The following is a 45,475-nucleotide window of genomic DNA, read 5'->3' on the forward strand; positions in this document are numbered from 1 at the left end:
TTTGAGGTAATCAATGAGGCTTTTTTCCATATATTTTCATATACTGGCATATTGGCCAATTTACATCAATAAATCTGCTCTTTACTCTATAATTCTACACGCTTAGTGAGAATGAAACAGCCCTGCCCTCCTGGGAGGGGGAGGGGCGAGGGGTGGGTCTCCTGCTCAACAAAATGTAGAAAAGTTTTTGAGAAATGGTATAATTCATCTCTATCAGCAAAATTATTCTCATCCACCTACAGTTATTCAAGAGCAAATAGAAGCTATATAACTTGATTTTTTGATTGAAGATTTACCAAAAATTTTAATTCTATGGAAGTAGGAACTGACCGTATTTATGCCAAGATAAAATCTTGGCGAAATTTCTCCCCCTTAGATGAATCTGAAGTAAAAATTGTAGATATTCACGAAGGAATTGAAAGCACTCTCCTCATTTTACAAAATAAACTGAGAGAAAAACCAGAGGAAAAAACTATTCAAATCATTAAAAATTATGATTCATTACCGAAAGTAGAATTTTATGTTAGTCAGATAAATCAAGTATTTATGAACATTATTTCTAATGCTGTTGATGCTTTAGCAGAAAAGCGAAATAAAAGAAGTAAAAAATCAAACCCTAATTTAAAAATTCAGGAAAATTTACCGAAAAATTGTGGGTATGCGCCTCCCCTTTTAAGGGGATAATAAGCGGTCGTTTGCGCAGCATGACCTAGGATGGGATGGCGAGGTCTCGGAGCCATATCCAATCGACTCCTGTGAAAAAAAATTTTCATGAATTTGTCAATCCTCTCCTTGAAAAGAAGAGGTAATTATTCATTATTCATTTTCATTATTAATTGTTGAACGTAAGTATTCAGCTATTAGCAGTTATACCAATTTGAAAAAAGAATGCTACAAAAAGGTAGACCTTGCTCGAATATTCTTAAAAATAGCTAGTCCAGTTCATTTTAGATAGTTATTTATATTGTTTTTCCCTTTTTTAAAATATTTATCCTTTCTTCCTTCTTTCCTCTTCCTTCTTTCGTACGGAGGTTGCATGCAACGTCCCTACCATTTGTAACAAACATTTATCAAATAGGTATTAGCTCTCAGCAATAAGACACTCCTTTTCAGGACAGAGTTTAAATGAATATAGACTTTAAGGTCTTTTGTAGTAAGATTTAATTTTGACTCAATTAATACAGCTTTGAATGCGTACTAAAAGCAATAGCTGAAGTCCGTAGTTCCTCCGCAGGAGGCTAGCTGAAGTCCGCAGTTCCCACCATAGGAGGTTAGCTGACGGCTGAATGCTTACAATTTACCAGCTATTAAAATTAGTGCAAAAGCTATATCTTCTCAACAAGTAGCAATTATAATTTCGGATAATGGTATAGGTATGACAGAAATAGTTTTTCAGAAAATATTTGACCCAATTTTTAATTGAAATTCCTATCCACTAGAAAACAAAACAAACAACAGAGCTATAATTAGACTTAAGTCAATTTAATAACCACTAAATTACTGGCCTCTGCCTATTATTTTTTGGTTTGAAAAAACAAATATAGGAATATACAGGTAGGTTAGGACATAGATTGATAATGTTCCTAATAAGGGGAAATATTTTTCCCATTGTTCCCTGTTCTCTATTCCCTGCTATATCTAATTTGAATCAGGAGAAATATTTAATGGATGCTGACAAAAGAAAAATTCTATCAGCTTTATCTCATGGAGCAATTTTCTTGAGTACAACTATTGTATCTGTAGGAATACCAATAGCTATTTTACTCTTAACTAATGATTCGGTTGTAAAAAGTAATGCCAAAGAATCTTTAAATTTTCATATTAACATTTATATTTACGCTATTATATTCGGTATATTGATCTGGTTGCTTATTGGTATTCCTTTATTAGTTTTGTTAGCAATTATTAGTTTTGTCATGCCAATTATTGCCATTCTCAATGTGATAAATAATCCTAATAAACCTTATTGTTATCCATTTATTTTTCGTCTATTCTAGTCATAATTTTCGACATTCCCAGCCTAGTGCAGGATGGCAGAAATAAGTGACCAGTAGGAGCAATGCCCTCTTCCTGAGATAGAATACTCATATAGAATCCGTGTAATTAGTTATCGTATTACTGAGGAGTAAGGAGTAAGGAGTAAGGAGTAACGAGTAACGAGTAACGAGTAACGAGTAACGAGTAACGAGTAATATCAAATCCAGTTGAATACTTAATTGTATTGTTGGGGGAGATGGGGAGATGGGGAGATTGAATAATGAACATATACTATATAACCGGATTCTATATCAGAGGTGCGTATGCATCTCCGAGGCCAGCCCCAAAAAGTGACCACTAAAAAAAAGTGATTTATGAAGTAAACTAGAATTTGTGGAAGCCCAATCAATCAGCCCAGTCAACCCCATGAATGAATGCCTATCCCCAAAGCTCAATCCATAATCCTGTCGCCAAGACAGAAAAGCCTACTGCAAGTTCTAGCCAGTCAGACCACCAATTCCTATCGCCTGGTCAGAAGGGTAAAACTCATCCCAGCTGCGGCCTGTGGAACCAACAATACAGCGATCACTGAACAACTACAACTACATCGAAGGCAAGTGAGGCAGTGGCGAAAAAGGTGGTTGGAGGCTTCTGAACAACTTGCAATTGCTGAAACTCAACAGGTGAGCGACAAGAAGTTAAGGAAACTGATAGAAGAGATTCTCAGTGATGCTCCCCGACCAGGAACAACCAAATTTTTCGACCTGGAACAAGTAGTCCAAATCGTAGCAATGGCCTGTGAAGACCCAAAACAATCTCAAAGACCAGTGAGTCATTGGACTCCAAGGGAGCTAGCAGAAGAAGCCATAGATAGAAGGATTGTGGAGAAGATTTCACCCCGCAGTGTGGGGCGTTTTTTAAAAGGAAGCGACTCTACAACCTCATCGTCATCGTTACTGGTTAAACTCTAATCCCTCTGAACCAGTAGCTTTTCGCGACCAGGTTAAATCTATCTGTCAGTTATATCTGTGGGCCCAAGAATTACTCGAAAAAGGAATTCATCTGATTAGTACCGATGAAATGACGAGTATCCAAGCTAATGAGAGAATTTGCCCCACTCAACCAATAGAGCCAGGACGAGTCGAACGCAATGAGTTTGAGTACATTCGCCATGGCACTCAATGTCTACTGGCCAACTGGCATATTGCCAAAGGACAAATCATTACCCCTTCAATTAAGGCCACCCGCACAGAAGTTGATTTTCTGCAACACATTGAACAGACTTATCGATACTAATTCTGATGGAGGATGGATTTTTCTTGTAGATCAACTCAATACTCATAAATCTGAATCATTAGTCCGTCTTGTGGCTCAACGTTGTGGTATTCAGACTGATTTGGGGGTGAAACAGAAATCAGGTATTCTCCAGTCTATGGTAACTCGTGCTGCTTTTTTGTCTGATATAGAATCCGGTTATATAGTATATGTTCATTATTCAATCTCCCCATCTCCCCATTTCCCCATCTCCCCCAACAATACAATTAAGTATTCAACTGGATTTGATATTACTCGTTATATAGAATCCGGTTATATAGTATATGTTCATTATTCAATCTCCCCATCTCCCCATCTCCCCCAACAATACAATTACAGCAGTTTTCTAGTTTATGAGGTACAAAGTTTTATTGCTCTAGGGAACAGGGAACAGGGAACAGGGAACAGGGAATATGAGAATAGCTCTACAAGTGTACCTCACTATCCTCAAAAGTGCTGTAAGTATTTAACCGGATTTGATATTACTCATTACTCATTACTCATTACTCATTACTCATTACTCATTAATCCTCAGTAATACGATAACTAATTACCCGGATTCTATATGACGAGTCTCACCGGATTCGCTTTGTTTATATCCCTAAACATACTTCTTGGCGCTTATCAAATTGAGTGTTGCTTCTCTATTTTGGCCAGGCGTTTACTCCGGCGTAGCAGTTTCTCTTCCACCTCAGACCTCAAGCAGAAGATACTGAATTTTATTGACTATTTCAACTGTACTCTAGCCAGACCTTTGATCTGGAAATTTCAGGGGTTTTCAGAGGATGATTAACCAGATTCAGATTCATGGTCATACTGACTCAAGCATCCAACTCAATGCTCATCATTTTTAGCTTGGCTATTGACAATTTATTTTACGATCGCGTACGCACTTCTGAGTATTCTATCTCAGGAAGAAGGCATTGCTCCTACTGGTCATTTATTTCTGCCATCCTGCACTAGCATCACTGTTAGAGACTTTCTGTTTCTTAGCACCCGCATAAACGAGACTCCCGTCCCAGAAGGTCTAAAGGCGCGCTCCACAGACAAGCCAGCGCCGCCAAAGGGGGTCTCCCCCATGAGCGACTGGCGCTGACACTGCTCCTCCCGCAGCCAAAATATTTACCGAAGCGTTTATGTCCCGGTCATGGTGAGCTGCACAGTCTGGGCAATCCCACTCTCTAATATTTCAAGGTAATTTTTCTACTATATGCCCACAATTAGAGCAACCCGCGCGAACTGGGAAAATATCTATCAATCTTGATTAATTCCCGGCCGTACCATTGGGCCTTATAATCTAATTGCCTGACTAATTCTCCCCAATTGGCATCTGATATTGCTTTAGCTAATTTGTGCTCTCTGGGTGCGCGTTCCGCAAGGGAGCTGGCGTCGTCGCGGGGTCGCACCGCTTTTTGACCATATTCTTTAGTGCTAAATCTTCAACTACAACAGTTTGATTTTCTCTAATTAATTGAGTAGGGGCGCTGATGAGTATAGTCAAGCCTTGAATCCTTAATTTTTGCCTGTATCCTAGCTACTTTCAGCCTAGCCTTTTGATAGTTGTTAGACCCCTTAGTTTTTCTTGTCAGAGACTTCCGCGCTAACCTTAGTTTTTTGTGCAACTTATTTAGAGTTTTAGGGTTAGCTATTTTTTTTCCATCACTGGTACTGGTAGTAACTAAACTGGTAATTGCGCGGGTCAATACCAATTTGTTTCTTTCCTGGCTTAAGCAAAAAATTCCTGGTATCATTGACTCTTAAAGAAACAGACCATCTACCAGAGGGGTCTAGCTTCACTGTAATTGTGCTAGGGACACAATCTTGTGGCAGTTGCCTACTCCATCTAATAGGTAATGGTGATCAACATTTAGCGATCTCAGACTTGACCATCTTTCCACTTAAATGCAGAGTTTACAAACTCTGGACTACCACCATTGCGCTTTTTCTTGAAGTTAGGATATTTGGCACGCCCACTAAAAAAGTTAGTAAAAGCAGCCTGTAGATGTCTTAAACCTTGTTGTCATGGGACACTGCTTACTTGAGTAAGAAAATCTAAATGTTTCTGTTTCTTCCAAGAAGTAAGCACAGCTGAGGTTTGAGCATATCCTACTCGTTCAGTATTCTCATACCAGGCAGTAGTTCTTAGTGCTAAAGCTTTGTTGTAGATGAGGCGTAGACAACCCAAAGTTCTCCTCAACAGATTTTCCTGCGACTGAGTAGGGTAAAACCTAAATTTGTATGCTTTCTCAACCATCTACTGTTTGCTTTTCTACTCTTACAGAGTAACAGATTATTTGTGAAATCGCAACATTGATTGGCATTCATCCCGGCGTTTTCCCGTAGGGGAGAACGCCGGGATGAATGCCAAAATTTAGATAAATTAAGTTTCGCAAAATTTGTAATTAATTTTGCGTACTTTTTACCCTAAATCTCTGTTCCCAGCTCCGATGTTTACTAAAGCATAATCTTTGTATACTTTGAAATAAAGTGCCGAATCTTGGTTTCTAATTGATATCCTACTTTTAAGTATAAGGGATGTTAGTTTTGTCTAAGTAAAACCAATTTACTGAATATTTTGGTGAACTAACGAAACTCGGCTACTTTAGTAGTAGCTATACTATTTTCTCTGGCATTAATTTTTTGATTGAGTTCACGAATACGACGAGACAACAGACGAATAATATTAATAGCAATATCTGGTGTTTCATCAATTGCATCATAAAGTTGCATTTGAGTTAACATCAAACATTCACAAATTTCTAAAGTAGTTACAGAAGCAGAACGAGGTTCAGCATCAAACAAAGACATTTCACCAAAACAAGCTCCTTGTTCTAACCTTGCTAACTCCCGGTCTGCCAAATGAACTCTAACTTTACCAGATACCACAATATAAAGAGACCTTCCCTCTTGCCCTTCAGTAAAAATGCTATGACTACTAGGGAAAGATAGCTCATCCATAACAGAAGCTAAACGTACTAAGAAATCATCTCTTAATTCTCTAAAAATTGGCACAGCTCTAATAAATAAAAGACGCTCTACACTTGTCAGCATAATATTTACACCCTTCCCTTTGATGAATAAACAAATTTAATAATCACGTTTTATTGAGCAAATTTTAATGGTTAATAATGTTCAGATAACATTTGATAGATGACCTTGCATTTCTTTAGTTTACACTATTCCATAATTAAAATTAATCATATCAATAGACTTTTTGTACAAGTAACCTAAAAGGTAAACAGAAGTATTTGAAAAAAAGGGAAAAGAGATTTAATTTTTATACTTGCTGCGACTTATCAGAAGTATCTAGTATATATACAAAATTAATTTACAGCACTTTTCATTTAAGTAGACTACAAAATTATTTTTGCTTAGGGGATAGAGAAAAGGGAATAGCGGTGCGACCCCGCGTCGGCGACAGACGCAAGCAGTTGGAACCCGGCGAAGTCTCCTCGCCATGAGAATCTCGACCAAGAGAGGGAATGCGCACCAACAGAGGCAGTAGAAAAATGCTTTGGCCACTGTAGTCTATCTATGTGAAAACCGCTATAATACCAAATTGATCAATGTTTGCTACAAATAGGACGTTGCATAAGGGCGTCCCTACGAAATAAGCAAGAAGCAAGAAGCAAGAAGCAAGAAGGGATAAATTTTGAAAAAAAAGGGAAAAAGATAGAGATAACCATCTAAAATGAACTAGAGAAACTATTTTTAGGCATATCCGATAGAGATGCACTTTTTATAGCATTCTTTTTTCAAACTGGTATAATACCAAATTGATAAATATTTACTACAAATAAATAGGTTATTTCTTAGGAGTCAACCCACCCCTAACCCCTCCCAGGAAGGCAGGGCTGTTTCATTCTCAAAAAAGGTGTAGAATTATAGAGTAAGGAGCAAATTTAGTTGGTAAAATTGGCCAATATATAGAAATATATGTATGGAAAAAAGCCTCATTGATTACCTGAAAAGTTGTACCTGATTTTCGTGACCCGAAAGGCTGTCGTCACCCATTATGGCTGCTACTGCTGATTATAATTATGGGAATCATAAGTGGTTATTGGGGTTATAGACAGCCCGTGCAGATTTACTGAACGCCATCGTTTGAGTTTGATCAAACTACTAAATATTCCTCAAGCTCGTGTTCCCTCTTATTCAACTATGAGACGGGTAATGGTACACACCGATTACCAAAAATTACAAACTGCTTTTAATGCTAGGGAGTCAACAATACAGAAAATGTATCTCTAGTTATTAGTAGATTATAGGCTAATTACCGAATAATTAATAATTAAATACAGGACTTACCGAAAAATTGTGGTTTAAAGCCTCCCCTTTTAAGGGGATAATAAAGAAAAATTTTCATCTCTTTGTCAATCCTCTTCTTTCAAGGAGAGGTAATTATTCATTATTCATTATTCATTGTTGAAGCAATACCGCTATATATAGCGTATAAATTCGTCATTATTCTAGAGACAATCACTATAATTAGTGCTGTTGCGTAAGTCCTGTAAATAATTAAATAATTAAACAATTCGGCTAATTCCGCCTCCCCTTGAAAGGGGAAAAAAATAAATTTTTTCCTTATTTGTCAATCCTCTCCCTAAAAGGGAGAGGTAATTATCAATTATCCATTAATGAACTCAATACCCAAATCTACTTTAGGGAGAGATTTTGATTTTTTTGAAAATTCTTTTAGTCAAGTAGATTGAGTATTCTTATAGTAGATATACAAACAAATTTGCCTATCTACTTATCCAAATTACGATAACTACCCTGCTATTGTTAACCAATACCAAATTCAACAATCATTTGTTCTACTTGAGCAGCTACCAGAGGATCTGGGTCACTTCTCAAATTAGGTAATAATTCAACCAAAGCGCGTTGAGATGCCATCCGTAAATAAGCTAAAGCCGCCTCCCGCACAAAACCTGTAGGATGACGCAAACAAACTAAAGTTTGCTCTGCAGTTAGACCCCAACGAGCTGCACGAGCCATCTGCAAACAACAAGCCAAAGCCCAATCAGAAAGAAAATGACGTAAATCTAAAAGATGCCGTAAACGTTCGCTAGGAGCCATTAGTTTATAAACCACCATTTCAGACAAACTACTTAACTTTTCCTCATAACTGTTTTGATCCAAAATATCAATCAGCGATCGCTTACAGGAAATATCTACAGTATTATCTAAAATCTCCAAACCACGGGCTATATTTGAACGTGAGTCAGACTTAATATTAAAAGCTGCTGCCTGAATAGCTCCCAATGGATAGAGAAACTTCATTAATAAGAAACACCGTTCTATAGCATCTAACTCCAGGAATTTTAATGCCCGCAGTAACATTTGCGTATAATCAGTAGTCAGTTTTCCATTAACTTGCTCTAGGATAGGAGATAGAGTAGTATTAGAAGTCATATCCACTCCAGACAAATCTACTATACCTGCATAAACCTGCCCCAGAAACATCAACTCTTGCTCAATTAAAATTTCTACTCCGCTACGACCTACCCGTTCAAGTACCCCCTCAATTCCAACTTCCCCTGGCATTGTCAACAATCTTCGCAGAATATTACGGCGTGTCAGACCCCAGTTAGTCATCATTCTGTTTACCAAAGCATCCAGCGCTTCGATTGTACCAATTTCACCAATAGCATTCCAGGCCTGTAATTTTACCAAATCTGACTTATGAGAATCATCTGCCAACTTTACCAACATCGGAATCCCATCATTACCTAACCTCACCAATGCTTGTAATGCAGCTTCCCGAGTTGATTTGTAAGACAAACCTCGCAATAGAGAAGGGTAGTAGCTTTCCAAATGAGTAGCAGCGATCACATCCATGCAATACTTTCGTACTCGTAACGATTCATCCTGTAATAAACTAGGGACATACAATCTTAGTCCTTGCAAATAATCTGCTTCGCCCAAGGCACGAATTCCCATCACTCTTTCTTTTTCTAGTTTGGAAGTAATCATCCTGCGTAAAACATTAGTAGCTTCAGCTTTTTGTCCTCGGTCGCCTCGACGCATAATTAAAGCTGCTGCAGTACCTCTTACCACTGGATCTACTGAAGGTTGTAAATAAGGTCGTATTTGATTAATCTCTGGCTCTGATTCTGTAAGCCAAATATAGCGTAAAGCCAAAGCCAATACTTCTGCTGGTACTGATGTCTGAGCTAGGGAACGTACTTGTTCGAGATAAGTTGGGTTAGGATGATTTAACATTACTTCGAGACTTTGACGTTGTAATTCAGATGACATCATCGGCAAAAGTGGAGCCAGTATTTCTCCTACATTTTTTTTATCTATTTGACTGAGTAGCTCAATGCAGGAACGTTTATCTTCTTCTGCTGTACCTTTTTCCAAAGTTTCTACTACCGAGCGCTTCAATGCCCGCATATCTACATCCAAAACACCAAGTCTTCCTTTACCAGCACTTCTTACTAGCAAGCCTATATATTGGCTTCTAATTAACCATATTACTCCCAACCATACGAAACCAGATATCAGAATTGCTATTACAAATATCAGACCCTGCTGGTCTTGAAACCCACTTTGACTAGGATTTAATGTTAATCTGCATAACCAGAGAATTGCTAGTATGATTAATCCACTCAAGCCTGTAGAAAATGGTTCTGCCACCCCATTTACCATTGTTTGAACATCACTGCGAATATTTTCAGGCAGAGGTTGGAATAAAACAGGTCCAGTAGTTTCAATTAATGTATAGTGTAGTAACTCATCTAAAAATCTCAAAATTACTAATCCGATAAATACTGAAAATAATCCTGTTATTGCACCTGTAAAAGAAAATAAGCCTAAAGCTATTGCCCCTAGTGGTAGTATCATCGCTGTACCAAAAACTCCAATTCTTTCTACTAAACGACTAGAGGCAAACCATTGAGTTGCTACTTGGCAGGTACTCAAAACTCCCTCAAACAAGCCTAAGAAAGTTGCTATTTGACTTGCTCCATCAGTAGCTTGGTTTTGTAGTTCTAGTTGATAAAAGAATTGAAAGTCTATTAATACATAGAGAACTTCTGCGATGACGAAGAATATGATTAATGGCAGTATATAACCTTGTAGAGGTCCTTTTATTTTTCGAGTAGAAAATTCTTGTTCGTCTTCTTCTGGTATCCAACGGCTAGAGTCAGGAAAAGATTGTTGATATTTTTCTGACAAAAATAACAGTATTCCTGAGCCACATACTATCATTAATCCAGATATTATTGTAACATTACTCAGTCCAACAAAGTATAGTATTAAAGGTAGAGAAAATCCACTAATTACTCCTGCTACTAAAAAACCACTACTAATTATTGGATATGTTCGCTTAATTTCTCTGATGTTAAATAACTGATTAGCTGTGATTGAGGTATTCAGATCGTTGAGCAAATAACAAGCTTCTACCCACAACCACATCATAAAGGTAGTAAGAAAAGCTAAACTCAGACCAGCTATCTGTACATTTTCGATACCAATACCAAACCGAAATAAAAACAAAGGTGCTGCCATTAGTAATAGAATAACTACTATTACTCGACGCAGAGCCATGATTTTTTGTAGCCAAGAATAGACAAAACCCAGACCTGAACCTATAACAGCACTGGCAATATATATCCATGGTAGTTTGTCAGCACCATACTGGTCTAAAAATAAACTAACTGTACTTAGTTCTAACCAAATTAATCCGACAGAAGTAAGAGTATATACCGCAAACATTAGTAAGGTTCGCTCTACTTCCTCAGAACGGAGATTGAGGGATATTAGTAGTTTATCTCCTAATCCTGTGTAATTTTTCAAACTTCTCTGTTCCATGAATTTGCTGAATTTGAACTTAAATGTATACTTAACAAAGTATACTTCTTGCCCAACTGATTAACGTCTTATGCCTCCACAAGCAGGCAAGATGATACCCACCTCGTTTAATGCTTTATTTAATATCAGGACTTACGCAAATTGACTGTTAAACCACTATATGTAGGGGTAAATGGTATTCGCTATCGCTATATGTAGAGTCTCTGCGTAAGTCCTGTAATATGTTAATTGCTGCATTCTCATCTCTATCTAAAACTGTTTTATACCAAATTCAAAAAAGGTCGCTACAGTATTAATCTCAAAACTCCTACCAACAGAATAAAGCACTGTAACAGTATTTTTTGAAAATGGTATTACATTTAGGACAACAGTGAGTTCTAACTGATAAAGTTTTAGGTACTTTCTGACCACAATTACTACAATTTTGAGAGGTATGATTGGGGTTGACTTTAATTACATGAACACTGCGTTTTACCAGCACTGCATTCAATTTTTCAATAAAAGCACCCCAAGCTACATCATAAATTGATTTTCAGAGTTTCGTGTTTCTAGCTAAACCTTTAATCTTTAAGTTTGCCTTCGGCAGGCCACTCCGCGTCTACAACGGCAATTAAGTCATTTTCTTTAACTAATTTATGAGCAGTTTTTCATAGAAATCTTCTCTTTGTCTGGCAATATGTTGATCTAATCTAGCTATTCTATTCTGTGCCTTTTTCCAGTTATTTGACCCAATTTCTTTTCTAGATACAATTCTATGCTTTCTTGCTAAATTAGATTGAGATTTTCTATAAAAATTCGGCACATAGACAGTCTCACCAGTATTAGTAGTAAAAAATTCGGCGTTGGTGAATCAAGCTATGAAAGCTAAATTTATAAAGTATAAAATGCTTTTTAATTAGTAGAGTTGTTGGGAAATAAAAATTCAAAAGCCTCAAAAGCTTACTATATAAGATTTTCAGGATTGGAGGGTAAAAAAACACTATAAACGTTGACTAATAAGGGTTTTAGCCATTTTTTTAGCTTAATTCCCAACAACTCTAGTATTTAGGCGATCGCCATTTAAAAAAATCATAGCCACGCATCACCAACGCAAAAAATTCTTTTAAGCCTAAATCAATACCTAAAGCAGTCTTAATATTATTAAAATCATTGGGTCGCGCAACCCCGCCTTTTAAGGCGATCGGGTTTTTGGAGGTTTGCTCAAATCCCCTACTTCCCCTCCTGGGAGGGGTTAGGGGTGGGTTAACTTCTAACTTCTAACTTCTGACTTCTGACTTCTGACGCGCGTTAACTGTAGGAATTAAACCCACCCCTTCAGTTCCCCTCCCTGGAGGGGTTAGGGGAGGGTTATCTTCCAAGCTAAAACTCACATAATAACCATCAGCTTCTTGAGTGCGTCTTACATTCTGGGGAAACCCCAGAATTACGCACTCGCTTTTTTAGTTATAGTTGCAGTTTTAATTGTAAATCCTTCTGGTATTGGTCTATGAACTATTACAGGAATAGTACCAAACCTCGTAGTAATTATTTGTTTTCCATCAAATTTAATTACTGATGAGCGGATGATTAACTCTACTAAAACACAATGGCCTTAAAGACCCTGATTTTTTAAATCTTGGTCTCCTCCACATTTACTAGTTTGATCGGGTATTAGCCAAGGTTTCCAAGCTCGATCTAGTCTTTGTAAGTTAATTTGTTGAACTTCTTATGGAGATTTCTTCGTAGTCGGGAAATAAGTTTTTTGTTTGTTTAAGTGCTGATTGCTGAAAATAATAATCTGGTCTACTAGGAATCTCACCCATAGGTCATGGCACTATCGAACAACGGTTATTTGACACCTGGTTTGGTTAAACCACTCCAAGGGTTGACCAAGAGCATAATTCCAATGCCTTTGTCATAGTTATAGCCAATAATCAATTTTGACTGACTGTTCACAAGTGGGCTTAATTTTGTAGCAATAAGTCATGATCATAATTTTCCTACTACTCTTTAGTGCTATATTTGAACAGCAATTTACACCTTTGACATCTCCAGGGGTTGAAACACCCTGGATTCTGTGGTTAGTCCACCACAAATAGGACGGGGCGAATAAATGTGCGGAAGTAAATTCCGCACGCAGCCCCTCATAAATCCACATTTGCTTAAAGCCTGAAGGGCAGACTCCTAAACCCCTCGGCATAGACTATACTCTAGCTGTGAGCTTACTTTTTTTTTGTAGCTTTCACGAGTGGTTTTACTCGCACTGGTTGGACCAATCTTCTCGCTGCTCTAGCTGCCTACTTGCTTTTCCTGGGTCATGCTGCGCAAACAGCCGTCGTAGGAAGCATCTTCCCCGTCTCCTGTCCGCCGGAATTTCACCGCAAAGCGCGGTCATGTCATGGCGACAAACCTTATTCTTACTCACTATTTCTAGTGTAGCAGAATTTTTCTCCGGGTTAAAACCCGCGTGTCGTTATTCATCCAGCCGTTAAAACAGGCGCTGCATACTTCCTCCCGTCATTTTTTATGTTTAATTTACCAGAGGCTATTCACCTCCCGTTATAATCTGCGATTTAACGGGAGACCCCTTGGCAAATAAAGTTGGAGTTATCAATGTCATAACTATCCCACTTTACTTTTTAGGAGATAACAACATCATCATACTGCGTCCCTCTCTCTTGGGAGCTTGTTGAACCTCTGCTAAATCTTTTAGATCTTCTTTCATCCGCATCAATAATGCTTCTGCAAGATTACTGTGCTGTATTTCCCGGCCTCGGAACATAATAGTGGCCTTAACCTTATCACCTGATTCGAGAAAACGCTTTGCATGAGATAAGCGAACATTATAGTCATGCTCCTCAATTTTATAGCGCATCTTTACTTCCTTAACTTCTGCGTTATGTTGCTTCTTTTTGGCCTCTTGTGCTTTCTTTTTCTGCTCAAACACATACTTCCCATGATCCATTATTCTACAAACCGGTGGGTCAGCTTTATCACTGACCATAACCAGGTCTAGTTCTTTTTCTCTGGCCATTTGCAACGCTTCTTCTGTATCCATGATTCCCAACTGAGAGCCATCTGCATCAATGGCTCTGATTTTAGGAACTCGAATATTATTGTTAACTTGAGGGAGATTACGATTATTTCTTTTTTCGATTGGCATTAATTGGTATATTTAAAACGATTGTTTAGAGGGACATTTATAGTAAATCAGGCTAAACTTTTTAGATTAATAGATCTTTTTTTTGATGCTCTCCCTAGTTGAAGCGCCGGAGATTTTTATTTTAAAGGGTTTTTACACTTCCCAACTATTTTCGGTAAAGCATCAAGACTTAGTATTTTACATTTTGCCTGTTTCTAACCTCATATCATATAGATTTGAGAATTTAATGTTACATATTAGTTTATAGAGAGAGTTAAACAGAATGTTTGCTAATTTAGCAATATCTATTGAAATTGAATTTTAATTTGGTAATTTTGTTTTTAACATAAATAGTCTAGCTTATAGACAATAATGATATCACGAATGAAGGCTTTTATGCAAGTTTATTAGTTTGACATAGATAGATAATTAATCATGCTGGCACTAAAGTAATGTGTCTGGCACTTTGCAAATCTTAATATTTGGGAATTATTTAAGTATATGGTGGGCAATACTACTAGCAACTGGCAAAAAAAAATAGGTAGTCAAAGAGACTGGGTATGGCGAGGATGGCAAATTCGTTATACTTATGTTCGATGCCAAAATAACCACGAAACTTTAGAAGGCCATAACTTAGAAAACCCACCTATTTTACTGCTACATGGTTTTGGAGCATCAATAGGCCATTGGCAACATAATATAAATGCACTCAGCCAAAAACATACAGTTTATGCACTAGATTTAGTAGGTTTTGGTGCTTCTGAAAAAGCGATCGCCAACTACGACGTTAGTTTTTGGGTAGAGCAGGTGTATGAATTTTGGCAGACTTTCATTCAAGTACCAGTAATATTAGTTGGTAATTCTATTGGTTCATTAGTTTCTCTAGTAGCGACTGCAACCTATCCAGATATAGTTGCATTGCTGATTATGATTAGTTTACCCGATCCGGCAGCTCAGGCCGAAGTAATGCCCGCTTGGTTATTACCCACTGTTGAGTTTATTCAAAATATTGTTGCGTCTCCGGTGTTATTGAGAGCTGTGTTTTCTGTGGTTCGTAGACCTTCAGTTATTCGTCGTTGGGTCAAAATTGCCTATAGTAATCCCGACCGGATTACAGAAGAACTTGTAGATATATTAGCAGAACCGCCAAACGATCGCGGTGCCACCCGTGCTTTTTGTATTTTATTTAAGATTATGGGTAGTACAAAGTTAGGTCCTAGTGTGAAAGCTTTACTTCCTACTCTGGAAACTCCCATATTATTGATTTGGGGTAAGCAAGATTTATTAGTTCCTGCTAAATTTGCTAATCCCAGCCAGTTTGTTCAGCTTAACCCCCGTTTAAAATTAGAAGAAATTGATAATGCTGGCCATTGTCCCCATGATGAATGTCCCGAAATAGTTAATGATTTAATTCTTAATTGGATTGCTCAACAAAAGCAGCAATATACATAAGCTGGAAAATAATAATACAAATTTATTTTGCAATTATAGTGATCGCCGAATGAGCGATCGGAAGTTTAAGAAAATTACAGCACTTTTGAGGAAGTGTGAGGTACAGTTATAAGACTATTCATTCCTATATTCCGAACAATATTTCATACCATTATTTATGAATAATACTCCTACTGAAATGATGAGCGAACTTTGATGTTATACTATTGCGAATATCAAAATAGTTAAAAAACCATGTTTGTTGGTACTACTGAAGCAGCTTCTCTATTAAGTATTTCTGCTCAAAGAGTCCGAGTTTTGCTCCAAGAAGGTCGAATTCAAGGAGCTAGAAAGATTAATGGTCGCATTTGGGTGATTCCTTTATATAAGGGAATTCCTAGAATTTCAGGTAGAAGTCGTGGTCCAAAACCTCGTTGGCGTTCCTGTAAACACTGTGGCAAGAATACAATTCATTTCAATCGCCCCAATATAGGCATCAATAAAAATAATAAGAATACCGAACTTCATGTAGTTTCTGCCAAACGAGGTTCTGAAAATTTAGCAAAAGGTCACGAAATAGATATTCACGGTCCTTGTCGGATTGTTTATCGACCAGAAAAACCTCATTCTTGTGGAGCATTGACTTAATCAAAGAATAACGATATAATACGTTAAGAAACATACTTTTATACACACTGCACTCACTTATAAATGAAATCCATTAGAACAAAGCTGAAACTTAATAATAAACAGAAAACTCTGATGGCTCAACACGCAGGCTATTCGCGCTGGTGTTACAACTGGGGTTTAAGTCTGTGGAATGCTGCATATATTGATGGTTATAAGCCAAACGCCCGTAAGCTTAGAGAGGTTTTTACCAATCACACAAAACCACTTTATCCTTGGATGAAAAACTTGTCATCTAAAGTTTATCAATATGCTTTTATTAACTTGGGTGAAGCATTTAAAAGGTTTTTTCAAGGATTGGGTAAACGCCCACGGTTTAAGAAGAAAGGTAAGTCTGATTCATTCACAATTGATAATTGTGGCAAACCCATAGAATTAAATGGGTGGAATCACAAGTTACCTTTTATTGGCATAGTCAATACTTATGAACCAATTGAGGCAACAACTAAAAAAATAACTATTAGTAGACAAGCTGGCGATTGGTATTTAAGTTGCAGCTATGAATTTACTCCGACTTCAACTCCAAAAACTACTGAAGTTGTAGGTGTAGATTTAGGCATTAAGACATTAGCAACTTTAAGTGATGGAAAAGTCTTTGAAAGTGTAAAGTCATACCGTAAGTTGGAAGCAAAGCTTTCGAGACTACAATACCTTAACCGCAATAAAAATATTGGTTCAGCTAACAGTCGGGCAGCACAACTGAAGATAGCTAGGCTCCATAGGCGAGTAGCAAACATCCGTAAAGACGCACTTCATAAACTGACAACATACTTAGCCAAGAACCACGGCAGTGTTGTCATAGAAGATTTGAACGTCAGCGGTATGTTAGCCAATCATAAATTGGCGAAATCAATAGCCGACCAAGGATTTTATGAATTTAGGCGGCAGCTTAAATATAAATGCCAATGGTACGGCTGTGATTTAGTAGTAGTAGATAGATTTTTTCCATCGTCAAAGACTTGCTCAGACTGCGGTCACGTTCAAGATATGCCATTAAGTCTGAGAACTTATGATTGCCCAGATTGTGGGTTGTCAATAGATAGAGATTTAAACGCCAGTATAAATTTAAGAAATGCGGTCGGCTTGACCGTCAATGCCTGTGGATGAGTAACCGCCGACGGCCTCAGTAGAAGCAGGAAATAAACATTAAAATGTCACTAATTATGACGTTTTATATCGGTTTTATGAAGCAGCTACTGTCTGGATTGAGACTTTGGCAACGGCGACAGTTTATAATTTTGACGGGAAGGTGAAACTGGTGGATAGCAGATGGATTTGGGAATGGGAAGAAGAAGAAATCTGGGAAATTAATAAGACAAATATTGATGAGTTGATAAAAGCATTCTAGTAAAAAAGTTAGTTTGAATCAGAGCTATCAGGCTCCTCACTTTTTCTTTCTTTGGCAAAGTCGGCAGTGCCAGCAAATTTGCTTTGCTTCTTAGGAAATCCCAATATAAGGGGTAAACCGACGACTAAATTCATAACGTAAACACATTTCTAATTCAATGATGTAAAAAAGAATGTAGAGACGTTCCATGAAACCTCCCTACAAATTGATTGGTTCTAAATTGATCTATTAAGAATTCTAGAATTTATAGGAATTAAAAACTTGAGTCTGACCGTCTTTTTGGAAGGCAAAAACATTAAAAGATTCTTTACGATCGCCCATTTCCATACCAGGGGTGCCAATAGGCATTCCGGGAACGCTAATTCCGGCAATATTTGGTTTCTTTGCTATTAAATTTTTTACGTCTGCTACTGGGGTATGACCTTCTACAAGATAACCAGCAATTTCGCTTGTATGACAAGAAGCCAAATTTGAGGGTAGATTATATTTTTGCCGAATAGTTTGAATTTCTGACTCTGGTTTAACAATATCAGTGACTTGAAAACCGTTTTGCTTGATATGTTCCACCCACCCCTTACAGCATCCACAAGTGGGAGTGCGGTAGACAGTAATATTAAGTGCTTGTGATGCTACGTCTGTTGTGGATAAATCAGAGTTATCAACAGTCTGAGCTGTTTTATTCAGGGTGGAATTCTCGGGTAAACCAATAAAAGTAAAATATGCAGTACCCAAAACTCCGGCAACTGCCACACCAGCAACTAAAGACTGTATCCAATTAGAGAAAAATTTTTTCATTACTATTGCCTCAAATAATCTATAAGTGCTTTTTTTGATTATATAGCAGAAGAAAGAAGGAAGAAGGAAGAAGGAAGAAGGAAAAGTATTACGTTGTCTGAGTTTTAGAGCTTCTCTATCTGTCCGCACCCTTTGCTTCAACTGCTATAAACCTTACTACTTAGGGCTTGCTGATTAAATCTTAAAGCAATGATCAATAAAGGTTTTAGCCTTTTTAGAATCGAAAAAAGTGCGCCTATTTTAATCCTAATATCATGTCCGCTGGTATCGTTTGTGTAAAACTAAGGGTGAATATCTACAGGAAATTTAGGTTTTTTCAAGCTTTTAAGCCTTCTTCCCTCTTCCCTCTTCCTTCTTCCTTCTTCCTTACTTCACTATACAATACCGATGCTACCGGACATGATATAAACCCTCAAAAAGTGAGAATGCGTGGGGTCAGGGGGGCAGAAAAATCTCCTGAACAATTATTCCTCCTACTTTCTGTGTTTTTCCACCCTCCCCACACTCCCCACACTTCCCACACTCCCCACCCTTTGCTTTTTTCAGCAAACCCTACTTAAGCCTGAATTTCTAGATTACCCATCATTCCCAAATCTTCATGGTCAAGAATATGACAATGATAAACAGTCTTTCCAGGAAAATCTCGGAAAGGCATTCTAATCAGGACTTTCTCTCCCGGTTTCACCAATACTACATCCTTCCACGCGAGATAGGGTTCTGGTTTCCCATTCCGACTCACAACTTGAAAAGCATTGCCATGGACATGAAAGGGATGATCCATGATACCTGTGTTAATTAATTCCCAGTCTTCAACTGTATTAAGCTGAACTTGAGTATCAATTCTGTCTAGCTGATATGGCTGACCATTAAATAGAAATGCCATTCCTTGACCGGGTATCATGCCATGGTTCATCTGAAAACGACGTATCTTTTGAGCTTCTGGCAATGCTTCTACTGGTATGAGTTTTTTTGGTAATGGCACAGCAGCAACCTTGCTATCATAACTCACGGTTGCTAAGACTTGTGGTTGATTTTCAGGGGCATTTATCCCCATCATGCCTCTTCCCATCATACCCATACCTACTCGTTGATAGGGTAAATTCAACAAGCGATATTTTCCGGGTTCTCGGTTGGCTTGGATTAAGATATCTGCTCTTTCTCCAGGAGTTAATAACAGTTCTGAGATTTCTATGGGTTCAGTTAATGCTCCTCCATCAGTGGCAATTAAATAAAATGGGTGTTCTTCTAGAGACAACCGATAAAACCGGGAAGTGGAAGCATTGAGAATTCGTAACCGTAATAAACCTTGAGGTGGAATTGTCAAGTTAGGATTAGACTGACCGTTGACGGTAATTAAATCTCCCTCTCTTCCGGTCATAATTGAAAGTTCCTGGGATGGCAGTAAATTTCCTTGTCGGTCTAGAGCAAAGTCTTGCAATACTAAAAATTTTTCCTCAGCCGCCTTAACTTCTGGAATTTCATCCAACTCTCCCCGAACAATAAATAATCCTGCCAAACCACCAAAAAGTTGTTCTGCTGTCAGACCATGGAAATGAGGATGATACCAGAACAGACCAGCAGGGTGATTTTGAGGAATTTGGAATTGATATGTCAGGCGATCACCTGGTGCTATTTTCAGAAATACGTTATCGGCGTTTCCGGTGATGGGAATATGTAGTCCGTGATAATGGATGTTTGTAGGTTGGGGTAATTTGTTGGTAAAATTAATCCTAATTGTATCTCCTGGTTTTGCTTCTAATCTCGGTCCGGGAATTTTTCCGTTATAGTTTAATACATAAGCTTGTTTATTTCCTAGATTTATTTGATTAATACTGGTTATTAAATTTACTTCTAAAATTCCATCTTGGCTTTGGTTAATTTTATGTTGGGATGAAAATGTTTGGAACTTTTCTTGAGTATTACCGTTGCTACATTGAGCGATTAAAACAGCAATAGCACTACTAGAACTTAAGCTTAAAAATCTTCGACGATTAATTTGTTTCATAAATGTCCTAACCAATTTTTGTAGTGCTATAAATATTAGTATAGCTTTTATCTAAAATTAAAAGCCAATTAAAAGCAATTGCTGACGGCTGATTGCTTACAACAAATCAGATAAATTACCGAATAATTAAGGTTTAATATCATGTTCGGATAATCAGTTATAAAAAATATTATGCCTTCTAACCTTGTTCTTTCCCTTCTGCCTTCGGTCCGCATATATTATACCAATTCCCAAAAATAATGCTATATTTTTCATGGAACTTCAGTTATTAATTAATAATAATGGTTGAATCATGTTTGTAATGATTATCGGCATTAAAACAAGATATATTATCTCTTTTATTCCTACTCCCTACTCCCTACTCCCTACTCCCTACTTTCAAGGAGATGTAGCAAGACTTTTAAGATTTTGTATTATTAAGTATTCAACCGAATATGATATAAAGCCTCTCTTTTAAAGGAAAAAAAAATCCCTTTGAGTCAATCCTCTTATTTTCAAGGATCGGTAATTATTAATTATTAATTGTTGAACTAAGCTTTATATGCAAATAAAGATACTATGGGCATACAATCAAATTGATAACCTACAAATCCAATAAAGCTTATTTGATTAATACTTAGACTAACAGGACATTCAACCTCATAAAAAGTAGGAGCTAAAAATTCAAACATATCAGTTGATAGTAAATCCGAGTTAGTAGAAGATTGAAGAACATTTTCAGCTAACCAAGTATGCAAACATTCGCCAGTAGAAATATCCCAGAGTTTAATAGTTTCATCTTCACTTCTACTAGCAATAGTTTGATTATTCTGACTCCAAACTAAGGAATCAATTCCAGCTTTATGCCCCTCAAAAATATGAAGACATTTACCTGTACTAATATCCCATAATCTTACTGTTCGATCGCCACCACCAGTTGCGAGAAGATTTCCATCTGGACTCCAAACAAGAGAATGTATTTCTTGAGTATGACCCTCAAAAACTAAATATGGCTGATGATTCACCATTGGCAACAAGCGAATCTCTCCCAATTTATCTGCGATCGCTAAAAAATCTTTATTTGGACTAGAAGCGATGACAGAAATATTACCCAATGTCGGTATTTGCATTTTTTCCAACAACATTGGGCAGTCTAAAAGATTTTCATCTTCTTGTTTTGGTGCTTCTAAGCAAGTTTGGTCAGACACATCTACAGAATTAGTCGGACAAATACAAGAACTATGATCGAGCAACTGTGAGTCATTACTTTCATGGCATTTTTGTCTATCTGCTTGACTAATAGCAGGACAAATTTTCCCAGGAACTATTGTACAATAGTTAGAAGATTTCGAGTTAACTGTAGCTGATACTTCAATAGCTTTTTGGGAGCAGGTATTAGCAGATTTATGAGATTCTATTTGACAGGAAGAAATATCACCTACCATTAAGTCAACCTGTAGTTTCATGCACAGGTTAATCAGATTTTCAATGCCATAACCACATAAAGAAGTTTCACTTGCTTGTAGTTTGTTTAAAATTAATAACAATTGTTGTTCTAGCGCTCGAGTAGAACTAAATATTGTGCTGAGTTGTCTGGCAATAGGTTCTATAATTAGCTTATTTTGTTGTTCTTTAATATAGCGTTTGCCAGTGGTGATGATTAAAGAATGATTGAGAAATAAGTCTAAATTTGCAGTGTTTAACTCAGCAACAACCTGTTCAATTAAGTAGTGAAGAATATACTCCATTACTACAGGTTCGACTGTATACATACTTGATTTTTTCTTGACTAGAGAGCGCCAGATGAGAGCTTCTAAACTTTCTAAGAGATTTGCTTTGGAAATTGCTGGTACAATATCGGTTTGCAATTTTTTTACATTAGTCCAGTCTTGGTTAATTGCCAACCAAACTATGATTTTTTTTTCTAGCTCTGAGAGACGCTGAAAGTGTTGGTCGAGGAGGCGACGAATACCATTGAAGGTGGTTGTGCCATGTTGCAGAAATTCTGACAGGTCTCCATCAAATAAGTCTGTGATGGAACTGGTGACAATTTTTAAGGCTAGGGGGCTATAACTATAATATTCACTGAGCTGTTGTTTTTGTGTTTCTGAGCCTAATATTTTGTTGGTTTTTAGTAAGGCATGAGCTACTTCTTTAGACCCCAATAGTTGTAGGGAGCGTACTGCTGCATCTATACTTTCAAAGGCTGCTACTTCTGGAGGTTTTTCTCGACTGGTGAGGATGAGACTACTAGAGTGGGATGTTTCTCCGATTAAATGAAAGAGTTGACTGTAGTTTTCGTAGCCAGGGCGATAGTGACCTGTACATCCAGTCTGTAAAATGCTTTCGACACTATCTAAAATTATTAGGCAACGTGAGTTACGCAAGTATTCAATTAGTTTGTTTAGTTCTCCTTGGCTACATTCTTGCTGGGATAAAAATGATACGAGTTGAGTGAGAATTGTTTCTAGGGAGGGAGCATGACGGAGCGATCGCCAAATTATATAGTCAAATTCATTCTGTAGTTGTTCGGCGACTTTTGCTGCTACTGCTGTTTTACCAATGCCTCCCATACCTAGTAATGCTACTAAACGACAGCCATCTCCGATAATATACTGTTGTAGTCGATCTAGTTCTTGAGAGCGTCCGTAAAAAACAGAAACATCTATGGCTTCTCCCCAATCAATTTTTGGTTTAGACAGTGTTTTTTTTGTTTCTATAGAAGATTGGAATATATGTTGTTGAATGTTTAGTTCTGTTTTGGCAAGACATGATTTCTGAGTACCAAATTTTTGTCTCAGCAGAGCGCGAAAGTTTTTCTTGGTTACTTTTTCGCCTAAGACACCAGAAAGATTTTGCCATAAGTTTGCAGCTACTCCTTTTATGTAGTCTGGGTCATAACCTGCTTGCTCGGCAATTTCAGAATATGCTTTACCTTCCCATGCTTGAGAAAATACTTTTCTTTTTACAGCGTTTAAAGAGCCTGGAGGTAGAACTGTCTCCAGAACTTCCAATGCTTCTTCGACTTTCATTTTTACTTAATATTTTGATATATTTTGAATTCTATATAATTTGATGTGATTTTACTGTTACTTCGGCGACACCTTAAAACCTAATCTAAAATATATTTATATTTTTAGTTGAATAAAAAGTCATGCATAGGTGCGAAGAAACTAATATATGTAAATATTACCATAATTTTTTTATGGATGCAAGGGGAAATTCTTTTCGTCGTCGCACACAAGGATTTGGCCATGGATAGATGTAGTAGACTGTTTCATCTTTCAACCTGCTATTTTAAAAAAACTAAATCAAATAATTACTTTCAGGTATCCCCCCCAACCCTCCTTTGTAAGCTTTTTTTTATAAACATCTTTCTTAACATAAAACTTGACAAAAAGAGTCAAGTGTGGATTGTTACTTGAATCGGCTCTGGCCTCTAAAATCATAAATATGGAAAAATGGGTAGTGAAGTGCAAACATCGGCAAAAAAAATAACCAAAATTTTACTCAAATACCTCACTATAAGTTAATTCAACAGATAACTTATAAGTGTCAACTGGTTGGGATAAAAGTCATTGAAACCGAAGAAAGTTACACCAGTAAAACATCTGCTATTGACCTAGAAAAACCAATTAAACATGAAAACTATGTAGGCAAGCGAGTCAAACGTGGTTTATTCAGGAGTGGAACTGGTAAGGTGATTAATGCCGATATCAACGGCAGTCTTCAAATATAAGATAAGAAATTCCCAGAGGCATTTACTGCCGAGGGAATAGTGAGCTGTGCCGAGAGCGCCTGTATTGGTTAATCCAATATCAAGATAAAAGCTGTTTCATTTTTCTACAGTTTTTTTCGTACGGTGGAAACATCTCAAAAGCTTAAAACTAAGACAACGCAATATTTTTCTTTCTTTTTTATTCTTTCTTCCTTCTTCCTTCTGCTATACAACTGAAAATTGGAGTTAAAAAAAATAATCAAATAATCTTCTAACTACACAATTCTCAGTTATTAAAGTCATTGGTAGTGGTGTACAAGTAGCGATATCCTAAAAAAAAGTCAAGTAGTCAAGGAAATACAATTTCTTTGAAACCAAGAATTTAAGGTATTTTCTGTTCCCTGTTCCCTGTTGCCTACCTCTACCCTAGATCGTTACATCTACAGGACTACCAAGTAATTAACCAAATCTATATCCAAATCCTCTAACTGTAACAACATACTCTGGTTTACTAGGATTTAACTCTAATTTTTCCCGTAACCAACGAATATGAACATCAACAGTTTTACTATCCCCAATAAAATCTGGTCCCCAAACTTGTTCTAATAATTGCTCGCGAGACCAAACTCTGCGTGGATAACTCATAAATAACTCAAGTAAGCGAAATTGTTTGGGGGAAATTTTCACTTCTTGACCTCTAACAGTTACTCGACACTCTTCTGGATAAAGAGCTATATCCTTATACTGAAGCATAATTGGTTGAGGCAGTTTACCTAGACGTTGGCGACGCATCAGAGACCGACAACGAGCCATAAATTCCCGCATCCCAAAAGGTTTAGTTAAATAATCATCCGCTCCAGCTTCTAAATAAAAAGCACAATTATTTGCACTGCCTCTTGCTCCTAAAATCATAATTGGTATTGAATTGCCTTGATGTCTTAACATCCGACATAGGTCTAAACCATTAATTGAGTCAAGAATTAGAAGATTGAAAGAAGGTTCATTTGGAATGGATGAATAATTCTGAACTGTGGGAATTACACTACGTCCGTCTGGAGCAATAACTACTTCACAGCTTTGTTCTTCTAGAGCTAAGGCTAACATATCCCGAAATAGCTCTTCAGATTCTAATAGCAAAACTTTGCTAGTTTTTCTAACTATAGGAGGCTTTGAAAAACTTTCGCTTAGATCGGGGGAAAACATAATATCGCTTTTAATGTGTTTGACAGTAAATCATTAATATTGCCTGAGGTGAAAATTTAGGCGATCGCTAATTTTGTAGCTAATTAACTTAATTAATGTTCAACCATCCAACAGCTAAAAGCACTGGATTTTTTATCCATTGATACAACGCATTCTGACTTTGAAATATTGCTGTTGCTATACTAATGGTAGAAATAGCAGGGCCTGCTCTGTAGTCAGGCCATTGTTCGTTTCTTGGGATAGGTATCAAGTTAGTAAGCATTGCCCACTTCCATATTGCATTGTTGTGCTGGATACAAAACTTGGATGTCCTTATATTATGTCTAATAGGTTAAACAAAAGTTAACTCAAGGTTATCATAAGGTTAAATTATTTTTGAATAACATTAACTAGCTATCAGCTATTATCTATCAGCCGAAAAATTTGTACATATAATTAGGGTTTGCTGAAAAAGTCTTATGAGTGAGGGTAGGAGACAGGAGAAATGGGAATTATAGAGGAGGTAGTCGGAAAAATTATCCCTCAATTTTTCTGCCATAACCATCCCAAAATACTAGCTTTTTGCAGCTCTTGCCACTGAAAAGCTGGTACTTTTTTCAACCCAAAAATGCTAAAGCCTTTATCTGTAAATACTTTGATAATTAATCAGCAAGCCCTAATTAGGCACCTGTTTGCGGAGCAGTCCGGACCGAAAAGCTTGGGTAAAACATCCCCGACTTCTACATATAATTCGCTTAATTTTAGGAGGGCTAAAACATCCCTTTTATGTTCCGGAACAGTTTTTAACCATTGAAATGTCAAGATTGAGAAATTTTGGGCTAAAACATCCCTTTTGTGTTCCGGAACAGTTTTTAACCATTGAAATTTCAAGATTGAGAAATTTTGGGCTAAAACATACCTTTTGTGTTCCGGAACAGTTTTTAACCATTGAAATTTCAAGATTGAGAAATTTTGGGCTAAAACATACCTTTTGTGTTCCGGAACAGTTTTTAACCATTGAAATTTCAAGATTGAGAAATTTAGGAGTCAAGCATCCCCATTTTGTTCCGGAACAGTTTTTAACCATTGAAATTTCAAGATTGAGAAATTTAGGAGTCAAGCATCCCCATTTTGTTCCGGAACAGTTTTTAACCATTGAAATTTCAAGATTGAGAAATTTAGGAGTCAAGCATCCCCATTTTGTTCCGGAACAGTTTTTAACCATTGAAATTTCAAGATTGAGAAATTTAGGAGTCAAGCATCCCATTTTTGTTCCGGAACAGTTTTTAACCATTGAAATTTCAAGATTGAGAAATTTAGGAGTCAAGCATCCCATTTTTGTTCCGGAACAGTTTTTAACCATTGAAATTTCAAGATTGAGAAGTTTAGGTTATATTTAACAAATTAATTTCTATTTAAAGTTTGATTAATTCTCCTACTTACATTTAATATCAAAAGTATAAATAATTAAAAAATGCTACTACAATTAAGTACTTGGTCTGAAGTCGAAACTTATCTGAGTCAATCTCAAGGTATTATTCTGCCAATAGGTTCTACGGAACAGCATGGACCAACAGGATTGATTGGTACAGATGCTATTTGTGCAGAAGTTATATCTAAAGGTGTGGGAGAATCAGTGGGAGCATTAGTCGGACCGACGATTAATGTAGGTATGGCATTACATCATACTGGTTTCCCAGGTACAATCAGTCTGCGGCCTAGTACGATGATTCAAGTAATTCGTGACTATATAGTTTGTTTAACTAGGTCTGGGTTTACCAAATTTTTCTTTATCAATGGCCATGGAGGCAATATTGCTACTCTGAAAGCTGCCTTCTCAGAAACTTATGCTCATTTGGCCGATCTAAATATGGCTAATGGGGAGTTGGTCAAGTGCAAGGTAGGAAATTGGTTTATGTGTAGCTCAGTTTATAAATTAGCTAAAGAATTATACGGCAATGAGGAAGGTTCTCACGCTACACCTAGTGAAGTAGCTTTAACTCAATATGTTTACCCAGAAGCAATTAAAGTAGCACCACTTTCAGAAGATGTAGCTAGTGGTTATCCCATATATGGTGCTGCTAATTTTCGTTACCGGTATCCTGATGGTCGGATGGGTTCAAACCCTGCATTAGCTACACCTGAACATGGTAAGCAGTTTTATGAGTTGGCAGTAAAGGAACTGAGTAATTCTTACTTGCAGTTTGTGAATAGTGACTAAAGAAGGAAGAAGGAGGAAGTAAGAAGGAAGAAGGCTTTAGTTATCTAGGAGATAAGAACGTTTTTGTAGAGTCTTTAATCGTTTCTGAGATGAGCGATAGTATTGAGGGATGGGGATAGATTCTCCTTCACTTGTTACTAAGAATTCTTTCAATCCCATATCAATTACCAGAGTGTTTTTTAATGTAGGTTCAACTTTATTTGTGAAAGCTGGAACTGATTTGTCTTCTAGGGATAAAGTTATATAATAACCATCTGCTTTACGACTAATTGTTACTGTTTAAGAGTGAAAACCATCAGGTAACGGTCGATGTTTAATTAACTTGATATTGCCGATTTTTGGCAAGTTTATCTTGTTTCCTTCTATGCAGTTTTGCTTGATTTGAGGATAAGTAAAACTGCGATAACGTCCAATTCCTTTAAATCTTGGTTTCCCTAATCTAGTTCCTTTTTTGTCTGTTTTCAACCATCTATCAAAGGCAAATTTTACCTGTTTAATGCAATCTTGTAATACTTGAGAATGAATTAGCTTATACTCAGGAAACTTGTTTTTGGTATTGAGCAAATCTTTTTTTTGAGAGTAATAATCTGGATGGTCTCTTAGTTGAGGAATTGGCATGCACCTTGGGGCAAGCATTAACTGGACAACGGTTTTCTGACCACCATGAGCACCGCTCGCCTAACCTATAGTTGTACTGCCGACGCAACAATTCTAACCACATTTCTATGGTGGCTATTTGCTCTTGGTTGGGCCTTAGTTTATATTGGTAGGCAGTGCGCATGGTGGAAAATTTCCAGGGTTATAGCAAGATAATAATACAAGTTTTTCAACCAGGGCGAAAGCTTCTGCTGGGATGGCATGCAAATTGAATCGGCATCGAACCCGTTCAATTTGCCGCCGATTCATCTCACACCAAATCTGCATATTATAGTGTGAGGCTTCTCGGCGATTCAGCTAAAGTTATCCGTAAAATTCTTTTTTTCAACCATTCTACTATACCAAGTCCTTTTGAGAAAAGAGATTTATCATCTTTCCCTATTCCCTATTCCCTATTCCCTATTCCCTATTCCCTATTCCCTATTCCCTATTCCTTATTCCCCATTCCCTTAACTTAAAATACATTTAATCTATATAATTTTCTACTTCAAACCTTTTCCTAGTTTAAATTACGATCTAAATTTAGATATTGAGGGTTGCAAAAACTGAAATTTGAGTTAATATAGAACTCATAAACCAATAAATTATCTTTAGCAAAACCGATACATAAAATCAGTAAAATAATAGACAAAAAGCTAATAATATTACTTTTTTATCACTTCTTACCTAAAAAGTATGTTTTCAAAGATTACTTTATTCTTACTGACAAGAATAAGTAATTCCTCTACCGTAAAAGTATGGAGAAAAACAAATAACTTCTCTCTCAAATGTAGATATTAAGTTTCAGAGGTCAAGATTGTGAACAACCAATTAAAAGTTTCCCTAGTAGGTATCTTAGCAACCGTTGGTCTCTGGGGTTTCATACCTCAATCAGAAGCCAAAGCAGAACAATTAGAAACTACTGACAAAGTAGTATTTACTTGTGTTTCAGTGAACGCTGCAGAAAATCAATATGCTACTGTCCCTCAAATAGTTCGTGAAACACGGGATACAACTGAGCCTGGACTTTTAGGCGGATATCCCCTAGTGAAACGAGAAGTTATTCAAGTTTCCTCTAAACCAATGATTGTGTGGACTGCAACTCTCTCTTCCGATCATCCCAAAGGTGCTTATACTCCTGACCGTCGTTGTCAATCTGTTAGCACTCGTCTAACTAACCTTGCTTATGCCTTGGGAATGGAAACTTTTGCAGATATCAGCAACATTGGAGTTGTAAACTATGAGCAAGTAGTTTATGTTTCTCCAGAAGAAGAGCCTAGCTTTGATAATGTAGTATTCACATTAAAGCCAGGAAATCGTGAGAAATCAGAAGAGATTATCACTCAATTTAAGGATTTCGGACAAGGTACTGCTAGTGACGAACCTATCTACGAATAAGTAAATGGTTTTAGTAGAGATGTTGAGGGGATAAGTAAGCAAATAAATTTTCCCTCTTCACTCCTTATTTCTGAACTCTCTAGATTGGATAATGTTGAGAAAAAGCTAGTTTAAAGTAAGTTTCTCTTCTCAATTCAAACTATAACAAATAGGAAATATCCAATCAAAATCTGTAGACGATATTCTCAGGCACTAATGGCTTAGTTTTCTCTAAGTTTGTGTCTGTTTTAACTACTTTATTAACTAATTTCTAATTTCATTCTCAAAATTATACTTTCTAAAATTAAGTAGCCTCTAAAAAAGTAGTTAATTATGGGATAATAAAAGAGCGCATTAGCGTTAATTTGTTTACCTAAAGTATCTCAATCAATTGTCAAGAGGAAAAAAAATGAAAGTTACAACTACTAAGACTTTATTTACTGCAACATTAACAATGTTTTGTGCTGTTAGCTTAAGTGCTACTCCCACAAAAGCTCAAGAAAAGTCAGTCACAAATGTTACAGGTTCCTCAGAACAATTGTTGAGTACCAGTGCTAATACTTTGCCCCAGAATAGAAGTACGAGTTTAACTCAACAATCTACTACTAGAGGTAGACATGGATTATCTAGAAATGCACTAGATGATGTGACGAATAGCATTAACCTTCAAATGCAGAAAAGTAGAGACCCGAAATGGAAAAGTGAGAAACAATGGTTTGATGAAAAGTGGGACTCTTTGTCTGTAGAATTTTAGGAGCTTGAGCTTTTCGTTAATTGATAATTCTAGAAACTGGAATACCCCAACTTAGAGATTCCATTTTTTTGAACTGGTCAACAGATGGTTGAGAGCCATCTGCAAAATTAAATGCTCCAATTCCAGCGATCGGATATTTTGAGCGTCCGTTAATACCAATTAACTGACCTTTACTGTTTAAAATCGGTCCACCACTCATGCCACTTTTAATATCATTGGTATAACCTAATTGATATCCTTGGCTGAGGGTGCGACTGGGTAACATTTCTACAGCTCCTAAAGTTAACTGAAAAGCACGACTACCCCAAGTACGGGTACTACTTATTTCTAAGGAGTCTGGTTGATGCCAATTGGGAAAACCTGCTGCAATCACAGTTTCTCCTACCGAAAGTAGATTACTGTTGGCAATTTCTACAACTTGATAAGGGCGATCGCTAGTAAATTGCAATAATGCTACGTCCAAATTACCCATTTGAGGAGATGAAATTAGGGTAGCTTGATGAGTTATCCCATCTCCACTCATAATTGGGTAAAGTTTATTAGAGTTATTCTCAATTACATGATGATTAGTAACAACGGTGTAGGTATTACCTTGCTGTTTGATAATTACTCCAGAACCAGCACTGTTATCTGTAAAAATTCTCACAGTAACTTGTTGAGCAATATTAGATAATAATGATGGAAGTTGTTGTAAATCTACTTCACTTGGTTTTGTATAATAAGCTGAATTTTCTACGCGGGTTTGAGAGTAAGCAACAGGTACAAATGTGGTGAGACAAAATAGTGAAGCTCCCAACATTTGACTACTTAATTTGAATATTGATTTATTATTTTTCATATTATTAAACTTTCTCAAAAAAAAAATACTTAAATTCCCCTGATACCACCCAATCTATTTCAATAAATTTGAAAGTGTGGTGACTATCTCCTGCACTGGTTAGTGATAGAGATCGCCACATGAATGATTTTTAGTAATTTACTTAACTACTTAAATCAAAAATAGGTATATATATCGATTAAGTTCAGCCCAGTCACAAATAGCTTAGTAATATAGCCATAGCTTAAGTTCAATTTATTAAGCCAAAATGACTGTGAGGAACTGATTCGGTATTCTACACTATAGCGGTAACAAAAACACATAATCAGAATAAAAATTTGCCAAATTTTTCTGTTAGGCTTTTATTTGGCCTTTAATGATAACTATATGTAGTGATTATCAGAAAATATTCTTAGGAAGATTCAAAAATTAATAATGAATAATGAATAATGAATAATTACCTCTCCTTTAAAAGAAGAGGATTGACAAATTCATGAAAATTTTTTTTCACAGGAGTCGATTGGATATGGCGAGGTCTCCTCGCCATCCCATCCTAGGTCATGCTGCGCAAACGACCGCTTATTATCCCCTATCCAAGGGGAGGCGCATACCCACAATTTTTCGGTAAAGTAGGAGCGATCGCTTAATTAAATACAGCTATAATGAATTGAATTTTATTGAAAATTAAGTCAAGACTTTTGCTAAGAAAAAAATCATCAAAATAAATCCCAGAAAAAGAGAATTATCCTCCGATTTAATCCATGATTATTAATATGAAATGAAATCTATAAAAACATCTTGTTCATTAATGGATAATGGATAATTTATCCCTTTTAGGGAGAGGATTGATCCTTAAGGAAAAAATATATTCTCTTGGTCGATTGGATATGGCGCCGGTTTCGGAGCCATCCCTCCACTGCTTTTTTACCCTTGAAAGGGGATACTAATAAAGCTGAATTATTTAATTATTTAATAATTAATTATTAATTATTAATGATTAATTATTCGGTAATCATTTCCTGCGGAATTCTTCCCTGCGGGATGCTATGCAAACGCAAGCAGCTATAAGCAGTCAGCGCTTCCTTTGGAATTCTAAGCAAACAGCAATTAGTATATAGACATCTCCAAAAATAAAAAATCAAATCAATTATCGTACAGAAATTATCAATTATTTCCCCTTATTCCCTATTCCCTATCCCCTCTTTTGGAGGAGATGTCTAATGAATAATTACTTCTAAGGTTTAGTCCGCGGACTTTGGCAGTAACTTTTATTTTCCATCAATTTCAAAGGTTGGTTTTACCGAAAAATTCTGGGTATGCACTTCCCCTTTTAAGGGGATAAAAAGCGGTCTATCTTCGGAGCTTCCCCTAGGGTGGGATGGCGTTATACCATTTCTTTGTAACAATGCGCTTAATAATTATTGCTCAGACCTGATTAAACTGACTATTCTCATCTTTATATTAAGTGCAACTTCATGGAGAAACGGTATTAGCGTTTGCGATAGCATTCCGCCAGAAAAGTGGTTCTGTCAAGAGATGGTCTCCTCGCCATATCCAATCGACCAAGAGAAAAGAGAATTCCTTATTTTCTTGCCTACTTATTGCAGAGGTACTGAAGTCCGCAGTTCGGACTTTATGAGGCTAATTGATAACTGATAACTGATAACTGATAACTGAAATGACCTTCCCCAAAATTAATAGCTGAAGTCCGCAGTTCGGACCTTATGAGGCTAGCTAATAGCTGACGACTGTTTGCACAGAAATGCTTACAAACAAAGAATAAATATGAGAATTAAAAATCATACTATAGATTGACAAATCATCCAGAAATGTGTATTCAATTGCTTAGATTAAAATATAATTGAAAACTAAATATGCAATTACCAAATATGCTATCTCGTAGTCCATTAATTATCTTAGGAGCGATCGCTGGAGTTATATTCTCCAGTCAAAGCGCGATCGCCACACAAAAAATAGTAATAAAGCTAGTTGGCCCAATAACAGCATCAATCAAAGTCAAGGATCTGCGAGTATTTGCAGAAACAGGCAAAACTACCAAAACAATTTCCCAAGCTCTCGGAATATCGAAAATTAATCCTAATACAGTTCGTGGCTTAATGACATTAGAAGTGGGAGCTAATGTTAGTAACTTAGCCAAAGTGCTTTATAGTAACCTTGGCCAAAATGTTACCAAAGGTATTGCGGAAGTAGTTCAGACCAGACACAATTATGAAAGCGACAAAGCCTTACGTTCTTCCATAATCTTAGCAGCAGCAGATGACAATCGAATATCAGTCCTGGAAGTTCTAGAAAAATATCCTACCGAAGAAATGCACATAGACGTAGGTAAAATCAATGAAATCGTAGATAAAGTCAAGGGAACTATTGGTAATCTGGAAGAACTTCTCAGATAAGTCTACGATTCTGAAGGTGGACTTATTTTAGCAGTATCTTCTTCAATATGATGATTATGATGTGGCTGGGCAGTTTCAGCATCAACTGTCGCAGCTTCTATATATTGACTATCTATGAGAAATGCTCCTTTCTCAAAACGAACAGCCCAATAATTTCCTGGTTTGTGACTCAAAACAGTTCCTACTTCACCCAAACGTACAACATCAGGGGGACGTAATATCGGCATTGATTCAGCAGTTTTGATGTATGGTGGTTGAATAGCTAACCTTACTTTCTGACCAATAGAAAATTCTTTCTCCATTTCTAATACCCCCAAATATAGTAGTTTGCAGATAAGTATATGATAAAAATTTACACAATCAAGATACAAAGAGGTTCTAAATTAGCGAGGTTACACATTATGGAATGATATGACCAAAAATTAGTTTAGACTTTGACTAAAAAAAACCATTAATTAGTAATTCTAGCAATTATCAAATCCAAAATCCTGTTCATCAAAAATATAAAATAATTAGTCACTGTGCAACGCCAAATTAGCACTAATTAAAAACCCATAAAACAGTTCTATTCTATCGGTATACTTACCGAAAAATTAAGCTATAAAGCCTCTCCATTCATGGAGAAAAAAGCGGTCGTTTGCGGAGCTTCCCGTAGGGTGGGATGGCTCCGAAACCTGCGCCATATCCAATCGACCAAGAGAAGAAAAAATTCCTTTTAACCCAATCCTCTTCTTTTCAAGGAGAGGTAATTCTAAATTATGAATTCTAAATTCGCGCATTCTTGAAACCTAAAAGAGCGTCGGGAGGAAGTACGCAGCGCCAGTTTTAACGGCTGGTTGAATAACGACACGCGGGTAATAAAGCGAATTAAAAGTCTGCTATACTAGAAATGGCAAGTAACAACAAGGTTTGTCGCCATGACATGACCGCGCTTTGCGGTGAAATTGCGGTGGACAGGAGACGGGGAATTAACTTCCTACGACGGCTGTTTGCGTAGCATTCCGCAGGAAAAGCAAGTAGGCAGCTAGAGCAGCGAGAAGATTGCTCCAACCAGCGCGAGTAAAACCACTCGTGAAAGCTAACAAAAAAAAAGTAAACTCACAGCTAGATTTCGGTCTATGCCGAGGAGTTTAGGAGTCTGCCCTTCAGGCTTTAAGCAAATGTGGATTTATGAGGGGCTGCGTGCGGAATTTACTTCCGCACATTTATTCGCCCCGTCCCACTTGCGGTGGACTAACCACAGAATCCAGTGTGTTTCAACCCCTGGAGATGTCAAATTAACCTTATACATAGTGTGCCACTATAGTTAAAACTTAAGTATATGTAACGTTTTGCCTAATTTCTAACATATTGAGAATTAAGATCAAATTTAACAAATAACCCTACTTCCCTTGCCTTGTAGAAATATTGGATGCAATGTCCTCACTAATGACTACTCTAACACTTAGTTATGAATAAAAATTAAAAATCAAAAAAATACAGCCTGGGTATTAACCAACTTCATTCTCCAAAGCTGCCATAAGTTTACATAAATTTATCGGAAGTATTAGAATAGATATAGTTAAGTATCAAATTGTAGGGGGTAATTATCATGGCTACAGATCGCCGCATTTCCCGGGTGGCTTCATTAATCAAGCGGGAAGTCAGCCAGATGTTGCTCCATGGTATCAAAGATGACCGTGTAGGTATTGGTATGGTCAGCATCACAGATGTAGATATTTCTGGAGATTTACAACACGCTAAAATATTTGTTAGTATCTATGGCTCTGAGGAAGTAAGATTCCAAACGATGGAAGGTCTAAAATCTGCTACTGGCTATGTTCGCAGCGAATTGGGTCATAGGATACGTCTGCGTCGGACTCCAGAAGTTATCTTTGTCGAAGACCGCTCTCTAGAACGTGGGACTCAAATTATATCACTTTTAAACCAGCTTTCTGAAAAACGTCAACAACAGGAAACTGAAAATTCTACAGAATCAGATTCTCAGAATATAGAAAAACTTACTTCAGACGGAATAGATTGAAGAAGGAGTCAGGAGACAGAAGACAGGAGACAGAATCAATTGGATGGGAATTTATACCCCATAAAGCTTCGGTGTCAGGAGCCAGGTTATCGGAGAAAAGCCAAAACATTCTACTGACTCGGTCCTGCTGATGACTGACTTCCAGCCTTTCGCACAACGTCTGCGTTAGGAGAAGGCTGTTAATTACCCATTCCTAAAATCCCGATCACTAAACTATGAATTTAGCAGAAAAAGTCGCTCAAATGGTTGTAGTTAGAGCTTCCGGCAACCTATTTGACAATCAAATTCGTTATCCAGACTGGGAACCCCCTACCAATAAACTCAAATATTGGCTGCAAGACTTGGGTGTCGGAGGAGTAATTTTTGTGGATGGGAGTGCTATAGACTTGGCAACTCGTATCCAACAGCTTCAGTCTTGGGCAAAAATTCCTCTACTTTTGGCTGCTGATATTGAGGAAGGAGTAGGTCAAAGGTTTGCTGGGGCAACTTGGTTTCCTCCACCAATGGCGATCGCTGCTATTGCTCAAACAAACCCCAAAAAAGCTATAGAGTATGCTGAAACTATGGGGACTATTACGGCTCAAGAAGCTGTGGCAATTGGTTTAAATTGGATTTTAGCTCCAGTGGTGGACGTGAATAATAATCCTGATAACCCAGTGATTAATATTCGTGCTTTTGGGGAAACGACTGAATTAGTGGGTCAACTGGCAACAGCTTTTATTGGAGGGGCTCAAAAATATCCAGTTTTGACTACTGCTAAACATTTTCCTGGTCATGGGGATACTACGGTTGATTCTCATTTTGAATTGCCTGTTTTACCCCACTCAGAAAGTAGACTGGCAGAAATTGAACTGCCTCCTTTTATAGAGGCGATCGCTGCTGGAGTAGATTCTGTGATGAGTGCCCATTTGTTGATTCCTGCTTGGGACTCGGAACTACCTGCAACTGTGTCCCATAAAATTGTAACAGGTCAGTTGCGCCAAAAGTTGGGTTTTAATGGATTAGTGGTTACTGATGCTTTGGTGATGGGGGCGATCGCTAATCGTTATGGTCTGGAAGAGGCTTCGGTTTTGGCCGTAGAAGCTGGTGCAGATATTTTACTGATGCCTTTAGATGCAGAGGTTACTATTAATGCTGTTTGTAATGCGGTTAGTCAAGGCCGTATTTCTGAATCACGGATTGATGAATCTTTGCAAAGAATTTGGCAAGTTAAAACTAAAGTTTATCCTACCTGGCAACCGGGAAATGAGAGAGGGTCAGAAAATTTCTCAGCCTCTACATACTATTTAGTTGACAAGTTGGAGCAACCACAGGCACAAGAAACTGTAACTAAGATTTTGCATGATTCTCTGCAGGTAGGAGGAAGTTATCTCCCAGCAAAACCAAATGTCAAGCATTTACGCAATTTAGTTTTTGTAGATGATATACTCAACAGTGCTTTTTTAGGGAATCATACTCCAGCAGTAGCTCTCCCCAGACAATTTGGTTACCAACTACAAATTATTGACATTAATTCAGAAATCCCAGAAGCTCTTACCCCCAATCATTTGACTTTACTACAACTATTTATTCGTGGTAGTGCGTTTAGTCAAATAGCTAGTCTAACACAAGCATCCCAAGATTTAATTAAGAAATTATTAATAAATAGTGAATTACAGGGTCTGATCATATACGGTAGTCAGTATACATTGAAACAGTTTTTACCAGAACTGTCATCAGATATACCTTATGTCTTTTGCTATGGACAAATGCCACAAGCCCAAGCGATCGCTTTAAAGCTTTTATTTCAAAGATTTACAAATCTACAAGTATTTCTCTAAAATCTAATAAAACTCGCCTAACTATTGACAAAAAAACATGAAAATGATATGTGGAGACGATTGTTTAAGGTCAGGAGGCTAGAGAAATCGTCAATTAGTGACTTTGTAGATAGTATTTCAGAGTAAATAATTGCAATTTAGACCAACAGTAAAAGAAATGTTTTGGTTCTATGACTTTTAGAATTCTTATCAAAATAACATAACAAATTGTAACTCTGTATACTGAAAAAATTAACATTCATAATCCGGATTTTTGTTCTATATTATTAATAGCGCCGAAAATTACTCAAACTACGCAAAAAAAAAGGGTGACTATGACTTACACCACAGTTCAATATTCTTTAGACATCATCAGGGATGAAGCAAAAGAACTTGTACAAAAAGGAGTTCTTGGACGTCAGCAACCTATTTATACCCTCTGCCAATACATTCCTGTCAGAGAATGGGCTTGTGTAGAAGGTGAGTTGGAAAAATGTAACTTTCTACTTAGAGACCGAATTGCTGACCTAATAGGCAACGAAAAATGGGAAAACGACTAAAAAAAAAACTAACTCAGCTAAATTGGACTATTAGCTGGGTTAGGTTTTGTAATTTATCCTATTTTTAACATCCTCCCGACGTTTCGCTTGGGCGATAAAGTGGGATTTCTCACCATTGCTGATTAGGGCTTTCTGCTGCCTGTTGACATAGGAGCTGCGCTAACAATGCACCTGCCTCCAAGGTATTTGCCTCTTTTCGGTCTTATGGTTGCTCCACAGTACATCGCTAATCCGACAGCTCCCCTAGACACTGCTAGGCTATAAGTCTGATGTATTCTAACACACGCTTTGGCAAAACCACAACATTGATTGGTTTTTCGTGGACTATGCTACGCAAACATACTGGCGCTACTGCCCTCAGGAGAACGCGGGTATTCAATCAACGTTGAGATTAAAAACTTTTTAATAGCTGGATAAAGGGCTAAGACTTATCCAGAAAAAGATATTGTGATGTATTATTATCAGTTTTGAGAGTTTGACTCCTGAAGTTTCTGTAAATCAGCTCGTAGACCGGCGATTTCTTGAGTTAGCTCCAGCAAATCTTCTTGTACGTCTGATGACACAAAACCAGAAGTAGAAGTAGGACTTGAAGAAGCCGTTGTACTATCAGTATTGACCTGACTATTTTGTTGATTCAAAATTGTATCAACAAAGTTCCTGGCTTCTTGCTCAGTCATCTCTCCTCTATCAGCCCATTCCTCAGTGAGTTGATTGAAATCACTACTTAATTTATTCAAATTTTCATCTCGCTTACTAGAGTCTTGCACAGTTTCTATGAAAAAGGATGTAGCCCCCAAGGTGACACGAAATCCTTTTTGTAGTAGTTGAGTCAGATTATCAGGATTCATAATTGTAAGTTAATTGAGCGTGAAATGGACATTTCTCGATCGCTGCAGATGAGAAACAAACTTATATTGGTATATTGGTAATATAACTAAGCCAGAAGCAAGTGGAAAGTTGTTTGATGATATTTTCTAGATGGGCGAGTTTAGATATTTTTATTCTGATAACTTGTAATTTGGATTTAAAGCCTAATTGATATAGCTTCAATTTGTGATTATTATCTACTTGATTACGATGTTTTAATAATAATCTCTTCTACACCCAAATTTATTAACTTCTTTTCAACTTGGGAAACAACATTTTTTAAATTGATATATATCAATAAATATTCATTTTTTGTCAATCTGTATATCAGTGAACCTTTTACCGCAAATGATAATAAATCTTTTGGTATATCGTCAAATTCAAAAAACTTTTGCAGAATTAATTTACCACCAAAACCAGGTAAATAATTTTGTAACTTAACCCATGAATTATGACCCATGTACTTGCCATCAAAAGTAGGTACAAAACTGTATATTCGTGGAAGTTGATTGACAGATTTTCTCACATCAGTATGTTTTAACATATAATTATTTTCTGGTTTAGTTATATCTAAGATGAAGGCTTCAGCATTTCCCAAATAATTTGCTGGTATGCCAACATTTCTATATCTTAAGTTACAAAGAAAAACAAATCGTTTAATAGGAACAACTGACAAAAATTCAAATAAAGCATCGTTTGTGCTATATGCACTTTCTTCATTAGGCAGATTTTGATTTTTCCTTTTAATTAGGTCTAACTTTTCTTTTGTTAAGATACATTCAAGATAACTCCAATTATTCTTATTTTGAAAAAGACTGTTCAAGATAAAAACAATAAAAGATGTTGAACTTAAAAGTTGATCTTGCCATGATAATTTTTTAAAACTTGCAGCAATAAAATCATCTATTTTATTAAAGTCTATTGTAAATAATGGTTCATATTTAGCAACATATTCTGGGTCTTCGTATGCTTGGGAAAGATATTCTAATAATAGAAAATATGTTCCACCATCTGCTATGAGATGATTTATAAGCAGAGTTATGCCACAATAATCTTGATTATGATTCAAAATCACATACACTAATGGAATATCTTTATTAATAGCATCTGAAGAATTTTTGGGAATATTGAATTCATTTTTTACATAAGTTTTTGCATCTAATAAATTATCAATATTTATTTCCTGTTCGTCTAGATCAATATAGATAAAACCTATGCCAGATTTTTGTGGGTTACATACAACTTTTAATGGAGAAAACAATTTTCTTACCAATCTCCCTCCCAAAATTGGCACACTATCTACTATTTGTTGAATTGCTATTTTTAATCTATGAGAATCTACTTGATGCTTATACCAATTTATTACACCATAATATGGCCAAATTCCCATTTTGCTATCAAATTTTGAAAGTTGATACTCACAATGCACATTGCTATTTGTGATTAATTCCATTTTTGACCTATCTGAATTAATGTGATAATTAATCTTAAATATTAAGACTAGAAGAAAACTGTAATTTGAACAAAAGATGAAGTTAGATTTTTCTTATTTCGCGACAAGTCTATTATGTATAGCAAGGAACGAGTTAGTTAGAATATATACTGATGATGAGCCTTAGACAGGGAAAAGCATTCCCCAATTTCGCCTCACAGGAGTGCGCATTCCCTCTCTTGGTCTCATGGATATGGCAAGGAGACCCGCTCTTGACAGAGCCGCGACCTCTTACAGAGGAGCTGCCTCTTACCGAAAAATTGTGGGTATGCGCCTCCCCTTTTAAGGGGATAATAAAGAAAAATTTTCATGAATTTGTCAATCCTCTTCTTTTCAAGGAGAGCTAATTATTCATTATTCATTATTCATTATTCATTATTAATTGTTGAAATAGGAGCTTTCCTATGGTCATGCTGCGCAAACGCAAACGCTAACGCAATCCCTCGACCCCTTGCTGTCTGTCGCACCCCGCGGGGTCGCACCGCTGTTGCCTATTCCCTGTTTCCTGCTATATATCTCCAAAAGATAGTACAGGGACTTTCCATGGAAAATCTCTACAAAAGTTTGACAAAATACTTATATCATGTCCGGATCAGCGCCTGATGAAAAAACGTATCTTCTAACTTCAAGACCACATCTCTACTATTTTACCTACTCTTCTACTATCTCAATCATAACTATTCAAGGGAACATAATATTATTTATTTGCTATAGATTTGGTATATTTTCTAAAGTTGAACATTTTCAGCCTACTTGCTCTAAATATTGACTAATATCTTCATTAATTCTTGTCAGCTCTGCTTCAGTAATAATCTTAATACGTTCATCTCTCAAGGTAATTAACACTTTAGCTGCAAAAGGACTAGGCCAAATATTAGGATTGCAAAATATTTCTAAAAAGACATCTCCTGTGTACTGATATTCCATGGGTTTCTGTGGAGTTAGTTTTCCTGGACTACCAGCAGCAGTTTTTAATTGTTGCATTAATTGAATGATCGCACTTTGTAAATTCTTCGCAGCTTCAGGACTAAAATCAAAAGATATAGACCCTTCCACCATATTCAAGGTTAGTTTAGGAGCAAACATAGCAAATTCAATAAATATATACTATTTTAATAATAAACTTTACCATAAAACCCCAGTCTGAAATCAGGCAATTAAAATTGTTCACTTATTTAAGCCTAGATATGATACTCTAATTGCCATCACAAGTTTAGTTAATTTAGGGATTTCCTAACATACTATAAATTTTTTTTTCTACATCTATAAAATCTTTACAAAAAAAGTAAAGTATTCAATGAAACTTAAATATCTCTATCCACAAGTACCTGTAATATAATGTCCGCTTAATTAGTCATCATAAAGTTCTTAGATGGTTAGGTCGTAGGTGTAAATTCAATAAGGAATACTGGAAACGGAGCAAAAATTTAGGATATTCGTTCAATATCGCTTCAGTCAAATATTTTTATTATACTTAATCATCCGCACATAGTATCACAAATTAATTTAACAATTTAGTGGAGCTAGGGAATGCCAGGTTTGTTAACAGGGAATAGAAAATATGCTTGAACTAAATATACAAATAATTTTCTCCCCCTACCGATCTATGTTCATCTTAGTCAACGTAAAAGCTAAATCAGCAGCACTTATTTGTTCATATATTTCAAACGGTTGATGAACCCAAGGATTATCTGGCAAATAATCAACATAATAGTCAGGTTCAAATATAGAACAAGCCTTATACCACAAAACTGCTGTTTTGAGTTCCTGAATTTCTTGACCATAATTATCCTGAAGCCAAGCTATAGACTTATCTATACTAACTCCCGAATCTACTAGATCATCAGCTAGCAACACATGACTACCTAAACGATATGTAGTCATAGTTAAATTTTTTCCTATGATCATCTTACCCTGTTCCTGGCCTTTAATACCACCATAAGAGGAAGTAGCTAGAATCGCTAAAGGTTTTTTAAAAATGCGAGACAAAATATCTCCTACTCGTAATCCTCCTCTAGCCAAACAAACAATTTGATTGAACTGCCATTGAGATTGATAAATTTTTGCTGCTAGATACTCAATTTTTTGATGATAGTCTAACCAAGAGATGTAAAGATTGCTCATTTTTGAACTTTAAAATAATAGTGATAACCTAAAGATAGGATAGTTTTAATTTTACCTAAAACTGTCACTTGTATTTCAAGCCACAATAATTATATGTTATGAAATAATTTTTTGATATAGTTTAGGATAAGTATCGCTCTTCCGTTGTCTCTCACACTTCTTAAGAAATCCTATACTAATTTTCTACAAGCTGAAATTTTTGTGTTATTTAAAGGTAAAAGTATGTTATATCTTTCAAATAATTTAGAAAAGGGGTATTTTTTAAAAAAATAAATTTTATTATTAGCCAAGCTGAATAGCAAAAATATCAATCTGCTATCCTCAGCCATCCACGCCGAATCGCATGAAGTAATCGATTAATAGCTGTTGTATCTTCTTCACTCAAATTATGGTATAAAAATAAACTTCTGAGTTGTTTTCTGTGTTCTTTAGTCAAAATACCAGATCGATAGACTTGGAATACTAACTCTGCAATAATTACTTCTGGTAAAAGGGCTTGATAGTTCATAGCAGTTCATCATAATATACTGTTTATAGTATTCTCGATTTAACAATTAATAACTGTGATAAATAACTTTATTCTAAGTGATATTTATCTAGAAAATTCGTGACTTATGTCACCATAGTTAAGGCATAATTCTGTAATTTCTGCCATTTTTCTATGAAGTTACACTCTATAAAAGAGAATAATTATTAGCAGAATAAGGTCATAGAAAAAATTCTTCAATCCATGGTTACAAAAAAATAGTATAAGATATTAAGAATAATCATATTAATCAATGGTTGCCAGATTCTTTTGAAAAAAGATACTTGATCACCATAATTAAGGGAGCAATTATATCATATAACCAAGAATTTGAATATTATACTTAATCAATAATTAATATTAACTGTTACTATTGCCACTGTACAAATATTAAGTATTATATAACATTCAAAAGTATTGATAAATCAAGCAAATGGCATTTAAAAAAATACTTTAAGTAAAAATTTAAAAGTATATGAAAAATCAGCAAAAAGATTATATTACCATAGTAATAATAACCACTATACTATTAAATTTCATAATCTTAGGATGTCAAAAAAACAGCCCAAAAATACAGAAATTAGATGACAAAAACAATACAACATTGTTACAACCAAATACTGTAGAAGAAGAAAGTAAATTTCAAGCAAGAAGTTTGGCAATTCGTAAGAAACTAGCAGCCGTAGACTTAGAAGAACTAGATAGTTGGTGGAGACCAAGAAAAATTGGAGACCCTCATAAATATCTACTGCCAGTAATTTTAGCCAGATTAAGTTTAGAAGATACACAAATAGGAGAACTTTATAATCAAGAAAAAACCTGGAAAATTTTATTCGAACTAGATAAAGATAAACCAAGCCTTTATCACTTCCGTAGCTATTTAGATGTACGAATTTTCTTTTTATTTCGAGAGAAAATGCCATCTGATGTATTAGCATCTTACAAAAATCAACTACAACGACCGAAAGTCTTCAACTGGATAAAAACTGGAACAGAAAATCATATGTTTATGCATCGTGCATCCGGTTTAGCATTGATGAATGGAAGTGGTTGGCCTGTAGAAGACCCAGCAAGTGAAGCTACAAATGAGGCATGGTTGCGAGCAGAACTGAATAAATTTTTAACTATTGGACAAGGAGAATTTCATTCTTCAGTTTATTATGGATATAGTATTGGTGGATTACTTAATATCTATGATTTTGCTCGCGACCCAGAATTAAAAAAACTGGCAAAAGGTTTACTAGATTGGTATGCAGCTAATATGGCAATAAGACTAAGTTGGGGGACTGCTGGAGGTGCCGAAAGTAGGGGTTTTGATCGCCGTACCTGGAATAGTGGGTTAAGTGCATTAGCATGGATGTGGTGGGGAGAAGGCACTGAAGCTGCAGAAAAGATGGGAGATGGTACTGCTAGGTTAGCATTGCCAGCAGCTCTAAGCACATATCGTCCTCCAGAACATCTGCGGGCACTAGCTCGTAAACAAGTGCCATTACCATTTCAGCTTAGAGCAAGTCATCCAATTTACTACAGTTACTCCCAAGGAAACCGCTTATGGGAAAAATTCTATATAACTGAAGACTATAGTTTAGGTACTTTATTAGAGCCTACCCGCAGTTATCAAGTTGAGGGTACAATTAATGCCCAGTATGTTACTTATAAATTAGTAGTGCGCGACCCTGAAGGCATTAATAACGCAGTAGTAGGTTTAGGTGGCACTTATCATGGACCCCAAGCAACTGGACGTAGTCCTGGCGATCAATATGTTCAGCAAAAGGGAGCAGTAATATTTCAGTTAATTCTTAGCGATCGAGATTTGCAAGCAGGAGTGCCAGCACAGTCGCATTTAGTCTTGCCAAAACGTTATGGTGAACCGAAAAAATATAAAAATTGGTATATTTGGCGTATTGAAAATATTTGGCTATGTGCTAGACCTTGGTCAGGTGAGGTAAGTTTACAACCGTTATCTCGGAAATATAAAGAATATCAAGCAATGGTTGCTAAAGGAAAAAGGACAGCTTGGGTTACTGATGTAGCAAGAGTAGCTGATATTGGAGATGTTGAAAGTTTAAAACAGGCCTTGGATAAAACTCTCGTTGATGATAGCGAATGGGAGAGTCAAGGGCGTTTGAGTTATTTGAGTTTAGCTGGCGATCGCATAGTTATGACATATCAGCAAGATGGTGCTATTGGGGACGCAGTAGTTAATGGGGAAAAAAGAATTTTAAAAAATTGGCCTGTTTTAGAGAGTCCATACACCAAACAAGGGTTGTACAGTGGGTTGCTAGAAGTTGATGACCCCAAGCTAGGTAAATGGCAATTAAGAGGTAAGTTAATGGGTCCAGAATGGGAGTAGGGGAGAGTGTGGAGATGGGGAGATGGGGAGATGGGGAGATGGGGAGATGGGGAGATGGGGAGATGGGGAGATGGGGAGATGGGGAGATGGGGAGATGGGGAGATGGGGAGATGGGGAGATGGGGAGATGGGGAGATG

General features: G+C 36.6%; 40 protein-coding genes and 1 pseudogene. 18 read left to right on the forward strand and 23 right to left on the reverse strand.

What is annotated here, in order from left to right; genetic code table 11:
- Positions 1-312 precede the first annotated feature (312 nt).
- The 5 genes from F6K23_RS32320 (at position 313) to F6K23_RS32340 (ending at position 3,829) form a co-directional block, all read left to right on the forward strand.
- Complete coding sequence (locus F6K23_RS32320; protein WP_293163805.1) at positions 313-684, forward strand: hypothetical protein; 372 nt, start codon at positions 313-315, stop codon at positions 682-684.
- Between the two features lie 980 nt (positions 685-1,664).
- Positions 1,665-1,997 (forward strand): DUF4870 domain-containing protein, encoded by a 333-nt coding sequence (locus tag F6K23_RS32325; protein WP_293163808.1) that lies wholly within the window; start codon positions 1,665-1,667, stop codon positions 1,995-1,997.
- Between the two features lie 414 nt (positions 1,998-2,411).
- Positions 2,412-2,948 carry a helix-turn-helix domain-containing protein gene (locus F6K23_RS32330; protein ID WP_293163811.1) on the forward strand — a complete coding sequence of 179 codons (537 nt, stop codon included), beginning with the start codon at positions 2,412-2,414 and terminating at the stop codon, positions 2,946-2,948.
- Between the two features lie 109 nt (positions 2,949-3,057).
- Entirely contained in the window at positions 3,058-3,273 is a 216-nt protein-coding gene (locus tag F6K23_RS32335) for a hypothetical protein (protein WP_293163814.1), read from the forward strand.
- Positions 3,251-3,829, forward strand: coding sequence for a hypothetical protein (locus F6K23_RS32340; protein ID WP_293163817.1), 579 nt, complete (start codon positions 3,251-3,253; stop codon positions 3,827-3,829). The genes F6K23_RS32335 and F6K23_RS32340 overlap by 23 nt, the downstream gene beginning before the upstream one ends.
- 489 nt (positions 3,830-4,318) lie before the next feature.
- Here the strand turns inward: F6K23_RS32340 and F6K23_RS42355 are convergent, their stop codons facing one another.
- From F6K23_RS42355 to infC, 9 genes and pseudogenes are all read right to left on the reverse strand, one after another.
- Positions 4,319-4,477 carry a zinc ribbon domain-containing protein gene (locus F6K23_RS42355; RefSeq protein ID WP_367267887.1) on the reverse strand — a complete coding sequence of 53 codons (159 nt, stop codon included), beginning with the start codon at positions 4,475-4,477 and terminating at the stop codon, positions 4,319-4,321.
- Between the two features lie 159 nt (positions 4,478-4,636).
- Positions 4,637-4,792, reverse strand: coding sequence for a hypothetical protein (locus tag F6K23_RS42360; RefSeq protein WP_367267889.1), 156 nt, complete (start codon positions 4,790-4,792; stop codon positions 4,637-4,639).
- Positions 4,755-5,042: a transposase gene (locus F6K23_RS42365; protein WP_367267885.1), complete on the reverse strand. Its 288-nt coding sequence runs from the start codon at positions 5,040-5,042 to the stop codon at positions 4,755-4,757. Before F6K23_RS42365 ends, F6K23_RS42360 begins: the two co-directional genes overlap by 38 nt.
- 269 nt (positions 5,043-5,311) lie before the next feature.
- Positions 5,312-5,545: a helix-turn-helix domain-containing protein gene (locus F6K23_RS42370; RefSeq protein WP_367267886.1), complete on the reverse strand. Its 234-nt coding sequence runs from the start codon at positions 5,543-5,545 to the stop codon at positions 5,312-5,314.
- 329 nt (positions 5,546-5,874) lie between these two features.
- Positions 5,875-6,342 (reverse strand): Crp/Fnr family transcriptional regulator, encoded by a 468-nt coding sequence (locus F6K23_RS32350; RefSeq protein WP_293163820.1) that lies wholly within the window; start codon positions 6,340-6,342, stop codon positions 5,875-5,877.
- Positions 6,343-8,076: 1,734 nt separating this feature from the next.
- Entirely contained in the window at positions 8,077-11,109 is a 3,033-nt protein-coding gene (locus F6K23_RS32355; RefSeq protein WP_293163823.1) for a HEAT repeat domain-containing protein, read from the reverse strand.
- A gap of 307 nt (positions 11,110-11,416) precedes the next feature.
- A complete protein-coding gene (locus F6K23_RS42380; RefSeq protein ID WP_367267888.1) occupies positions 11,417-11,635 on the reverse strand; it encodes a zinc ribbon domain-containing protein in 219 nt (72 codons plus the stop codon).
- A 102-nt stretch (positions 11,636-11,737) separates the two neighbouring features.
- Positions 11,738-11,932: pseudogene (locus tag F6K23_RS42385) on the reverse strand (transposase); the annotation flags it as partial.
- A gap of 1,788 nt (positions 11,933-13,720) precedes the next feature.
- Positions 13,721-14,251, reverse strand: coding sequence for a translation initiation factor IF-3 (gene infC, locus F6K23_RS32360; protein ID WP_124146363.1), 531 nt, complete (start codon positions 14,249-14,251; stop codon positions 13,721-13,723).
- 480 nt (positions 14,252-14,731) lie between these two features.
- Here infC and F6K23_RS32365 point away from each other — a divergent pair, with 480 nt between their 5' ends.
- From F6K23_RS32365 to F6K23_RS32375, 3 genes are all read left to right on the forward strand, one after another.
- Positions 14,732-15,682 (forward strand): alpha/beta fold hydrolase, encoded by a 951-nt coding sequence (locus F6K23_RS32365; protein WP_293163828.1) that lies wholly within the window; start codon positions 14,732-14,734, stop codon positions 15,680-15,682.
- A 234-nt stretch (positions 15,683-15,916) separates the two neighbouring features.
- Complete coding sequence (locus tag F6K23_RS32370; RefSeq protein WP_293163831.1) at positions 15,917-16,309, forward strand: DNA-binding protein; 393 nt, start codon at positions 15,917-15,919, stop codon at positions 16,307-16,309.
- Positions 16,310-16,372: 63 nt separating this feature from the next.
- The gene (locus F6K23_RS32375) at positions 16,373-17,455 is read left to right on the forward strand and encodes an RNA-guided endonuclease TnpB family protein (RefSeq protein ID WP_293163834.1); all 1,083 of its coding nucleotides are present in this window, start codon (positions 16,373-16,375) and stop codon (positions 17,453-17,455) included.
- 478 nt (positions 17,456-17,933) lie between these two features.
- Here F6K23_RS32375 and F6K23_RS32380 read toward each other — a convergent pair whose 3' ends face one another.
- From F6K23_RS32380 to F6K23_RS32390, 3 genes are all read right to left on the reverse strand, one after another.
- Complete coding sequence (locus tag F6K23_RS32380) at positions 17,934-18,491, reverse strand: DUF411 domain-containing protein (protein ID WP_293163837.1); 558 nt, start codon at positions 18,489-18,491, stop codon at positions 17,934-17,936.
- 556 nt (positions 18,492-19,047) lie between these two features.
- Positions 19,048-20,496 (reverse strand): multicopper oxidase family protein, encoded by a 1,449-nt coding sequence (locus F6K23_RS32385; protein WP_293163840.1) that lies wholly within the window; start codon positions 20,494-20,496, stop codon positions 19,048-19,050.
- 530 nt (positions 20,497-21,026) lie between these two features.
- A complete protein-coding gene (locus F6K23_RS32390) occupies positions 21,027-23,507 on the reverse strand; it encodes an NB-ARC domain-containing protein (RefSeq protein WP_293163843.1) in 2,481 nt (826 codons plus the stop codon).
- A gap of 509 nt (positions 23,508-24,016) precedes the next feature.
- On the opposite strand from F6K23_RS32390, the gene F6K23_RS32395 reads away from it, so the two are divergent.
- A complete protein-coding gene (locus F6K23_RS32395) occupies positions 24,017-24,214 on the forward strand; it encodes a zinc ribbon domain-containing protein (protein ID WP_293163899.1) in 198 nt (65 codons plus the stop codon).
- A 438-nt stretch (positions 24,215-24,652) separates the two neighbouring features.
- On the opposite strand, the gene F6K23_RS32400 is transcribed toward F6K23_RS32395, so the two are convergent.
- Both F6K23_RS32400 and F6K23_RS32405 read right to left on the reverse strand, forming a co-directional pair.
- A complete protein-coding gene (locus F6K23_RS32400; RefSeq protein ID WP_293163846.1) occupies positions 24,653-25,396 on the reverse strand; it encodes a winged helix-turn-helix domain-containing protein in 744 nt (247 codons plus the stop codon).
- An 88-nt stretch (positions 25,397-25,484) separates the two neighbouring features.
- Positions 25,485-25,658 carry a hypothetical protein gene (locus tag F6K23_RS32405; protein WP_293163849.1) on the reverse strand — a complete coding sequence of 58 codons (174 nt, stop codon included), beginning with the start codon at positions 25,656-25,658 and terminating at the stop codon, positions 25,485-25,487.
- 541 nt (positions 25,659-26,199) lie between these two features.
- Between F6K23_RS32405 and F6K23_RS32410 the strand changes: the two genes are divergently transcribed.
- Together F6K23_RS32410 and F6K23_RS32415 are read left to right on the forward strand one after the other, a co-directional pair.
- Positions 26,200-26,775, forward strand: a complete 576-nt coding sequence (locus F6K23_RS32410; RefSeq protein ID WP_293163852.1) for a hypothetical protein — start codon at positions 26,200-26,202, stop codon at positions 26,773-26,775.
- 74 nt (positions 26,776-26,849) lie between these two features.
- Positions 26,850-27,596, forward strand: coding sequence for a creatininase family protein (locus tag F6K23_RS32415; RefSeq protein ID WP_293163855.1), 747 nt, complete (start codon positions 26,850-26,852; stop codon positions 27,594-27,596).
- 279 nt (positions 27,597-27,875) lie between these two features.
- Here the strand turns inward: F6K23_RS32415 and F6K23_RS32420 are convergent, their stop codons facing one another.
- Positions 27,876-28,160 carry a hypothetical protein gene (locus tag F6K23_RS32420; protein ID WP_293163857.1) on the reverse strand — a complete coding sequence of 95 codons (285 nt, stop codon included), beginning with the start codon at positions 28,158-28,160 and terminating at the stop codon, positions 27,876-27,878.
- The gene (locus tag F6K23_RS32425; RefSeq protein ID WP_293163860.1) at positions 28,132-28,377 is read right to left on the reverse strand and encodes a helix-turn-helix domain-containing protein; all 246 of its coding nucleotides are present in this window, start codon (positions 28,375-28,377) and stop codon (positions 28,132-28,134) included. The genes F6K23_RS32420 and F6K23_RS32425 overlap by 29 nt, the downstream gene beginning before the upstream one ends.
- 674 nt (positions 28,378-29,051) lie before the next feature.
- Between F6K23_RS32425 and F6K23_RS32430 the strand changes: the two genes are divergently transcribed.
- Positions 29,052-29,630, forward strand: a complete 579-nt coding sequence (locus F6K23_RS32430) for a COP23 domain-containing protein (RefSeq protein ID WP_293163863.1) — start codon at positions 29,052-29,054, stop codon at positions 29,628-29,630.
- Between the two features lie 388 nt (positions 29,631-30,018).
- Positions 30,019-30,363, forward strand: coding sequence for a hypothetical protein (locus F6K23_RS32435; RefSeq protein ID WP_293163866.1), 345 nt, complete (start codon positions 30,019-30,021; stop codon positions 30,361-30,363).
- A 16-nt stretch (positions 30,364-30,379) separates the two neighbouring features.
- Here the strand turns inward: F6K23_RS32435 and F6K23_RS32440 are convergent, their stop codons facing one another.
- Positions 30,380-31,201, reverse strand: coding sequence for a serine protease (locus tag F6K23_RS32440; RefSeq protein ID WP_293163869.1), 822 nt, complete (start codon positions 31,199-31,201; stop codon positions 30,380-30,382).
- Between the two features lie 1,853 nt (positions 31,202-33,054).
- Here F6K23_RS32440 and F6K23_RS32445 point away from each other — a divergent pair.
- On the forward strand, positions 33,055-33,594 hold the full coding sequence (locus F6K23_RS32445; protein WP_124147500.1) for an alpha/beta hydrolase: 540 nt from the start codon (positions 33,055-33,057) through the stop codon (positions 33,592-33,594).
- Positions 33,595-33,596: 2 nt separating this feature from the next.
- Here F6K23_RS32445 and sipA read toward each other — a convergent pair whose 3' ends face one another.
- Positions 33,597-33,896 (reverse strand): regulatory protein SipA, encoded by a 300-nt coding sequence (sipA, locus tag F6K23_RS32450; protein WP_293163874.1) that lies wholly within the window; start codon positions 33,894-33,896, stop codon positions 33,597-33,599.
- Between the two features lie 1,289 nt (positions 33,897-35,185).
- Here sipA and rbfA point away from each other — a divergent pair.
- From rbfA to F6K23_RS32465, 3 genes are all read left to right on the forward strand, one after another.
- Positions 35,186-35,617, forward strand: coding sequence for a 30S ribosome-binding factor RbfA (gene rbfA, locus F6K23_RS32455; protein WP_293163877.1), 432 nt, complete (start codon positions 35,186-35,188; stop codon positions 35,615-35,617).
- Positions 35,618-35,832: 215 nt separating this feature from the next.
- The gene (locus F6K23_RS32460) at positions 35,833-37,437 is read left to right on the forward strand and encodes a glycoside hydrolase family 3 N-terminal domain-containing protein (RefSeq protein WP_293163880.1); all 1,605 of its coding nucleotides are present in this window, start codon (positions 35,833-35,835) and stop codon (positions 37,435-37,437) included.
- A 314-nt stretch (positions 37,438-37,751) separates the two neighbouring features.
- A complete protein-coding gene (locus F6K23_RS32465; RefSeq protein ID WP_124147504.1) occupies positions 37,752-37,976 on the forward strand; it encodes a DUF4327 family protein in 225 nt (74 codons plus the stop codon).
- Between the two features lie 461 nt (positions 37,977-38,437).
- On the opposite strand, the gene F6K23_RS32470 is transcribed toward F6K23_RS32465, so the two are convergent.
- The 5 genes from F6K23_RS32470 to F6K23_RS32490 form a co-directional block, all read right to left on the reverse strand.
- Positions 38,438-38,824, reverse strand: a complete 387-nt coding sequence (locus F6K23_RS32470) for a hypothetical protein (RefSeq protein WP_293163882.1) — start codon at positions 38,822-38,824, stop codon at positions 38,438-38,440.
- A gap of 224 nt (positions 38,825-39,048) precedes the next feature.
- Positions 39,049-40,296: a hypothetical protein gene (locus F6K23_RS32475; RefSeq protein WP_293163885.1), complete on the reverse strand. Its 1,248-nt coding sequence runs from the start codon at positions 40,294-40,296 to the stop codon at positions 39,049-39,051.
- Positions 40,297-41,079: 783 nt separating this feature from the next.
- Positions 41,080-41,421, reverse strand: a complete 342-nt coding sequence (locus F6K23_RS32480) for a hypothetical protein (RefSeq protein WP_293163887.1) — start codon at positions 41,419-41,421, stop codon at positions 41,080-41,082.
- Between the two features lie 510 nt (positions 41,422-41,931).
- Positions 41,932-42,459, reverse strand: a complete 528-nt coding sequence (locus F6K23_RS32485) for a phosphoribosyltransferase (RefSeq protein WP_293163890.1) — start codon at positions 42,457-42,459, stop codon at positions 41,932-41,934.
- Between the two features lie 307 nt (positions 42,460-42,766).
- Positions 42,767-42,967, reverse strand: coding sequence for a hypothetical protein (locus F6K23_RS32490; RefSeq protein WP_293163893.1), 201 nt, complete (start codon positions 42,965-42,967; stop codon positions 42,767-42,769).
- A 493-nt stretch (positions 42,968-43,460) separates the two neighbouring features.
- On the opposite strand from F6K23_RS32490, the gene F6K23_RS32495 reads away from it, so the two are divergent.
- The gene (locus F6K23_RS32495; RefSeq protein ID WP_293163896.1) at positions 43,461-45,338 is read left to right on the forward strand and encodes a hypothetical protein; all 1,878 of its coding nucleotides are present in this window, start codon (positions 43,461-43,463) and stop codon (positions 45,336-45,338) included.
- Positions 45,339-45,475: the final 137 nt, after the last annotated feature.

The sequence above is a fragment of the Okeania sp. SIO2C9 genome (assembly GCF_010672455.1).
In the GTDB taxonomy this organism is placed as follows: domain Bacteria; phylum Cyanobacteriota; class Cyanobacteriia; order Cyanobacteriales; family Microcoleaceae; genus Okeania.

Bases quoted from the DNA above. Each gene is read 5' to 3' on its own strand.
- F6K23_RS32320 (WP_293163805.1), top strand. From the start codon at position 313: ATGGAAGTAGGAACTGACCGTATTTATGCCAAGATAAAATCTTGGCGA.
- F6K23_RS32325 (WP_293163808.1), top strand. From the start codon at position 1,665: ATGGATGCTGACAAAAGAAAAATTCTATCAGCTTTATCTCATGGAGCA.
- F6K23_RS32330 (WP_293163811.1), top strand. From the start codon at position 2,412: ATGCCTATCCCCAAAGCTCAATCCATAATCCTGTCGCCAAGACAGAAA.
- F6K23_RS32335 (WP_293163814.1), top strand. From the start codon at position 3,058: ATGACGAGTATCCAAGCTAATGAGAGAATTTGCCCCACTCAACCAATA.
- F6K23_RS42365 (WP_367267885.1), bottom strand. From the start codon at position 5,042: ATGATACCAGGAATTTTTTGCTTAAGCCAGGAAAGAAACAAATTGGTA.
- F6K23_RS42370 (WP_367267886.1), bottom strand. From the start codon at position 5,545: ATGGTTGAGAAAGCATACAAATTTAGGTTTTACCCTACTCAGTCGCAG.
- F6K23_RS32350 (WP_293163820.1), bottom strand. From the start codon at position 6,342: ATGCTGACAAGTGTAGAGCGTCTTTTATTTATTAGAGCTGTGCCAATT.
- F6K23_RS32355 (WP_293163823.1), bottom strand. From the start codon at position 11,109: ATGGAACAGAGAAGTTTGAAAAATTACACAGGATTAGGAGATAAACTA.
- infC (WP_124146363.1), bottom strand. From the start codon at position 14,251: ATGCCAATCGAAAAAAGAAATAATCGTAATCTCCCTCAAGTTAACAAT.
- F6K23_RS32365 (WP_293163828.1), top strand. From the start codon at position 14,732: ATGGTGGGCAATACTACTAGCAACTGGCAAAAAAAAATAGGTAGTCAA.
- F6K23_RS32370 (WP_293163831.1), top strand. From the start codon at position 15,917: ATGTTTGTTGGTACTACTGAAGCAGCTTCTCTATTAAGTATTTCTGCT.
- F6K23_RS32375 (WP_293163834.1), top strand. From the start codon at position 16,373: ATGAAATCCATTAGAACAAAGCTGAAACTTAATAATAAACAGAAAACT.
- F6K23_RS32380 (WP_293163837.1), bottom strand. From the start codon at position 18,491: ATGAAAAAATTTTTCTCTAATTGGATACAGTCTTTAGTTGCTGGTGTG.
- F6K23_RS32385 (WP_293163840.1), bottom strand. From the start codon at position 20,496: ATGAAACAAATTAATCGTCGAAGATTTTTAAGCTTAAGTTCTAGTAGT.
- F6K23_RS32390 (WP_293163843.1), bottom strand. From the start codon at position 23,507: ATGAAAGTCGAAGAAGCATTGGAAGTTCTGGAGACAGTTCTACCTCCA.
- F6K23_RS32400 (WP_293163846.1), bottom strand. From the start codon at position 25,396: ATGTTTTCCCCCGATCTAAGCGAAAGTTTTTCAAAGCCTCCTATAGTT.
- F6K23_RS32405 (WP_293163849.1), bottom strand. From the start codon at position 25,658: ATGCTTACTAACTTGATACCTATCCCAAGAAACGAACAATGGCCTGAC.
- F6K23_RS32415 (WP_293163855.1), top strand. From the start codon at position 26,850: ATGCTACTACAATTAAGTACTTGGTCTGAAGTCGAAACTTATCTGAGT.
- F6K23_RS32425 (WP_293163860.1), bottom strand. From the start codon at position 28,377: ATGCGCACTGCCTACCAATATAAACTAAGGCCCAACCAAGAGCAAATA.
- F6K23_RS32435 (WP_293163866.1), top strand. From the start codon at position 30,019: ATGAAAGTTACAACTACTAAGACTTTATTTACTGCAACATTAACAATG.
- F6K23_RS32440 (WP_293163869.1), bottom strand. From the start codon at position 31,201: ATGAAAAATAATAAATCAATATTCAAATTAAGTAGTCAAATGTTGGGA.
- F6K23_RS32445 (WP_124147500.1), top strand. From the start codon at position 33,055: ATGCAATTACCAAATATGCTATCTCGTAGTCCATTAATTATCTTAGGA.
- sipA (WP_293163874.1), bottom strand. From the start codon at position 33,896: ATGGAGAAAGAATTTTCTATTGGTCAGAAAGTAAGGTTAGCTATTCAA.
- rbfA (WP_293163877.1), top strand. From the start codon at position 35,186: ATGGCTACAGATCGCCGCATTTCCCGGGTGGCTTCATTAATCAAGCGG.
- F6K23_RS32460 (WP_293163880.1), top strand. From the start codon at position 35,833: ATGAATTTAGCAGAAAAAGTCGCTCAAATGGTTGTAGTTAGAGCTTCC.
- F6K23_RS32465 (WP_124147504.1), top strand. From the start codon at position 37,752: ATGACTTACACCACAGTTCAATATTCTTTAGACATCATCAGGGATGAA.
- F6K23_RS32470 (WP_293163882.1), bottom strand. From the start codon at position 38,824: ATGAATCCTGATAATCTGACTCAACTACTACAAAAAGGATTTCGTGTC.
- F6K23_RS32475 (WP_293163885.1), bottom strand. From the start codon at position 40,296: ATGGAATTAATCACAAATAGCAATGTGCATTGTGAGTATCAACTTTCA.
- F6K23_RS32480 (WP_293163887.1), bottom strand. From the start codon at position 41,421: ATGTTTGCTCCTAAACTAACCTTGAATATGGTGGAAGGGTCTATATCT.
- F6K23_RS32485 (WP_293163890.1), bottom strand. From the start codon at position 42,459: ATGAGCAATCTTTACATCTCTTGGTTAGACTATCATCAAAAAATTGAG.
- F6K23_RS32490 (WP_293163893.1), bottom strand. From the start codon at position 42,967: ATGAACTATCAAGCCCTTTTACCAGAAGTAATTATTGCAGAGTTAGTA.
- F6K23_RS32495 (WP_293163896.1), top strand. From the start codon at position 43,461: ATGAAAAATCAGCAAAAAGATTATATTACCATAGTAATAATAACCACT.